This window comes from Asanoa sp. NPDC049573, from assembly GCF_040676615.1.
Lineage (GTDB): Bacteria > Actinomycetota > Actinomycetes > Mycobacteriales > Micromonosporaceae > Asanoa.
Map to the genome: position 1 here is coordinate 508,846 of NZ_JBFAPI010000004.1, position 55,583 is coordinate 564,428.

The window sequence follows — 55,583 nt, forward strand, 5'->3', positions numbered from 1 at the left end:
GGCGCGGTCAGGCCGCGTCGGGCTCCGGTCCATCACCGGACCATACCCGCGGTGCGGGGCCTCCCCTTGCGGCAGCTGCGACACTGGGCAGCGTGACTAGCCCCGCGCGGATCGGGTCCTACCGCGTCGAACGGCTGCTCGGCACCGGCTCGTTCGCGATGGTGTGGCTGGGGCATGACCCTTCACTCGACGCGCGGGTCGCGATCAAGGTGCTGGCCGAGAACTGGAGCCACGACCTGCGGGTACGCGAACGATTCCTCGACGAGGCCCGCCTGCTGTGGCGGCTCGACGACGAGCGGGTCATCCGGGTCCATTCGCTCGGTGAGCTGCCCGACGGCCGGCCCTACATGGTGATGGCGTGGGCCGACGGCGGCAGCCTCCGCGACCGGCTCGCCGCCGGGCCGATCCGGTCGGCCGCCGCCCTGTGGGTCCTGCGGGAGGTCGCCGCGGGCGTCGCCGTCCTGCACGCCACCGGCATCGTGCACCGCGACCTCACCCCGGGCAACGTGCTGTTCCGGTCGACCGGTGCGCGGGCCGGCCGGCCGGCGGAGCAGGTCGTCATCGCCGACCTGGGCCTGGCCAAGGCGCTCGCGGCCGCCTCCGGCCTCACGGCGCGGGCCGGCACGCCCGGCTACATGGCGCCCGAACAGGACGACCCGCTCGCGGTCGTCGACGCCCGCGCCGACGTCTACGGCCTCGGCCGGCTCGGCGCCCGGCTGCTGACCGTTTCCACCGGTCAACGGGTCCGACTGCGTGCGGGCGTCCCGCCGGGTGTCGCCGGCGTCCTGCGGCGGGCCACCGCGGTGCGGCCAACCGACCGCTTCCGCGACGCGGCCGCGTTCGCCGCCGCGTTCGACGCTGCCACGGGCACGCGAGACCCGTCGGCGCTACGCCGGCGCCGCGGCATCGTCACAGCCGGTGCCGTGCTCGTGGCCACCGGAGTCGCCGCGGGGCTGTCCGGCGATGCCGGGCCGGCGTGGCCGGCCGAAATCGCGTCGGACCGGAGTGGACGGATCGCGGTCACACTTCCGCCCGGATGGCGCGGCGTGGCCGCGGACTGGCCGGACCCTTTGACCCCCGCGGGTGGCCGCCAACCGGCGCTGATGGTGTCGCCGGCGCCGGCGGTCTGGCGGACCGACCCCCGGATACCGGGAGCGTTCGTCGGACTGTCGCGGGCCGACACCACGCCCGCCGCCTACGTCGCCGACCATCCCCACCCACGGTGCGTCGCCGCGCCCACGCGGACCGTCCGTAGGGCGGGAGTCGACTGGGTGGTTGCGGCGTATTCGGCTTGTCCGGGTCCGAAGGCCACGATCGTGGAGGCGGCGGGTCGCGGTCTGGGCACCGCCGGCCTGGTCTACGTGCAGGTCGTGCCGCCCGCCGGCGGCGGGCCGGAGTTCGTCGACGCGTTGCTGTCCGGAATCCGGGTGCGGGCTAGCTGACCACCACCACCGTGACGGTGTCGGTCCGCTCGTCGTGCGGAATGGTCACCTCCACCGTCCCCGGCCGCAGGAGGGCGATGTCGACCACCCCCGCCTCGTAGGACCGCGCGACCAGCGATTCCGGGTCGACGGTGACCAGGCCCGGGCCGATGCCGCGCAGCCGCAGGATCGCACCGGCGCGCAAGCACAACGGTCTTAGCGTTTCGAACTCCGTCTCCGCGATCGTCAGTTCGTAGACCACCGGTCCGAGGCAGTTGCTCTCCCTGGTTGGCCCCGTCGCCGACGGTGCCGGTGGGTTCCGGTGGATGCGCGGCGGACGCGGCTGCGGCGGCACGGTCGTGGTGGCCGACGGAAGCGCCCGTTGGGTCGCCGGCGCGGTGGGCGCCGTCGCGGCGGCCGACTCGATGGGCAGCGGTGCCACCGCGATCTGCGCCGCGCACGCGGCGAGCCCGGCCACCGCCGGCGCCAGCAGCACCGTGCGGATCAGCCGGACCCGGCGACTGGGCGGCATCAGCGCGGCCCGTCGCTGAGCCGCAGCCGCAGGCGGCGCCGGGCATCGTGGATCCGTGACTTCACGGTCCCCTCCGGTACGTCCTGGAGGCCGGCGACCTCTCGGTAGCTGAGGCCGATGACATCGCGCAGGGTGACCGCCTCGGCCAGGTCGGGGCTCAGGCATTCGAGCGCGTCGAGCAGGTCGAGCCGGGTCCCGGCGACGACGCTGGTCCGCCGCGGGTCAGGGTTGTCGGGCACGGGCCGGCCCGACGCTTCGTTCTGGAAGCGGTGGCGCAGCCGCTGGTACGTGGACCGGGCCCGGTTGGCGGCGAGTCGGTGCAGCCAGGTGCGGAAGGACGAGCGTCCCTCGAACCGTTCGATGCCGCGGGCGAGCGCGAGCAACGTGTCCTGGCACGCCTCCTCCGCGTCCTCGCGGTAAGGCAGGAACCGCGCGCACACGCGCAGCACCTCTGGGCCGACGGCGATCAACAACGCGTTCACCGCGGCCGGGTCGCCGGCCGCGGCGGTGCGCGCCATCGTCTCCAGATCGTCGGTCGCGCGAAAAGCCATCGACGGTTGCCTCATGTGGTGAGCATGCGCGCACCGCCCGGGCGCGGAGGCGTCCGGACGGTGCCAACTTGAGCGGATCATGTGGCTATCGGACGACCACGACGGTCAGGGTCCTCGGCGGCGAGTCGCCATGGGTGATCTCGAACGTGACGGTCCCGGTGCGCAGCAGACGGCAGTCCCGCACCGCCGCCTCGTAAGAGCACCTGACGGCAGCGGACGGACGCACCACGAAGCCCTCAGGGCCAAGGTTGGTCACCCGCAGCACCGCGCCGAGCTTCAGGCAGAGCGCCGCCCACGGCGGTCCCCCTTCGGCGGCGTCGATCGGATAGGGCGCGACCGCCGGGCAGGCCGGCGCCGGCCGCACCGACCCGGACACGATCGTCAGGCTCAGGGTGCGAACCGCGGCGTCGCCACGGGTGATCGTGACGCGGACCTTGCCGGTGTTCACCAGGCGGCACTCACGGACGCCGGCCTCGTACTGACAGTTCGTCCTGCCCGCCGGGCTGACCGCGAAGCCCTCGGGACCGAGGTGCTCGACACGCAGGACGCCACCGACGGCCATGCACAGCGGGCGCCAGGGCGGCCCGTTGTCGGACGCGTCGATCCGGTGGATGACAGCACCGAGACAACCCCTGGCCGGGGGGCGGACGGGCGCTGGCACGGCGACCCGGGCGGGCCGCGGTGCGACGTCCGGCGATCTCGCCGGCGTCGCCGCCGCCGTGGTCGTGGCGGGGGTCGCCGTGGCTGTCGGGGGGCGGCCGGTGGGTGTGTTGACGACCGGGGTGCAGGCGGCCGCGGTCATCGCGAGCATGGCGACGGCGGTCAGGCGGGCAACGGACAGGTATCGCATCACAGGGCTCCTTCGGAGAGGACGTTTCACCCTGTTAGTCCGCGCGGCCGGCCCTTTTGTTCGACGCCGGCGGTGCCCGATTCGCGTGCCCGCCGAACACGATCATGTGAACGCCAGGCAGCCCGGCGTTCACATGATCGGTTCAGGTCATGCCACCGATTGCCGCCGGCGCCGCACCAGCACCAGGCCGAGCCCGGCCAGCGTCAGTGCACCGCCGAGGCCGGCGACCCGGCCGAGCGTGCCGGCCATCGCGGGACCGGTGACCGGCAGCGTGCCGCCGGTGGCCGGGCACGTCTGTGCCAGGTCGAAGGTGCCGTCGGTGCCCGTGATCACGGCGGTCGCGCTGATGATGGAGTGCGGGTCCAGGAGTTGGCCGTCGGCCGACAGGCCCGCGGGAGTCCGGATCCAGGCGTGGCCGTCGACGATGGCGCGGTCCGTACCCGGCTCGTGTGTGATGGTTTCGGTGACCGGGCCGCCCTCGGTGGCGAACTCGATCGTCAGGGTCTGGAAGTCCCCCTGGTCCTTTGGCCGCGACAGGGCGAACACCCAGACGTCTTCGCCGGCGAACGGGCCGCCGCCGAAACGCGGGTCGCAGCGGTGGACCGGGAACTGGGCCGCCGTCTGGCCGGTGTCGGCCGGGTCGATGTTGATCGTGGTGTCGGCCCAGGCGGGCGCCGCTCCGAGAGCGACCATCGCGACGAGGGTCACAACGCCACCGATGCGGGCGAGGACAGATATCCGCACAAGATCACCCCAACTGGTAGTTGTCCGGGTAAAGCTCATGAACAGGACGCGACCCTGTGTTAGGTAATCACGCGGGACCGATCTTCGCCGTCGTATTCGCGAGTCCCGTTCGGCTCATCAGTCGACCGCCGTACGCCCGGATTGTGGGTAAAAGTGGTGAGATGAGCTGTGCGCATCGACCCGCAGGACCGGCGCAGCACCGCGGGGGTGGTGCGCGCGCTGGTCGTCGCCGCGTCGATCGTCGTGGTGGTCGCCGGGATGCGGGCCGCCGGCGGCCTGCTGGCGCCGATCTTGCTCGCGCTGATCCTGGTCGTCGCGCTCAGCCCGGTGCAGGCGGGCCTGGCCCGGTGGATCCCCGGGTGGCTGGCGACCGCGGTGCTGATTTTGGTTCTCTACGGGATCCTGGTGGCCGGCGCGGCGTCGCTGGTGGCCGCGGGCATCCAACTGGCGTCGATTGCTCCGCGCTATCAGGACCGGGTGCGCGACCTCGTCGACCAGGTGCAGCACTGGCTGCAGGAACAGGGCCTCAACCCCGAGGACGCCAGCCAGCTGGTGACCCGGCTCGACCCCAGCACGCTGGCCAACATCGCGCAGACGGTGGCCGGCGCGGTGCTCTCGCTGCTGACCAACCTGGTCTTCCTGATCACCCTGCTGCTCTTCATGGCGGTGGAGACGGCCGGCTATCCCAGCCGGATGGCCCGGGTCGACATGGTCCGCCCACGGCTGACCCGGGCGTTGCGGCAGTTCGTCCACGGCACCCGGCGCTACCTGCTGGTGTCGACGATCTTCGGAGTGGTCGTCGCCATCTTCGACGGCATCGCGCTGTGGATCCTCGGCATTCCGCTCGCGACCCTGTGGGCGGTGCTGGCGTTCGTCACGAACTACATCCCGAACATCGGCTTCGTCATCGGCCTGGCCCCACCGGCGGTGCTGGCCCTCCTGGAGGGCGGCGTCGGGCTGATGGTCGTCGTGATCGTCGTATACAGCGTGATCAACTTCGTCCTGCAGTCCATCGTCCAGCCGAAGATCGTCGGCGACAGCGTCAACCTGTCCGTCACGGTGACCTTCCTGTCCCTGATCTTCTGGACCTTCATCCTCGGCGGCGTCGGTGCGGTGCTGGCCGTGCCGCTGACCCTCCTGGCCCGGGCCCTCCTGGTCGACGCCTCGCCGGGCACGCGCTGGGCCGACATCTTCCTGTCCGGCAGCGCGACCGTCCGCGGCGAGGCCCGCTGGTCGGCCAACGCGCCGCCACAGAAGGGCTGGTGGGCCCGGCGCCGGACGAAGCGTCGGGAGCCGCCGGCCGAGGAGGACTGATCGCCACCCCCCGGGGCGCGCAGCGCCTGTGAGCAAGCGCACGCGGTGGATTAACCAAGCTAGACAGTAGGTTAAGTCGAGTTGATATTTCCTCGACCGGTAAGGCCCCACCCGTGCCCAGCTCCTCCGCTCCCCCCGCGGCCGTCGACCGTGCCCGTGCGTCCTGGCCGCGATGGCGCGACGCCCGGCTCTCCCGGGTCACCGCGCCGATGGGCAACCTCGCCCTGGTCGAGACGATCTGGGGCGCCCGCGTCGAGGACCATCCGGGCAGCGTGCCGATCGAGCGGCGCGACCGGCGCACCGGTGCCGTCGACCACGGCGTGCGGCGGTTCGACGCCGACTCCCCGGCCAACCGCCACTTCGCCGGGATCGACGTCTACCCGTTCGACCCGGCCTGGGTGATCGAGGCCCGGTTCGTGGCGCACGATCCGCCGCGCCTGGTGGCCTTCGAACACCTGCGCGACAACGGGCTCACCCGCGACCTCGCCGTACCCGGCGACATTCTCTTCACGCTCGACGGCGTCGACTACGCCTTCGACGCGTTCGACGACGACGGCACGCTGCTGCTCGTCTTCGGCGACCGGACCAACGGCGTCGAGACGTACGCCTCCGGCCGTTTCCTCTTCGTGCCGCGGGCGCCCGGCGACGACCGGGTCGTGCTCGACTTCAACCGGGCCTTCGTGCCGCCGTGCGGGTTCTCCGGGCAATACAACTGTCCGATGCCGCCGCGGCAGAACCGCTTCGGCCTGGCCGTGCGGGCCGGCGAGAAGCTGCCCCTCTTCCGCGACGGCTTCCAGGTGCACTGAACCTCGCTCCCCCTTGATCCGGAGAAAATCGTGAAGAAGCAACGAATCGCGCTGCTCGGCGCCGCCCTCGCGACCGCCGTGGCGCTGGCCGCCTGCGGTTCCGGCGGCGGCTCGACCGCCGGGGCGCCGGCTGCGGCCGACGCGAACGCCGTCGTGCAGGTCGGCTCGCTCTACGAGCCGCAGAACCTCGACAACACCGGCGGCGGTGGCCAGGGCGTCACCGAGGCGTTCAACGGCAACGTCTACGAGGGCCTCTACCGGCTGACCGACGACGGCAAGGTCGAGCCGCTGCTGGCCACCGGCAACACGGTCAGCGCCGACGGCCTCACCTACACCTTCACGTTGCGCGACGGTGTGACGTTCCACTCCGGCAAGGCGCTCACGTCGGAGGACGTGAAGTACAGCATCGAGAAGGTGCTCGCGCCCGACTCGAAGTCGGCCCGCAAGAGCAGCTTCCCGGAGATCAAGCAGATCACCACGCCCGACCCGAAGACGGTCACCGTCACGCTGGCGACCCGGTCGATCTCGTTCGTCTACAACCTGAGCTACGTCTGGATCGTCAACGACCAGGCCGGCAGCATCGCGGCCAAGGAGGACGGCACCGGGCCCTACCAGCTCGACACCTGGAAGCGCGGCTCGACGCTGACGCTGAAGAAGTTCGCGGACTACTGGGGCACGCCGGCCACCAACGGCGGCGTCGTGTTCCACTACTTCACCGACGGCAGCGCGCTCGACAACGCGTTGCTGACCAACGCGGTGGACGTGGTGACCAGCGAGCAGAACCCGGACGCGCTGCCGCAGTTCGCCGACAACCCCGCCTACAAGGTCAACGACGGGAAGTCGACGACCAAGCTGCTCTTGGCCTTCAACGACCGGGTCGCGCCCTTCAACAACACCCAGGTGCGCAAGGCGATCAGCTCGGCCATCGACAACAAGAAGCTGCTCCAGTCGATCTGGGGTGACCACGGCACGCTCATCGGCTCGATGGTGCCGCCGACCGACCCCTGGTACACCGACCTGACCGGCGTCAACCCGCACAATGTGGACACTGCCAAGAGCCTGCTGGCACAGGCCGGCTATCCCAAGGGGTTCAGCTTCACGCTCGACACGCCCAACTACGACCCGCACCCGACGGTCGCGACGTTCGTCAAGTCGGAGCTGGCCAAGGTCGGTATCACGGTGAACATCAACGTGATCACCTCCGACCAGTGGTACACGAAGGTCTACCAGAACAAGGACTTCCAGGCGACGCTGCAGGAGCACGTCAACGACCGGGACGTCGTCTGGTACGGCGACCCCGACTTCTACTGGGGTTACGACAACCCGCAGGTCACCGACTGGGTCAAGCAGGCCGAGCAGGCGCCGACCGAGGCGCAGCAGACCGAACTGCTCAAGAAGGTCAACCAGCAGATCGCGCAGGACGCGGCGAGCGACTGGCTCTACCTCTACCCGCAGATCGTGGTGGCCTCGACGAAGGTCTCGGGTTACCCGGTCAACGGGCTCAACTCGCAGTTCTTCGCGTACGGCATCAAGAAGGGATGACCCGGTATCTGGTGCGGCGGGCGGCACTGCTCGCCGGCACCCTGGTCCTCGCCAGCGTCGTGCTGTTCCTGCTGCTGCGCCTGCTGCCGGGTGATCCGGCCAACGCGCTGCTGTCGGTCGGCGCGACGCCCGACCAGGTCGCCGCCGCCCGCCACCAGATCGGCACCGACCGGCCGCTGCCCGCCCAGTTCGCGCACTGGATCGGGCAGCTGGCCACGCTGCACTTCGGCACCTCGTTCGTCAGCTCGCTGCCGGTCGGCCCGGAGATCGTCAGCCGGCTGTCGGTGACCGTGCCGCTGACCCTGGCCGCGTTCGTGCTCGCGGTGCTCGTCGCGGTGCCGGTCGGGTTCCTGGCCGCGCACCGGTCACACACCTGGTACGGCGCGCTGGCCGGGGTGGTGTCGCAACTCGGCATCGCCGTACCCGCGTTCTGGCTGGGTCTGATCCTGGTCTGGGTGTTCGCGTTGCGGCTGCGCGCGCTGCCGGCCGGCGGCTTCCCGCCCGACGGCTGGGCGACACCCGGCGACGCGGTCCGGGCGCTGATCCTGCCCGTGGTCACCGTCGCGCTGGTGATGTCGGCGTCGCTGATCCGCTACGTGCGGTCGGCGACCCTCGACGTGCTCGGCAGCGACCACCTGCGCACCGCCCGCGCGCTCGGCTCGTCGTTCCTCGGGGCGATGTGGCGGCACGGGGTGCGCAACGCCTCGGTGCCGGTGGTCTCGGTGCTCGGCATCGAACTGGCCACCACGTTCCTCGGTGCGGTCGTCATCGAGAGCGTGTTCGCGCTGCCGGGCCTGGGCAGCATGCTGGTCCGCGGCATCGCGCAGCACGACTACCCGGTGATCCAGGGCGTCCTGTTCGTCAGCACGTTCGCGGTGCTGGTGGTCGGCTTCCTGAGCGACGTCGCGCAGCGGCTGATCGACCCGCGGCTGCGCACCTCCTTCGGTCGGCGCCGATGAGACGTCGCGTCTTCCTGATCGTGGGCGCCGTCCTGGTGGTGCTCGTGCTGGCCATCGCTCTGGTGTCGCTGTTCTGGACGCCCTACCCGGCCGCCGACACGACCGGCGGCCGGCTCGACGGACCGAGCCTGCACCACCTGCTCGGCACCGACAAGCTCGGCCGCGACCTGCTCACCCGGCTGATGATCGGCGCGCGGATCGCGCTCGCGGTCGGCGCGGGCGCGGTAGCCCTGGGAGCGGTCGTCGGCGGCGTGGCCGGGCTGCTGGCCGGCTTCGCGAGCCGCTGGGTCGACGACGCCCTCGCGGCGCTGCTCGACATCCTGATCGCGTTCCCGACGCTGCTGCTGGCGATGCTCGTCGTCGCCGCGCGCGGGGCCTCCCTGGGCTCGGCGATCGTGGCGATCGGCCTGGCCATGTCGGCGATCGTCGCCCGGCTGACCCGGATCCTGGTCAAGCGGGTGCTGGCGATGGACTACGTGACCGCGGCCCGCACGTCGGGCGTGAGCTGGCCGCGCATCGTCACCGCACACGTGCTGCCCAACATCTGGCCGACGCTGGCGGTCAACCTGGCCCTGCAGTTCGGGTTGGCGGTGCTGGCCGAGGCCAGCCTCTCCTACCTCGGGCTCGGCCCGCCGCCGCCCAACGCGTCATGGGGCCGGCTGCTCCAGGAAGCCCAGTCGACGGTGCTCACCGCACCGGTCGGCGCGATCGCGCCCGGTGTGCTGCTGGTCGTGCTCGTCGTCGGCGTCAACCTGGTCGCCGACGGGTTGCGCGACGTCGCCGACCCGACCCGCCGGAGGCAACGATGAGCCTGCTGGAGGTGGCCGGCCTGACCGTGACCAGGTCGGACGGGCGCGTCCTGGTCGACGACCTGTCCTTCGGTGTCCCGCGGGGCGGACGGCTCGGCCTCATCGGCGAGTCCGGGTCCGGGAAGTCGCTGACCGCGCTGGCCGTGACCGGCCTGCTGCCGCCGGGCCTGCGCCCCGCCGGCACGGTCGTGCTCGACGGGACGCCGGTGATCGGGGCCAAGGACCGGGACCTTGATCGGGTACGCGGCCGGGCCGCCGCGATCGTCTTCCAGGAGCCGTCGACCGCGCTGGACCCACTGATGCGGCTCGGGCGACAGATCGCCCTACCCCTGCGCCGGCATCAGGGGCTGCGCGGTGGCGCCCTGCGCGCGGCCGTTCTCGAGGCGTTGCGGGAGGTCTCGCTGCCGGAGCGGGTGGCGCGGGCCTACCCGCACGAGGTCTCCGGTGGCCAGCGCCAGCGTGCGGCCATCGCGATGGCCCTGGCCTGCCGGCCCGCGCTGCTGATCGCCGACGAACCGACCACCGCGCTCGACGTCACCGTGCAGGCCGAGGTGCTGGCGCTGCTCGACCGCCTGGTCGCCGCGCACGACATGGCGCTGCTGTTCATCAGCCACGACCTGGCGGTGGTCGGGAAGGTGACCGAGGAGGTCGTGGTGCTCTCGGCCGGCCGCGCCGTCCGCTCCGGCCGGCTGGCCGACGTGCTGGCCGACCCCGGCGACGGCTACACCGGCTCGCTGGTGGCCAGCGCCCGCCGCCTCGACGCCGCCCTCGGCAACGCCGTCCTGGGCGACGCGGCCGGAGGTGCGGTGTGATTCTCGAAGCGCGCGACGTCGGCTTCCGGTATCCCGGTGGTGCCGAGGTGCTCAGCGGTGTGTCGTTCGGTGTGACGCCGGGTCGGAGCATGGCGCTGGTCGGCGAGTCGGCGGCGGGCAAGACCACGCTGCTGCGGTTGCTGCTCGGGCTGCGCCGGCCGACCAGCGGCGCGGTGCTGTTCCAGGGCGAGCCGCTGCCGACCAGCCACCGGGCCGCCCGGCCGTTCCGGCAGCACGTGCAGACCGTGTTCCAGGATCCGTACTCCTCATTGGACCCTCGCCAGCGCGTCGGCCGGATCGTCGCGGAACCGTTGCGGGCGCTGGGTTTCGCCGACCACGCGTCCCGGGTCGCGGCCGCCCTCGACGCGGTCGGCCTGCCGGTCGACACCGCCGAGCGCTATCCCGACGAGTTCTCCGGCGGGCAGCGGCAGCGGATCGCGATCGCCCGGGCGATCGCGGTCGAGCCGACCGTGTTGCTGGCCGACGAACCGGTCAGCGCGCTGGACGTCAGCACCAAGGTGCGGATCATCGACCTGCTGGCCGAGTTGCGCGCGACCCGCGGCCTGACGCTGGTGATGGTCTCGCACGACCTGGCCGTGGTGGCCAGCCTCTGTGACGAGACCGTCGTGCTCGAGCGGGGCCGGGTGGTCGAGCAGGGGCCGACCGGGGCGGTGCTGGGCAGCCCGCGGGATCCGTACACCCGGCGCCTGATCGCCAGCATCCCGCGGCTGCCCTAGGGCGCCGCCGGGCCGGCGATCGCCTCACGAGTAGTGCTGCAGCCGCGGCCACAGCGCCTGCCACGAGTCGACCGGGTCGCGGCAGACGCGGATGTCGTTGTCCTGCTCCTCGTTGGGGATGTCGACGCCGTTGTCGAGGGCCCGCGCGACCTGGCACGACGCGAACAGCGTGCTGAGCGGGTCGCCGAAGCCCACCGCGATCACGACGGTGGCGCCCTCCGGCGGCCGGCCGCGGTACCAGAGCTCGTTGTGTCCGCTGTAGACGGCCGGCAGGTCGACGCCGTAACGATCGAGCGCGCCGGCTTCGCCGTAGTTGGCGGTCAGGATCACCGCGTGGGCGCGGTCGGCGGCCGGCAACGAGGTGACCACCGAGGTGATCTGCTGGACGTAGACCGGCCAGCCGATCTGGTCGCTGGTGCCCTGGTTGATGTCGGCGATGGGGGTCTTCGCCAGCGCCGACACGGGCATCACCGGCAGCGCGACCAGCGCCGCCACCACCAGGTTGAGGGCGACCGCCGCGCCGAGCAGCAGCCGCCGCCGGCCGGCGGCCCAGCGCACGGCCGACGGGCACCCGGCCGCGTAGAGCGCCAGCACCAGACCCAGCGGGTAGTAGGGCTGGCCGCCGGTGACGAGCACCAGCGCGCAGACCACCGGGTAGGCCAGGGCGATCGCGCGCAGTTCGCGGGTGCGCCACAACCGCACGAAGCCGGCCACCCAGATCGGCACGACGAAGATGCCGAGCATGACGAGTTGGAACGGCACGAACAGGGTCCGCGAGTCGCCGCCCTTGTCTTCGCGGATCGCGTTGGCCATCTTGACCTGCGGCCAGTCGTGGGTGACCTGGTAGACCAGGTTGGGCGCCCCGACGACCAGCGCGACCGCGATGCCCGCCCAGAGCCAGCGCGACGCCAGCACCCGGCGCGGGCCGACCAGGGCCAGCGAGAGTCCGATCGCGATCAGGGTCAGCACCACGAGCTGCTTGTTGTAGAGCCCGATGCCGACGCCCAACCCGGCCGCCAGCCACCACCGCGGTTCGCCACGCAGCGCCCGCACCACGAACAGCAGCACTGCTGCCAGCACCACCATGTCGACGGTCGCGGTCAGCAGGACGTGACCGAAGACCAGCGGGAAGGCGCCCGCGGCACCGAGCGCGGCCAGGATCTGCGCACCGCGGCCGCCGCCGAGTTCCCGGGCCAGCAGCGAGGTCAGGATCGCGGTCGCCACGGTGGCCAGCGACCCCGGGATCCGCAGCGCCCACAGGTGGTCGCCGAAGACCTCGGTCGTCAACCGCGCAAGCAGCGGCGTCAGCGGCGGCTGGTCGACATATCCCCAGGCCGGGTGCTCGCCGAGCAGGCGGAAATAGAGTTCGTCGCGGTGGTAGCCGTAAAGGTTGCTGCCCGCCGCGACCACGGCGCCCAGCAGCACGGCGACCACGCCCACCGGACCCCAGGCCATCGCCGGCCGGCGCGCATCCACTGTGCCGTCCCCCGTTTGTCGCACGGCACGACCGTAGACCTCCGGGCCGAGCACTGGGAACCCCGATCGCGACCCATCGACGGGTACCAACCGAACCGGGCCGCCCCGCCGCCCGCGATCTGGTCTAATGCCTGTCGTGTCCAGCCTGGAAAGACCCGCGCACGCGACGCCGCCCGGCACGGTGCTGGCCGCGGCGATCCTGCTCTACGTCGGCGGCGGGTTGACCGCGCTGGCGGCCGTGGTCGGCCTGGCCCGCGGTCCGCTGCTGGTGTCCCTGATCTACCTCCCGCTCGGCGCCCTCTACCTCGCTCTCGGGCGCGCCGTGCAGACCGGCCGCCCCTGGGCCCGGGTTGCCGTCCTGGTCCTGTGCGGCCTGGGGATCGCCTTCGCGCTCGTCCGTCTGGTCGCCTCGGGCCCGGCGGAGGCGCTCAGCGGGCTCGCGTGGCCGGTCGTCTACGCGATCCTGGTCAACACCGAGTCGGCCCGCGCGTGGTTCCGGCAGGACCGCCCCGCATAGGCTCGCCCGATGAACGACGTACGGATCGTGCACCTGAACGGCCCGACCTTCGCGGCCCTGGCCCGGGGCGACCTAGCCGCCGCGAACGCGGCCAGCCCTGTGCCGCTGTCCGCCTACTTCGCCGGCCCGGACTGGCGCGGCGTCTGGGAGATGCGCAGCCAGCAGGTCGCGGCCGACCCGGCCAGCGCCGCCTGGGTCACCGGCGTCATCTGGGACGAGGAACGGCACCTCGCGGTCGGGCGGGCCGGCTATCACGGTCCACCCGACGCCGAGGGGATGGTGGAGATCGGCTACGCCGTCGAGCCCGAACACCGGCGCCGGGGCTACGCGCGGGCCGCCCTGGAATCGCTCCTGCGCCGGGCCGACGAGGAGCCCGCGGTGCGCACGGTCCGGGCCACCATCGCCCCCGACAACGACGCCTCCTACCGGTTGGTCGCGCAGTACGGCTTCGTCAAGGTCGGCGAGCAGTGGGACCCTGAGGACGGCCTGGAGATCATCTACGAGATCCGATAGGCGCGTCGGGTATCACCGGCGGCGCGGGCGGTCTCTGACCGGTGACACGGCTGTGCCGCCGCCCTCGCCCTGCTCGCCGTGCCGGCCTCGGCCGCAACCAACGGACGGTCGCTGTTCGGCAACGCCAACAGCGGCAAGTGCCTGGAGATGCCGTACTCCTGGACGCACGACCTGGCTCCCGCCGGCCAGTTCTCCTGCCACGGCGGGATCAACCAGCAGTGGAACATGGCTACCCTCGACCGGCCTCATCCAGAACCGCTTCAGCGGCAAATGCCTTGAGGTGTACGCCTGGAGCACGTACGACTTCGCCGCCGTCGTGCAGTGGACCTGCCACGGTGGTCGCAACCAGGTCTGGTCCTGGCGCTAGCCTTCGCGCCACCCCCCAGGCGCCTCTCACAGGTGGTCGCGCTGGGCCCGCTTGGCCTTCTCGTACTCGGCGCGGGCCGTGTCGGTGCCGGTGGTCCGGGCCACCTCGGCGACCGGCACGTCCCACCAGGCCTCCGAGTCGGGCGAGCCGACCAGCGGGTCGGTCTCGATGGCGATCACGGTGGTGCGCTCGGACGCCTTGGCCGCGGTCAACGCGGCGCGCAGCCCGTCGATGTCGGCCACGCTGACCGCCTCCGCGCCCAGGCTCGCCGCGTTGGCGGCCAGGTCGGTGGGCAGGTTGCCGCCGGCGCGGTCGTGGTACCAGGTGCCGAAGCGGTCGACCCCGACGGTCTCGGAGAGCGCGCCGATGGAGGCGAAGCCGTGGTTGACCACCAGCACGACGATCAGCTGCACGCCCTCGGCGACCGCGGTGACCAGTTCGCTGGACATCATCAGATAGGAGCCGTCGCCGACCATGACGAAGACGTCACGGTCGGGCGCGGCCAGCTTGACACCGAGGCCGCCGGCGATCTCGTAGCCCATGCAGGAGTAGCCGTACTCGACGTGGTACTGCTTCGGGTCCCGCGGGCGCCACAGCTTGTGCAGGTCGCCGGGCATCGAGCCGGCGGCGCAGACGACCACGCCCCGCTCCCCCGCCGCCTCGTTGACCGCGCCGATCACCGCGCTCTGCGCCGGCAACGGCTGGTGGTCGAGGGCGTACGCCCGGTCCACGGTGTCGTTCCACGCCGCCGTCAACCGCAGGGTCTCGGCCCGGTAGTCCTCGCCGACCCGCCAGTCGCCGAGCGCCGCGTCGATGGCCGCCAGCCCGGCCCGCGCGTCGGCCACAAGGGACAGTCCACTGTGTTTGGCCGCGTCGAACGAGGCGACGTTGAGGTTGACGAACCGCACGCCCGGCGCCGCGAACAGGGTGCGGGAGGCGGTGGTGAAGTCGGAGTAGCGGGTGCCGACGCCGATCACCAGGTCGGCTTCGGCCGCGAGCTGGTTGGCCGCGGTCGTGCCGGTGGCGCCGATCGCACCGACCGCGCTCGGATGCCCGTGCCGCAGCGCGCCCTTGCCGGCCTGGGTCTCGCCGACCGGGATCCCCGTGCGAGACGCGAATGCCGCCAGCGCCTCCGTCGCCTCCGCGTAGATGACGCCGCCGCCGGCGACGATCAGCGGCCGCTCGGCGGCGCGGATCGCCTCGACCGCCCGGTCCAGCGCCGCCGGCTCCGGCACGGCCCGCGGCACGTGCCAGACCCGGCGCTCCAGGAACCCGTCGGGCCAGTCGTAGGCCTCGACCTGCACGTCCTGCGGCAGCGCCAGGGTCACCGCGCCGGTCTCGACCGGGTCGGTGAGCACCCGCATCGCCCGCAGCGCGGCCTCGACGAGTTGCCCGGGCCGGCTGATCCGGTCGAAGTAGCGGGACACCGGCCGCAGGCAGTCGTTGACCGAGACGTCGCCGGCGTACGGCAGTTCCAACTGCTGCAGGACCGGATCGGCGACCCGGGTGGCGAACGTGTCCCCCGGCAGCAGCAGCACCGGCAGCCGGTTGATGGTCGCGCCGGCGGCGCCGGTGACCATGTTGGTCGCGCCCGGCCCGATCGAGGTCGTGCAGGCGAAGGTGGCCAGCCGGTTGGTCGTCCGGGCGTACGCCGCCGCGGTGTGCACCATCGCCTGCTCGTTGCGGGCCAGGTGATAGGGCATCCGGTCGGCGTTCTCGCGCAGCGCCTGGCCCATGCCGGCCAGGTTGCCGTGGCCGAAGATGCCGAAGCAGCCGGCGAAGAACCGCCGCCGCTGCCCGTCGCGCTCGGTCTCCTGCGCGGCGAGGAACCGGACCAGGGCCTGTGCCACCGTGAGTCTCATGCGGGCCTCCCGTAGAACGGAACGCGCGGGTCGGTCGCCTGGGCCGCCCAGGTGTCGCGGATCCAGGCGTGCGCGGGGTCGTCGCGGAACCGCCAGGCCCGGTCGCCCGGCCCGGCCATCACGTTGAGGTAGTAGAGGTCGTAGCCGGGTGCGGCCATCGACGGCCCGTGCCAGCCGTGCGGCACCAGCACCACGTCGCCGCTGCGTACCTCGGCGAGCACGTCGATCTCCCGGCCGGGGCTGCTGGTGTAGACCCGCTGGTAGCCGGCGCCGCCGCGGGCCACCTCGAAGTAGTAGATCTCCTCGAGCTCCGTCTCGTCAGGACGGTGCTCGTCGTGCTTGTGCGGCGGGTAGCTGGACCAGTTGCCGCCCGGGGTGAGCACCTCGACCACCATGAGCTGCCGGCAGGCGAAGGACGACGCGTCGGCCAGGTTGTTGACCTGGCGCGTGGCCGACCCGGCGCCCCGCACCTCGACCGGCACCTCGGCGGCGGGGCGGTAGCGCACCGGGAGGCCCGGCGAGGCCGCCGCCGAGGCGACCGCGAACCGACCACCGGCCGCGCTGGCCACGGTGACCTCGGTGCCCGGCGGCACGTAACACAGGTCGGTGGCCGCGGTGAACACGTCCGGCCGCCCGTGCAGCGTCACGACCTCACCGTCGCAGGTCAACGACGCGGCGCCGGCCAGCGGCACGACGACGGCCTCGGTGCCGCCGGTCGCCCAACCGGTCGACTCACCGGCGGCGAGTGTGACGATCCGCAGGCCCGTGTGCCGCCAGCCGTCGCCGTCCGGCGTGACCTCGGCGCACTGCGGGCGATACCAGTTCACAGCAGGCTCACCGCCGTGTCGACGGCGGCCGCCACGTCGTCGTGGGGCGGGTAGAGCAGCGTCCGGCCGACCACCAGCCCGCGCACGGTCGGCAGCCGCAGTGCCTTCTGCCAGGACGCGTAGGTCTCCTCGGGCGCCTCGCCCGGATCGCCGCCGAGCAGCAGCGCCGGCAGCGTGCTGGCGGTCATCACCCGCTCCATCTCGGCCACCACCGGCACCTTGAGCCAGGTGTAGGCGGACGTCGTGCCGAGCCCCTGCGCGATCGCGATCGAGCGGATCACCGCATCGGGCGACAGGTCGTTGACCGCCCGGCCGGCCTCGTCGCGGCGGACCCAGAACGGCTCGACCATCGCCATCAGCCGGTTGGCGGCCAGCCCGTTGACCGCGTTGCCGCAACCCTCCAGGGTCGCGGCCGTGGCCGGGTCGCCGGGGTCGATCCGGAGCAGCATCTTGCCGCCGTCGAGGTTGCCGGCGACCAGCGAGTCGGCGCTGTAGGCGGTGAACCGGTCGTCGATCTCGAAGGCCGTGCCGGGTATCCCGCCGCGGTTCATCGAGCCGATCACCACCTTGCCGTCGAGCGCGCCGAGCAGCAGCAGGTCTTCGACCAGGTCCGGGGTGCCCAGCACCCCGTCGACGCCCGGCCGCGACAGGGCGAGCAGGATCCGGTCGAGCAGGTCGACGCGGTCGGCCATGGCCATCCTCCGGCCGCCGGCCGAAAACGCGCCGCGGGCCGGGTGGTCGGCCGCGATCAGCATCAGCCGGCCGCGCCCGGCCAGCAGCGGACGGCGCTGCCGGGCGGCGGCCGTCTCCGCGAGCCGCTCGGGCTCCTCCGCGCGGGTCCGGATCAGCTCCCGCAGCGTGTCGTCACGCATCGTCACTCATCGCCGAGACCAGCTCCTCCACCTCTCGGGAGGTCGGCATGTCGGGAGCGCAGGCGAGCCGGGCGGCGACGTAGGCACCGGCCGCGTTGGCGAACGAGAGCACCCGGGCCAGCGGCCAGCCGGCGAGCAGCCCGTGGCAGAGCGCGCCGCCGAACGCGTCGCCGGCGCCGAGGCCGTTGACCACGTCGACCCGCAGCGGCAGCACCCGGACCGTCTCGGTCGCGGTCACGCCGAGCACGCCGTCGCCGCCGAGCTTCACGACGGCCAACTCCAGACCCTGGGCGAGCAGCGCGGCGGCGGCCCGCTCGGGGTCCTCTTCGCCGGTGGCGACCGCGCACTCCTCGGCGTTGCCGACCGCGACCGTGACCAGCGGCAGCGCTTCACGGAAGGCGGCGCCGGCCGCGGCCCCGTCCGGCCAGAACTGGGCCCGGTAGTCGAGGTCGAGGATGGTCAGTGGGGCCCGCTCGCGGGCCCGCAGTGCGGTCAGGTGCGCCGACCGGCTGGGCTCGGCGGACAGGCCGGTGCCGGTCAGCCAGAGCACGCCGGCCGTGCGCAGCGCGTCGAGGTCGAGGCCGGCCGGATCGATCCGCAGGTCGGGCGCGGTCGGGTAACGGTAGAAGTAGATCGGGAAATGGTCCGGCGGGAAGATCTCGCAGAACGTGACCGGTGTCGGCAGGTCGGGCACCGTCGACACCCAGCGGTCGTCGACCCCGTAGCCGCGCAACTGGTCGTGCAGGTATTCGCCGAACGGGTCGGCGCCGGTCCCGCTGACCAGGGCCACCCGCCGGCCGTGCCGGGCCGCGGCGACCGAGACGTTGGCCGCGGTGCCGCCGAGCGACTTGGCGAACGTGCGCACCGCGGCGAGCTTCACCCCGATCTGCTCGGGATAGAGGTCGACACCGAGCCGACCCATCGCGACGACCTCGAACGGCGTCATGCGGCAACCGTCCGCAGGTGCGCGAGGCTTCGGCGGACGTCCGCGATCGGCCCTTCGCCCGCGGCGGGTTCCGCGTCGAGCATCGTGTCCTGCTCCAACACGTACCAGCCGGCGTAGCCGGCGGCGGTCAGCGCCGCGACGATGGCGGCGACGTCGACGTCTCCGTCGCCCAGCGGCCGGTACATCCCGGCCCGGACCGCGTCGGCGTAACTGACCTCGCCGGCCCGCACCCGCGCCGCGGACGCCGCGTCGACGTCTTTGAGGTGGACGTGGGCGATCCGGCCGGGCACCTCACGGGCCAGCGCCGCCGGGTCGGTGCCGCCGGCCAGCAGGTGCCCGGTGTCGAGGCAGAGCGGGATGGCCGAGCCGTCGAGCACCCGGCGTACCTCGTCGGTGCGTTCCACCATCGTGCCCACGTGCGGATGCAGGGTGGCGGTCACGGCGCGGTCGGCGGCGGCGGCGTCGAGCCGGTCGAGGTTGCCGAGCAGCGTCCGCCAGCCCTGCTCGTCGAGGTCGGGGTGCTCGTCGTAACCGCCGGCGCCGGTCGCCGCGGCCAGCACGAGCACACCGGACCAGGCGGTCAGCGCCCGGACGACCCCCGGCACCGGGTCGTGGCCGGGATCGTGCAGGACCACCGGGACGAAGCCGCCGGCCACCTCGAGGTGGTGCCGGCCGAGCAGTTCGGCCCGCTCGGCCGGATCGGCGGGCAGGTAGCCGTCGGGTCCGAGTTCGGTCGCGGTCAGCCCCAGCGCGGACATCTCTCCCAGCACCCGGTCGGCGGGCAGGCGGTGTCCCCACCCGGGTGCTTCGCAGACGCCCCACGAGATCGGTGCTCCGGCCACCCGGATCACGGCCCCACCTCCGTCAGCTCGACCGGCCTATTCTCCCGCGCGACAGGTCCGCGGCCGCTCCGATGCGTCCCGCGCCGATCAGACCGATACGCATGTCGCGAGTCTGTCCGCGCCGCGGAGTTCGTGTCAAGCGTTTGTCAGGACATGCTGATGTCCAAATGATCTCCAGGTGCGCTAGCCCAGATCCCTGCCCAGCCGCGCGAGCGGCGACAACGCCATGAGCAGCGGTGAGAGCAGCATCCCGGCGGCCGTCACCGCCAGGCTGGTGCGCAGGCCCCACTGGGTCGCCAGGAGACCGCCCAGCACCGAGCCGAGCGGGGCCGTGCCCATGCCGGCGAACGTGATCGTCGCCGCCACGCGGCCCTGCATCTCGTTCGGGGTCAGTGCCTGCCGCACGACCATGACCGTGACGTTGACGAGTTGGCCGAACGCGCCGAAGACCAGGTTCGCCGCCACCAGCGAGGGTACGGTCGCCGTTGCCGCGCTGTGCAGGGTCGGCACGATCAGCAGTGCGCCGTCGCCGATCGCCGCGGCACCCACCAGCACCGGGCCGTAGCCCCACCTCGCCGGCAGGCGGGCCGCGAGCAAGGAGCCGACCAGGGCACCCGGGCCGGTCGCCGCCAGGACCAGACCGGTGGTGGCGCCGGACAGGTGCAGGTCGCGCGGCAGGAACAACAGGTAGGCGGTCATCGTGGCGGCGAAGCTGAACTGGAAGGCCGCCGACGCGAGGCACACCGTCCGCAGCGCGGCGTCCGCGGCCACGAAGCGGACCCCCTCGCCGATCTGTCGCAAGATCCGATGTGGACGTCGCGCCGGCGTCGGCTCGTCGGGGCGGATCCGCACCATGGAGAGGAACGACAGTACGAAGAACAGGGCGGTGGCGATGATTCCGACCGACGACGATGCCAGCGCACCGGCCAGCGCGGGGCCGGCGATCTGGGCGCCGGAGCGGCTGCCCTCGATCGCGCTGTTGGCCCGGGCCAACTGGTCGCGGCGGAACAGCCGGACCATCGACGCCTGGTAGGCCACGTCGAAGAACACCGACAGGCTGCCGACGGCGAACGCGACCGCCAGCAGCGCGGGCATCTCGAGGCCGCCGAGGTGGGCCGCCACGAACGCCCCGGTCAGGGCCACGGCCCGGCCGAGATCGGCCAGCACCATCACGGTCCGGGTGCGCCAGCGGTCGACCCAGGCGCCCACCAGGAGCGGCAACAGGAGCAGCGGCGCCTGGCCGACCGCGCGCAGGGCACCGACCTGGTCGGGCCGGGCGCCGAGGGTGAGCACCGCGATCAGCGGCAGCACCACCAGGGCGGCCTGCTCGCCGAGTTGCGACGCGGTCTGGCCGGCCCAGAGCCGGCGGAAATCTGGATCAAGGCGGAGCGAGGAGGCAGGCACAGGGACCCCTTGGACAAGGCTGTGCCGCGCTGATCGGGGCGGCACGCGAGGCGGACCGGCCGGAAACGGCCTGGAGCGTCAACGCGTGCGCGAGCGACCGGGCATCCTCAACTCTTCTCCGCGTGTGCCTGAAGACGGCGGGGCAACTCCACGCGGTGGCCCTCGAAAGGGGCGCCCGCGTCCAGCGCGACCAGGGTAGCCGGCGGCATCCCGACCCCGCGCATCAATTCCAGGACCCAGCGCCGCCGAAGATCGCATCGCGCCACCCGAGGAGCACCGCCCCAGAGGCAATCAGGAGGCGGTGCCGGCTCCCCGGCTGAGCATGCCGGCCTCGGCCATGTCGTCGACCGTGCCCAGGTAGTGCTCTTCCATCGCGGCCACGATCTCGTCGATCGTGCCGACGCCGAAGATGTCGACCAGGAGTTGGTGGCGGCGGACGGCCTCGTCCAGGGCGATGTGTTGCCGGTCGATCGACGAGCGCATCAGCGCGCCCATCTGGGCGTCGAGCATCCGCCACAGGGAGCCCAGTCGGTGCCGGCCGGAGGCGTCGATGATGCAGCCGTGGAACTCGGTGTCGAGGTCGATCATGCGGGCCACGTCGCCGGACTCGGCGGCCTCGCCCATCCGGGCGACGACCTTCTTCATCGCCACGATGAGGTCGGAGCGCTCGCTGACGCTGCGGGCGGCGCCCGCCTCCAGCACGAACCTCGCGTAGCAGGCGTCCCGGATGTCCTCGTAGGCCATCCGGGTGACGATGCTGTGCCGGCGCGGCGAGATGTCGACCAGGCCCTCGACCGACAGTTGCCGCAACGCCTCGCGGACCGTCGATCGGCTGACGCCGAGTTCCTCGGCGATGTTGGCCTCGATCAGCCGCTGGCCGGCCGCGAAGTCGTTGTTGAGGATCCGCCGGCGCAGCAACAGGTAGACGCTCTCCGGCAGGGATCTGTGCAGGACAGACGCTGGATCGCTCATGGCCGGGAGTTTAGGTGGTCGGGACGGAGCATGGGCAAGGCGTCGACCGCGATCGTGACCGGCAGGTTCTCCGCCGGCGCGCAGAGGATCGGCATCAGCCCCGGCCCATGCCCCGGCAACGGGCTGCCACCGTGCACGATCAACCCGATCGTGCGGTAGCCGCGCCGGTAGCCGGCGTTGTGCCGCACGTCGAGGTCGTCGACCGCGACCAGGTCGCCGAGCCGCAGGCCGGGGTCGGTCGCCGGGGTGAGCTGCAGGTCGATGTCCCACATCTGGGCCGGACGACCGATCCCGTTCCCGGCGTACGAGGACGGCAGCACCGCCCGCACGACCGCGGACACGGAACCGTCGCCGATCGTCAGCGGCAGCAGTGACAACGCACCTGGGTCGGCGTTCATCAGCACCACGCCCGCGATCGAGGCGCCCTGCCCGGAGCCACGCACCATGATCGGGTCACCCGGCACCAGCCGCGCCAGCACGTCGTCCGGGAACACGACGATGACCCGGCCCTCCTCGCCGCGCTTGCCGAGCACGAAGCCCTCGGCACCGGCCGCCGCGCCGCCGCGGACGACCGCGCGGTTGCCGAAGCAGGCGAAGGCGGTCAACGCGTGCCGCGCGGCCTGGTCCGCGTGCGCCAGCGTGACCCCGGGTGCGACGTGGTCGCCGTCGACGTCGAACACCCCGTCACCGACGTGTACGCCCAGCACCACCCCGCTGTCGCCGACCGGCACGTAGGGCCGGCCGTCGGCGTCGATCAGGTAGGGCGAGCCCGGCATGGTGGGTGTCTCCACCACTCCGGACAGGTTCACCGCAACGGTGGTCACAGGAGTCCTCCCAGGCAGGCGTCGGGGTCGTCGACGATGTGGAACGCTTCGGCGGGGCCGGACAGGATGCTGCTCGGCCCGGGCCCGTGCCCGTACAGGCGGCAGTGTCCGGTGCTGATCACGCCGATGGTCAGGTAGCCGGGCCGGAACCCGCGGCCGAAACGGTGGTCGCTGTCCTCCAGCACCACCAGGTCGCCGATCCGCAGCGACTCCAGACCGAGGGACAGGTCCTCACCCTGACCGGCGTACGCGCCCATCAGGTCGGTGTTGGCGAACTCCGAGACCATCCCCGCACCGGCGCCGACCGCGACAGCCGGCACCCGCGCGGCGACGCCGACCTCGAGCCGGCCGTCGGCGCGGGTGCGCACCGGCAGCCGGTCGAGCAGCCCCGGGTCGAGGTTCTTGGCCACCACGTCGGGGTGGTCGAGCAGCTTGAGCCCCTGGCCCCGGGCCGCCACAGTGACCTGGTCTCCGGTGCTGACCTGGGCCAACTCCTCTTCGACCAGGTCGACCAGCACGTACGCGTGCTGTCCGATGACCTTCCCGGTGAAACCGGCGGCCGGCCCGCTGCGCACCGTGACGGTGTTGCCGACACAGCTCAGGAACTGCAGGGCCATGTTGGCGCCGGCGTCGCGGTGCCGGACCGACAGGCCGGGCTCGAGGTGGTCGGCCTCGTAGCCGGTGGCCCGATCACCCGGGTGTACGCCGAGGGTTACCCCGCCCATGCCGGGCAGCAGGAACGGGGTCCCGTCGGCGTCGACCCGGTAGCCGTGCCGGTCGGCCAGGGCGGGCCAGACCTCACCGGCGAGGATCTGGGTCACCAGGCGGTCGGCGTTGGTACGTACGGCCATCAGGCCTCCTCCACGGTCGCGGCACCGAACCGGAAACCGTGCCCGCGCAACGCGGGCGCGGTGACGGCGCCGTTCCACACGTTCATCACCGGTTGGGACCGGCGCGCCGAACCGACCCCGTCGACGGTGCCGAGGAAGTCGAGGATCGAGTGGGTGAACCGGGCCCCGGCGACCGGCGCGGCCAGCTTGCCGTCGCTGATCAGGAAGCAGCCGTCGCGGCTGACCCCGGTAATCGTCGCGGTGACCCGGTCGACGAGGCGGGTGTACCAGAACCGCTGCACGTAGATGCCGTTCTCGACACCGGCGATCAGCTCGGCCTCGGTGGCGTCGCCGGCGTCCATCACCATGTTGGCCGCGACCGGCGTGGGCACCTCCTCGCGGGCGATGTGCGCGTGCCCGGTCGAGGCGGTGCCGAGCGCGGCCGCGGTGGCCAGGTTGGTGACCGCCTCCCCGACGACGCCCCGGGTCAGCAGCGGCACGCGCCGCTTCGGCGTGCCCTCCATGTCGAACCCGATCGGCAGGCCGATCGCCGTCGTGGCGTCGTCGGCCACGGTGACCAGCGACGAGGCCACCTGCTGACCTGGGCGCCGCGCCACGAGCCCGACCCCGGCGGCCGCGAGCTCACCGGAGAAGCCGGCGTCCTCGAGGAAGGAGAGCAGCTCCCCGGCGGCTTGCGGGCCGAGCACGATCGTGTAGTGGCCGTCGGGCACCGGAATGCGGCCCTGGCCGGCGACGGCCTCGGCGATGGTGCGCTCGACGCTGGCGGCCAGATCGATCGCGCCGACCGACCGGTGCAGGTCGATCCAGTGCGAGGTGCCGTCGGCGACGGTGGCGGTCAGCGTGCCGAGCGCCTCGGTGGCCAGCGCGTGGTGCGCGACGCCGGCCGAGTTGACGACCGCGATCTGGGTCAGCGCCCGGCCGAACATGCCGGCGGCGTCACCGCCCGCGGCGGCCGCACCGCGCATGGTCTGCCCGGCCGCGGTGGCCCGGGCGGCGGCGTCGAAGGCCGCCGTGTCGTCGTGCCACAGGGACACGTCGGCAGCGACGGCCGGCAGGGCGACGCCGGCCGAGCCGGCCTTTCCCCCGGCCCGCTGCGCCAGCGCCCGGGCGGCGGTCGCGGCCCGGTCGACGGCCTCGGACAGGCCGGCCAGGGTGCCGGTGGCGGCCCGGGCGGCATGGCCGTCGACGATCGCGCGGACCGAGAACTGGGTCTCCAGGATGTCCTGCGGCTGGTGCACCCGGCCGCCGGCGAACCGGGTGTATTCGCCGGCCCGGCCGAGCAGGGTGATCTCGACGGCGTCGGCGGTCGGCACCTTGGCTGCGGCCGCGAGTTGGTCGAGCAGTCCGTCCGGGGCCACCGGTGGGGCGAACGAGGTCATCAGGCCACTCCGATCCGCAGGTCACGCACCAACATCGGGGAGGCGCCGTGGCTCAGGAAGCCCCACTGCTTGGGCTCGCCCTTGCCGCACGGGTAGCCGAAGGCCCGGAACTCCCCCGGCCCGGCGACGGCTTCCACCGAGCCCCAGAACTGCGGAGTCACCCCGCCGTAGGAGAAGTTCTTCAGCAGCCGGCCGCGGCGGCCACGCTTGACCTCGTACGCCACCTCGGTGCCGAACTGGAAGTTGAGCCGCTGGTTGTCGATCGACCAGCTGCGGTTGTCGTCGATGTAGTAGCCGTCGCCCATCCGGTCGAGGAGCTCGTCGAGGCTGCCGCCGTCGCCGGGCTCCAGGTAGACGTGGGTGGAGAAGCAGACCGGCAGGTAGGCCCAGCCGTCCGAGCGGGCCGCGCCGGTCAGCGCGAGACCCGAGCGGGCCGCGGAGTCGCGGGTGGACAGCGTGTTGCGCACGATCCCGCGGTCGATCAGGGCCGCGCGGCGGGCCGGCGTGCCCTCGTCGTCGAACGCGAAGCTGCCCCGGGTGCCCGGGACGGTCGGGTCCGAGGCGATGGTCACGGCGTCGGAGCCGTAGCGCAGCGAGCCGACGTCGCTCGCCTTGATGAACGAGGTGCCCGCGTAGTTGGCCTCGTCGCCGAGGATCCGGTCGAGTTCCAGGGCGTGCCCGGCCGACTCGTGGATCTGCAACGAGACCTGCTGGGCACCGATGACCACGTCGGCGTAGCCGCGCGGCGCCAGCGGTGCGGTCAGCAGCGCGACCGCCTCCTCGCCGACCCGGCCGGCGTTGTCGAGCATCGCCAGCGAGGCCAGGTACTCCCAGCCGGCGCCGGCGGTGTTGCCGTGGAACGAGTTGGGGTAGCTGCGCCGCTGCACGTCACCGTTGCCGGCCGCGGTCACGACGAGCATCGCGCCGGTCTCCAGCAGGTGCTGGTGCTGGCGGGAACCCTCGGTGTTGGCGAAGTGCCGGTGCTGCCGCTTGGCGTTGACGCCGGCCTGGGCCGCGGCCACCTCGGCGGGCGCGCTGGCCGCGCCGAGCCACGAGGCCAGCAGGTCGTGCCGGGCACCGGTGTCCACGGTGAACGGGTCGACCTCGGCCGCCGTCTCGTAGCGGCCGCTGACCGCGGGCTGCGGCGGTAGCGAGACCGGCTTGCCGCTGCCGGCCAACGCCACCGCCGACGCGTACGCCGACCGGGCCGCCGTGGCGGCGTCGGCGTACGACGCGAGTGGCCGGGCGGCGAACCCCCACTGCCCGCCGACCAGCACCCGCACCCCGATCCCGACGTTCTGCTCGATCCGCTCGTCGGGGTCGGCGCCCAGCTGTGCGTAGGAGCGCAGCTCCTCACACTCGATCAAGCGCGCGTCCGCGTAATCGACCCGGCCGTCCACAGTGTCCAGAGCGGACTCGAGGATCGCGCGGGCGCCCGCGTCATCGGCGAGCGCCCCCCACTGATGTGCGCTCATGCCGATTCCAGCGGGAACGACACCCACGCGCGGTCGCGGAAGGACTTCTCGAAGGCGTTGATGGTCTCCTGCACCAGCGCGCCCTGCGCGAAGTCGCCCTGGTTGACCGCGCTGCCGGAGAGGATCTCGGTGGTGAAGTCGGCGCAGAGGTTCGAGTAGAACAGGAAGTCCCAGTCCTCGCGGCTGTGCCCGCCCTCCGGGAAGAACTCCTGCGGAATCTCCCGCTCGACGAACTCGACCGAGCCCTTGGTGGCCGTCTTGATGGTCTGGCAGATGCCGAACTCCTCGACCAGCCGCACGATGATGGCGCCCTCGGAGCCGAAGATGCGCGCCTCGATGCCGGGGAAGTTGCCGACGGTCACGTACGACGACTGGATCGAGGCCAGCACGCCGTTGTCGAACTCGCCGATCCACATGTCGCCGTCGTCGATGTTGAGCCGCTGCACCAGGCCGGTGTCGCGGACCATCCGCTCGGGCACGAAGTTGCGCATGGTGCCGACGACGGAGGTCAGGTTGCCGCCGCTCCACCAGTGCATGATGTCGATGATCGGCGCGCCGTAGCCCTCGATCGACGAGGTGGTGAGCACGTTGGGGTCCGCGTTCGGGTCGACCTGGCGCATCGGGGTGGCCGGGTCGATCCACTGGCTGTTCTGCTCGTACCCGTTGAAGATGTACGGGGTTCCGACGAAGCCGGCGTCGATCAGGCTCTTGGCGTACTGCACGGCCGGTGCGTAGCGGAAGGTGAAGCCCAGCTTGGTCTTCAGTCCCTTGCTGCGGGCCAGTTCGGCCAGCGCCCGGGTCTGCCGGTTGTCGTGGTGCACCGGCTTCTCGCACAGCACGTGCTTGCCCGCGTCGAGGGCCGCCGCGGAGATCTCGTAGTGCACCCGGTTGGCGGTGGCCACGTCGACGACGTCGACCTCCGGGTCGTCGAGCAGCTCACGATAGTCAGTGACCAGCTTCTTGACGCCGAACCGCTCGCCCGCCTCGGCGAGCGCGGTGGGGTCGGTATCCGCGAGCCCGACGACCTCGACGCGCGGGTCGCGCTGCCAGCCGGGAATGTGGGCACGCTGGGCCCAGCGGCCCGCGCCGGCTACGGCCACGCGCAGCTTGTCACTCATGGTGTTTCCTTTCCGTTTGCGATTCCGGGCTGGTCTAGCGACGCACCCGGGGGTCGACCAGCGCGTAGGCGAGGTCGACGAGAAGGTTCATGACGACGATGAAGAAGGCGGCGAACAGCACGGCGCCGGTGATCATGGGGACGTCGAGCGTGCCGATCGCGTCGAAGGTGAGCTTGCCGGCGCCCGGTAGGCCGAACACCGACTCGATGACCACGACGCCGCCGAGGAAGTAGCCGAGGTCCATTCCGAGCATGGTCAGCAGCGGGCTGAGCACGTTGCGCAGGCAGTGCCGCAACAGCACGACCCGCTCGGGCATGCCCTTCGCCCGGGCCATCTGCACGTACGGGCTGCGCAGCGCTTCGAGCATGTTGGTGCGGGTGAGCCGGGCGTACCAGGCCGCGCCGCCCAGACCCAGGGTGAAGCTGGGCAGGATCAGGTAGTTGATGTACGGCGCCGCGTAGCCCGACAGCGGGAACAGGTTGAACTTGAACGCCAGCACGTAGAGCAGCAGCAGGCCGAGCCAGAACGGCGGCGCGGACAGGCCGATCAGCGTGGCCAGCGTGGTGGCGCGGTCGGCGAGCTTGCCCGGCCGGTAGGCGGCCAGGATCCCGACCGGGATGCCCAGCACCGCCTCCCACAGCACGCCCAGCACGGCCAGCGCCGCGCTGATCGGCAGCGCCCGCAGGATCGCGCCGGCGACCGGCGTGTCCTGCAGGGCGAAGCTGGTGCCGAGGTCACCGTGCAGCAACCCGACCAGGTATTTCCCGTACTGGTACCAGATGCTGCGGTCGAGGCCGAGTTGATGGTGGATGGACGCGACCGTCTCGGCGCTGGCGTTGGGTCCGGCGATCAGCCGGGCCGGGTCGCCGGGCACCACGTGGGTCAGCAGGAAGGCGAGGGTCACCACTCCGAACAGGACGATGACCGCCTGCGGGATGCGGCGCAGCAGGAACCGGGTCATCAGCGGCGCTCCGGTGCGGTCGGGTCGAGGAGGTCGCGCAGCCAGTCGCCGGCGAGGTTGAAGGCGAGCACGGTGAGCACCAGGCAGACGCCGGGCGCGAAGAGCAGCCAGGGCGCGATCTGGAAATACTCCTTGCCCTGTTCGATCATCTGGCCCCACGAGGCCGTCGGCACCGGCACGCCGACGCCGAGGAACGACAGCGACGCCTCGATCAGGATCGACGACGCGACGCCCAGGGTGGCGTACACGATGATGGTCGGCACCAGGTGCGGGAACAGGTGCTTTCGCATGATCCGCCAGTGCGACAGGCCCATCGTGCGGGCCGCGACGACGAATTCCCGCTCGCGCAGCGAGAGCACCTGGCTGCGGATGATCCGGGCCAGCGTGGTCCAGTAGATGAGCGCGATGACGATCACGACGTTCCGCTCGCTCGGCCCGGTGACCGAGATCAGCGCGATGCAGAAGAGCAGGATCGGGAACGACATCACCACGTCGGTCAGCCGCATGAGGATCGTCTCGACCCAGCCGCCCAGGTAACCGGCGACCAGCCCGACGATGACGCCGACGATGGTGGCCAGCCCGTTGGCGAGGATGCCGATGACCAGCGAGACGCGGGCGCCGTAGAGCAGCCGGGCCAGCACGTCGCGGCCGTTGGGGTCGGTGCCGAGCGGGAACCCGTGACCCGGCCCGATGGGCGCGCCGTTGGCGGCCAGCCCCTCGGGGTAGGTCTGCAGCGGCGGGTGCGGCGCCAGGATCGGCGCCAGGATCGCGGCCAGGGCCAGCAGCACCAGCAGGGTGATCGAGATCAGCGCCGGCAGGTCGTGGCGCAGGCTGGACAGCGTCCGGCGCAGCCCGGTCGGCGCGGCGACCGGAACGGCCTCGGCCATCGGCGGGGCGGTCATGCCGCACTCCCCTCTGCGGTCGCTTCGGCGGGAACGGCGTCGGCGTGGTGGCAGGCGGTCCGGTGCCCGGCCGCGTCGGCGACCAGTGCGGGGCGTTCGACGCGGCAGATCTCGGTGGCCAGCGGGCAGCGGGGTGCGAACGCGCAACCGGTCAGCACGGCGTCAACGGGTGGGGCCTCGCCGCGCACGACCCCGCGGCGGTGCCGCCGGCCGGCGCCAGGCTCGGGAATCGCTGCCAGCAGCGCCCGGGTGTACGGGTGCTTGGGCCGCGCGAACACCTCGGCGGACGTGCCCAGTTCGACGATCCGGCCCTGGTACATGATCGCGACGTCGTCGGCGATGAACCGCAGCGTCGACATGTCGTGCGAGATGAACAGGTAGGCCAGCCCGTCGGCCTCCTGGAGGTCCTTGAGGAGGTTGAGGATCTGCGCGCGGACCGAGACGTCGAGCGCGGAGACGGCCTCGTCGCAGACCAGCACCTGTGGCCCGACCGCGAGCGCACGGGCGATCGACACCCGCTGGCGCTGGCCGCCGGAGAGCTGGTGCGGGTAGCGGCCGGTGAACGCCGCCGGCAGCCCGACCCGCTCGAACAGTTCGCGGGTCCGGGACACCTGGTCGGGCCGGGGCACGCCGGCGGCGGTCAGCGCCTCGCCGACGTTCTCGCCCGCGGTCAGTCGCGGGTTCAGCGAGTCGTAGGGGTCCTGGAAGACCATCTGCATGTGTGCCCGGAACGTGCGCAGCGCGCCGCCCCGCAGGGTGGTCACCTCGCGGCCGGCGACCTGGACCGAACCGGACGCGGGATCGTGCACCCGCATCAGGGCCCGGGCGACGCTGCTCTTGCCGGAGCCGGACTCGCCGGCCAGCCCGAGCGTCCGGCCGGCCTCGATGGCGAAGCTGACCGCGTCGACGGCGGTCAACTCGACCTTGCGGAAGGCACCTCGGCGGGGGTAGCGGACGGTCAGGTCCTGCACGGTGACGACACTCATCGGCGCGCCTCCATGGTGAGTGGGAAGTGACAGGCGGCGGCGGTGCGCGACCCGGTCGGCCGGGCCACCGGCGCCTCGGTGCGGCACAGGTCCTGGGCGTGCGGGCAGCGATCGGCGAACGCGCACGAGCCGGTCGGCACGTCGCCGAACGGCGGCGAACCCGGGACCGTCGGCAGCCGGCGCGGCAGCTCGCCGACGAGACGGGGAATCGAATCCAGCAACGCCCGGGTGTACGGGTGTGCGGGCGCGGCCACGATGTCGTCGGTCGGGCCGGCCTCGACGACCTGGCCGGCGTACATGACCAGGATCCGGTCGCAGAAGCTGGAGATGACGCCGAGGTCGTGACTGACCAGGATGGTCGCGGTGTCGTGCTGCTCGGTGAGTTCGTCGAGCAGATCGAGCACCTGGGCCTGGACGGTGACGTCGAGGGCGGTGGTGGGCTCGTCGGCGATGATCAGTTTCGGGGTGCACGCCGCCGCGATGGCGATGCAGACCCGCTGGCGCATCCCGCCACTGAACGCGTGCGGGTAGTCGTCGAGGCGGCGCTCGGCGTCGTCGATGCCGACCAGCCGCAGCAGCCGCACCGCTTCCGCGCGGGCGGCCGACTTGCCGAGGCCGCGGTGCCGGCGCAGGCCCTCGGTGATCTGGGTGCCGACCCGCAGCAGCGGGTTGAGGCTCGACATCGGGTCCTGGAAAACCATGGCGATGTCGGCGCCGCGCCAGGCGGCCAGGCGGGCGGGGTCGAAACCCAGCACGTCCTGCCCGGCGAACCGGATCTGGCCGCCGACCGCGGCGGTCGGTGGCAGCAGCCGCATCACCGCCTGCGCGGTGACGGACTTGCCGGAACCGGACTCGCCGACGATGCCGACCCGCTCGCCCGCCGCGACCCGCAGCGAGACCCCGCGGACCGCGGTGGTGCGCGCTCCCTGCCGGGTGAAGTCGACGGTGAGGTCGTCGACTTCGAGGATGGCTGTCATCGGAATCCCTGTCGTTGGGCGAATAGAGGTGTCGGGGACGATGCGGCCGTGCCGGGAAGGGGCTCGGCCCGGCCGCATCGCCGAAGGGGAAGGTCAGCGGCTCGCGGTGCCGTTGGTCTTCCAGTAGTTGGTCATGTCCCAACCCCAGATCGGCTGCGAGTGGTAGCCGCCGACCGTCTTGCCGAACACCTCGGTCTTGGAGCCGTAGTAGAGCGGCACGACCGGGTTGTCGGCGAGCATCTTCTGGGTCGCCTGGGTGTAGAGCTTGTTGGCCTCGTCCACGGTGGAAGCGGCCAGTGCCTGGTTGACCAGGTTGTCGACGTCCTTGTTGCAGTAGAACGAGTAGTTCTGCGCACCCGGGACGGCCGAGGCGCAGGACAGCAGCGCCTGGTAGAAGTCACTGCCGTCGGGGTAGTCGGCCACCCAGAAGGTCAGCGTCATCGGCGCCTTGTTGGGCGTCGCGGCCAGCTCGAAGAACGCGCTCTGCTGGATCGGCTGGGCGTCGACCTTGATGCCGATCTTGCCCAGGTCCTGCTGGAGCTGGGGCAGCAGCGCGGTCCACGGGTCGGTGTTCCAGGAGTACATCGTGGTCTCGAAGCCGTTGGGGTAGCCGGCCTCGGTCAGCAGCTGCTTGGCCTTGGCGATGTCCTGGTCGTGCACCAGCTTGTCGGACGTGTAGCCGGTGATGCCCTTGGGCAGGTACTCGTTGGCCACCTCGCCCTGGCCCGCCACGAGCTTGAGCAGGAAGCTGCGGTCGAAGGCGTAGGAGACGGCCTCCCGCACCTTCGGGTTGTCGAAGGGCTTCATCTGCGTGTTCATCGTGACGTAGTACGTCGACGGCTTGACGATCGTCTTGGTCTGGGCCTTGAGCGAGGCGTCGTTGCTGACCTGGAGGTAGTCGGCGGCCGGGATCGGGTCGCCCATCAGGTCGATCTGACCCTTCTGCAGCTCCAGAAGCTGCACGTGCGGGTCGACGCCGAGCTTCTCGACCACCTTGTCCACATAGGGCTTCGGCGAGTCCCAGTACTTCGTGTTGCGGTTGACCACGATCTCCGCGCCGGGCGTGAAGTGGTCGAGCACGAACGGGCCGGACCCGATCGGCTTGGTCGCCGAGTCCTTCTCGATGATCGACGCGTGCGGCATCGCCAGCACGTATTTGAACGCGCTGTTCGGCGCGGTCAACTGGATCTGCACGGTGCTGTCGTCGACCGCGGTGATGCCGGCCAGCGGGGTCGAGGTGTTCTTCGCGTAGTCGGCCGCGCCCTTGACGCCGGTCCAGAAGCTCGCCACCGGCGACTTGGTGGCCGGGTCGAGGATCCGGTCGAAGGAGTAGACGACGTCGCCCGCGGTCACCGGCTTGCCGTCGGTGAACGTCATGCCGGAACGCAGCTTCACCGTGTAGGTGAGGCCGTCCTGGCTGACCGTCGGCATGTCGGCGGCGGCCTGCGCCTCGATCTCCATGGTGTCGCCGACGTAGTCGTACAGCCGGTCGTACATCATCCGCATGTTGTTCCAGCAGGTGGCGTCGTAGCACACCGCCGGGTCGAAGGTCTTCGGGTCGCTCTTGTAGGCGACCGTCATCGTCTGGCCGTAGCGGGGCTCGGTGCCCGAACCACTGCCACCCGTGCCGGTCGCGTCGTTGCTGTTGCCGGCACAGGCGGCGGTGACCGCGAGCGTGCCGGCGAGCAGCACGCCCAGGACAGGCCGGAGGGGTTTGCGTATCACGTGCGCTCCATCTCTTATGTGGGACGGACGCCCAGGAAGCCGGCCAGGCCGGTGAGTCCCAGGTCGATGTCTTCGGGTCGGGCGGCGAGCGAAAGGCGCAGGCGGGATTCGCCCGCGGCGCCGAAAGCGATGCCGGGTGCGAGCGCGACGCCCCTGTCGCGCAACAGGTCCAGTGCGAACGTCGCGCTGTCGGTGACCGACGGCACGGCGAGCCACAGGTAGAACGCGCCGGCCGGGCGGACCGCGTCGAGGCCGAGCGTCGCCGCTCGCTCGACGGCGGTGTCCCGACGTTGCCGGTAGGCCGCGCGCATCCGGTCGACCCCGTCCTGCGGGCCGGTCAGCGCGGCGATCCCGGCGTGCTGGGTCGGCGTGCTGACGCAGGAGACGGTCGCCTCCTGCACCCGGCCCAGCGCCGCGGCGAGCCGGTCGGCCCCCGGGCCGCCGGTGACCGCGTAGCCGAGCCGCCAGCCCGTCATCGCATAGCTTTTGGACAGGGAGAACACCGTGACTGCCGGGGTGTCCGGCGCCGCGACGGTGAACGTGGTGGCCGGCTCGTCGAGCCAGAGCTGGTCGTAGCACTCGTCGGAGACGACGCACAGCCCGTGCCGGTTGGCCCAGGCGCCCAGTTCGGCGAGCTGCCCGGCGGTCCACTGGTAGCCCACCGGGTTGGCCGGCGAGTTGACCAGGACCGCCCTGGTACGCGGCCCGACCAGCGACGCGAGGTGGTCGTAGTCGGGCCCGAAGTTGTCCGCCGCGACCAGCCGGTAGCCCCGAGCGGTGGCACCGAGCATCGTGGCGATGGTGGTGAAGTTGGTCCAGCCCGGATCGGGCACCAGGATCTCGTCGCCCGGCTCCAGCAGCGCCCGGTAGGCCGCGGCCAGTGCGCCGACCCCGCCGGCGGTGACGACTGTGCGCGTCGGGTCGACGTCTGGCAAAGCGTTGTCCCGGGCGAGTTTCTGTGTGATCGCCTCACGCATCGCCGGCAGGCCGGCGCTGGGCCCGTAACGGGTCTGGCCGTCGCGGGCGGCCGCGTCGGCCGCGGCCACGACGTGCTCCGGGGTGTCGAAGTCGGGTTCGCCGAACTCGAGGTGCACGGCGTTCGGGTGCGCCCAGGCGGCGTTGGCCAGCGCCCGGATGCCGGACGCGGGCGTGGCGGTGACCTCGGCCGAGATCCGCGGGCCGGTCACGTCATGCTCCGCATCAGGCCGCCGTCACAGGACAGCAGGCTCGCGGTGACGTAGGAGGACGCGGGACCGGCCAGGAAGCCGACGACGGCGGCGAACTCCTCCGGGCGCCCGTAGCGGCCGGCCGGGATCGTCGCGATGCTGGCCGCCCGGACCTGCTCGGGGTCGGTGCCGGTGCGCTTGGCGGCCGCGGCATCGAGGTGGGCGACCCGGTCGGTGTCGATCCGGCCGGGCACGACACCGTTGACGGTGACGCCGTCGGCGGCGACCTCCCGTCCGGCCGTCTTGATCCAGGCGGCGAGCGCGGCCCGGCCGCTGTTGGAGTAGGTCAGGTTCGGCAGCGGTTCGCGTACGCCCGAGGAGAGCACCGCGATGATCCGGCCGTGCCCGCGCTGGCGCATGCCGGGCAGCAGTCGGGTGGCCAGGTCGATCGGGGTGATCGTCAGTAGCTGCAGCGCGGCTCGCCAGTCGTCGGCGTTGGTCTTGTCGGCGGTGGCGGGCGGCGGGCCGCCGGCGTTGAGAACGCAGACGTCGACGCCACCGAAGAGCTCCAGCGCCCGCTCGGCGACGGTGGCCGCGGCGGTCGGGTCGGCGGCGTCGGCCGCGACGGTGTGGGTTTTGACGCCGTGCTTTTCGGTCAGCGCGCGCGCGACCGCGTCGAGCCGCTCGGTGCTGCGCGACCAGAGCAGCAGGTCGGTGCCGTCGGCGGCGAGCCGCTCGGCGATGGCGGCGCCCAGCCCGGCGCTGGCGCCGCCGACGAGTGCGGTGGTCATGCCAGCTCCAGAGCGTCGAAGCTCGGCGTGAGGCCGACCCGGGCCAGCACGTCGTCGAGTTCGGCGATGGTGGCCGGGTCCGGCAGCGGGTTGAGCGCGCGGGTCCGGGCGGTGCTGAGCACGCCACGGCGGCGCAGCACCTCCTTGCGGATGCCCAGGCCGACCTTGAGCTGGCCCTCGAACACCAGGTAGGGCAGGAACCGGTCGTTGAGCGCGGCGGCCCGGGCCAGGTCGCCGGCCGCGAACGCGACCCGGATGGCCTTGAGGATCTCCGGGTACGCGAAGCCGGTCATCGTGCCGGCCGCGCCGCGGCGCAGTTCCGAGTAGGCGCTCACGCCGCCCAGCCCGCCGAACACGGTCAGGTCCGGCCGCTGCGCCAGCAACCGGCCGATCTTCGGCGGGGTGGGCGGGTCTTCGAGCTTGACGACCGTGCTGCCCGCGGCGTCGAGGGCGGCCAGCAGCGCGGAGACCGGCATCGTGACACCGGTCGCGGCCGGCTCGTCCTGGACGATGACCGGGACCGGGCTGTCGCCGACGGCCGCGCGGTAGAAGCCGGCGATCTGGTCGGTGTCCTTGAGCAGCGCGGGTGCGGCCACCATCACGGCGCCGGCACCCTGCTCGACGGCGCGGGCCACGTTGGCCCGGACCACGGCGGCGGCCGGTGCCGAACACCCGACGGCGAACGGTATCCGGCCCTTCGCGGCGGCGGCGATGGTCGACAGCACGGTCTCCCGCTCTGGAGCGGTGAGGTCGGCGACCTCACCCATCACGCCGAGGATGGTGATGCCGTCGGCGCCCCAGGCGACGGCCGCGTCGACGATCCGGCGCAGGCTGTCGGGGTCGACCGCGCCGTCGTCGGTGAACGGGGTCGGGCTGATGTACCAGGTGCCGGTCAGGTCGCTCATGTCAGTAGCCCAACTCCCGCTGGTAGAGGTTGCGCAGCCCGCGGCCGTCGAGATAGCGCCGCAGGTTGTCGCAGAACAGGTCGGTGATGGCCGCGTTCTCGGTGTCCACCGTGGACGCCGAGTGCGGCGAGACGAGCACGTTGTCGAGGTCCCACAGCGGCGAGTCGGCCGGCAGGGGCTCGGTGGCGAAGACGTCCAGGGCGGCGCCGGCCAATGCCTTGGTGCGCAACGCCTCGATCAGCGCGGGCTCGTCGACGAGCGGGCCGCGGCCGATATTGACGACGATGGCGCCGGGCTTGAGCCGCGCGATCCGGGCCGCCGACAGCAGGCCCGCGGTCTGGTCGGTGAGCGGCGTACACAGCACCAGCACGTCGGTCCAGCGCAGCAGGTCGTCGAGTTCGTCGGTGGAGTGGATGCTCGCGGCGGCGGGCAGGTCGTAGTCGCGACCCGGGCGGCCGACCGCAAGCACCCGGGTGCCCAGCGCGGCGAAGCTGGCCACCACCTTGCGGCCGATCCCACCGAGGCCGACCACGGTGACGGTCCGGCCGGCGAGTTGCGCGGTGGTGTAGCGCTGCCACCGGTGCTCGTTCTGCTGCGCGCGCAGGTGCGGGACGCCCTTGACGAAGTGCAGCGCCCCAAGCACGGCGAACTCGGCCAGCGGCGTCGCGTGGATGCCGGCGGCGGTGGTGAACGTCAGGTCGGTGCGGTCCAGCCCAGTGCGCTGCACGAATGCGCCGATGCCGGCGCTGGTCGCCTGGATCCAGCGCAGCCGGGGCGCGCGGACCGGCAGGTCGGCCGGCGCCTGCCAGTCGAAGTCCCAGGCCACGTCGGCGGCGGCCAGCGCCTTCTCCCAGCGGTCCTGCTCGGCCGGGGTCAACGGGCGCGGCGTGCCGGTGTGGTCGGAGGCGTAGCGCGGCACCGGCACCAGGTCAGGCTCGTAGATGACGTCGAGCGCCGGGTCGACGGAGGCGATCCGTTGGACCAGGTCAGGTTCGAGGTAGGTGGCGATCAGAACGCCGAGCCGCGCGGACATGATCAGGACCGTAGTGTCGCCGACCGACTGTCGACAATCGGTAGGCGACACTTTTCTTGCTTGAAGAGCAAGAAAATTTCAGGTCGCGATCAGGCAAATCGGTCAGTCGATAGCGTTTCGCTGAGCACCGACGGGCACCGCGGGCCTATGGATCCGGGTCCGCGCCGGTGGAGCGGCCTCGGCACGGACGATCGTCACGACGTAGAGGAGCAGGCCGGCCGAGGTGAGCAGGAAGCCGGCCCAGACGGTGGACAGGGTCCCCCATCCGGCGTCCAGAGTGACCGCCCCGCCGATCGCGCCGAGGGAGTTGGCCAGGTTGAGGGCGGCCAGGTTGAGCGCACCCATGAGCGTCGGTGCCTCGGGGGCGAAGCCGGTCAGCCGGACCTGGATGGTCGGGATCGCGAACATCATGGTCGCGCCGACGCCGAACAGGCAGGGCAGCAGGACCGCCAGGTTGCCGCCGGCCAGACCGATCGGCACGAGCAGCGCCAGGACTCCCCCGTACCCCCAGATCAGGCCGGCGTCGGCGGCCCGGTCGGCGACGCGCCCGCCGAGGTAGTTGCCGACCGCCATGCCCAGGCCGAACACGCCCAGCGCGACCGGGATGAGCGCGGCGTCGCGGCCGGCGGCCTCGGTGACGAACGGGCCGATGAAGGTGTAGACCGCGAAGATGCTCGAGATACCGAGCGCCGCGACCGCGACCATCAGCCAGACGTTCAGCCGGCGCAGGGCGGCCAACTCGTTGGTGACCGAGCTGCCGCGCAGGTCGCCGGTCTGCGGCAGCCACGCGACGAGGGCGAGCCCGGCGAGCACGCCGATGCCGACCACGGTCCAGTACATGACACGCCAGCCGGCGCCCTGACCGATGAAGGTCCCCACCGGTGACCCGATGACGGTGGCGGCGGTGAGCCCGCCCATCACGGTGGCGAAGGCCTTGCCACCTCTACCCGGTCCGTAGGCGTAGGCGGCCACCACGGCCCCGGCGCCGAAGAAGGCGCCCTGGACGCTTCCGGCGACGAACCGGAACACGATCAGCAGCGCGAGGTCCGGCGCGACCGCGGACAGGCCGTTGCCGGCAAGAAACAGCGCGACCAGGCCCAGCAGCAGGGTGCGCCGATTGACCCGGGCAGCCACGATGGTGATCGTCGGGGAGCCGATGACGACGCCGATGGCATACGCGGTGATCGCGTAGGTGGCGACCGGGATCGACACGTCCAGATCCGCGGCGAACAGCTGGATGATGCCGTTGCTGCCGAACTCGCCCGTGCCGATCGCGAACGTTCCCAACGCCAATGCGAAGAGGGCCAGCCGAGGATGGCGGATCGCCGATGTCGCTCCGCGGTGCCGGTTCTCCTCGAGAGCGCACTGGCCCTCGAATGCCCGTTGATGCACTGTCCCTCCCCAGGCGGAAATGGTCGGGTCAGCGTAGAAATGGTCACTTGACCTGCCGTGAACGAAGCCGGCGGCCGTTCGACACGGAGTTCAGCGATAGTCAAGTGGCCGCTTTCACGGGCCATGAGGGATACATTGTCGTACATGTCGCCCATCGCTCGCCGTACCCCCGTCGTTGCGATTCTCGCTGTCTGCGCCCTCGCCCTGGCGGCCTGCGCGCGGGTGACGCCGGCGGGACCGGCGACCGCGCCGTTGCACACCGGCCACACCGGGTCCCCGCCGGCCAGCCAGCCGCTGCGGGCCGGCGAGCGCTTCGTCGAGACCGGGATGGCGCGGCCCTTCACGCCCGACCCGCCGGGTGACGACGCCGACGAATACCGGTGTTTCGTGGTCGACCCGGGGCTCACGGAGAAGGCGTTCCTGACCGGAAGCCGGTTCGAGCCGCAGAACCGCGACATCGTGCACCACGCCATCTTCTTCCGGATCCCGGCCGGTGACGCCGCGCGGCTGCGCGACTACGACGCGTCGACGCCGGGCGACGGGTGGCAGTGCTTCGGTGATGCCGGCGTGGGCGACGACCCGTCGTGGGTGGCGAGTTGGGCTCCCGGCGGCGGCGAGACGATCTACCCGGCCGGCCTCGGCTTCGAGCTCGACCCGGGCAGCCTGCTGGTCATGCAGATCCACTACAGCCTGCTCGCGACCGGTGGCAAGCCCGGCGGCGCCGACCGGTCGGGCATCCGGCTGCGGCTGGCCGGCGGTTCGCTGACCCCGTTGCGCACGACGCTGTTGCCCGCGCCGGTCGAGTTGCCGTGCGCGGCAACCGAGAAGGGCCCGCTCTGCGAGCGGGACGCCGCGGTGGCCGACGTCGAACGGCGGTTCGGTGCACAGGCGGGTCAACTCGTTGCCGGGTTGCGGCAACTCTGCGGCAACGGGGCCGAGCCGGGCCCGACCCAGTCGTGCACCCACCGGGTCGCCCGGCCGGCCACCCTCTACGGCGTCGGCGGCCACATGCACCTGCTCGGCCGCTCGATCAAGGTCGAGCTCAACCCCGGCCAGCCGGGGGCCCGCACGCTGCTCGACATCCCGGCGTTCGACTTCGACGACCAGGCCGTCCGCCCGGTCGGCGCGGGCGTCACCGTCAAGCCCGGCGACACCTACCGGGTGACCTGCACGCACGACGCGACGCTGCGCGGCCAACTGCCGGCGCTGCGCAAGCTGCCGCCCCGCTACGTGGTCTGGGGCGAGGGCACGGCCGACGAGATGTGCCTGGCCATCGTCATCGAGGCGCCCGCGGCCTGATGCGGCCGACCCGGCACCAGGCGAGTCGCGGGCCACGCCGTTTCCCGCTCTGGGCGGGTAGCTTCGCGTTCGACACAAACGCGAACGTGAGGAGATGTCGTGCCGCTGACGGGTGAGTACGCGCCGAGCCCGACCGACTGGGCGCGCAAGCAGGTGGAGCTGTTCGAGAGCACGTCGGGTGCCGAGGGCAACACGTTCGGTGGTCGCCCGATCATCGTGCTGACCTCGGTCGGCGCCCGGACCGGGAAGATACGCAAGACGCCGCTGATGCGGGTCGAGCACGACGGCGAGTACGCGGTGGTCGCCTCGCAGGGCGGCGCGCCCACCCACCCCGTCTGGTATCACAACCTGGTCGCCCACCCGCGCGTCGAGTTGCAGGACGGCGCGGTGCGCGGGGACTACACCGCCCGCGAGGTGACCGGTGACGAGCGCGCGGTCTGGTGGCAGCGGGCCGTCGCCGCCTGGCCCGACTACGCCGACTACCAGACCAAGACCGACCGGATCATCCCCGTCTTCGTGCTCACCCCTGCGCGTGTCGAATAGCCGCTAAAGCGGCAAAGGCCGCGAGCGACTGGTCGGCGCGGCGATCGCCGTCGTCCGCGCCGGCGGGGTCGCACACCGCCTGGTGCTCGGCGAGCGGATCTCGCCCGGCACGCACTTACTGGTCGCCTCGACCACGAAGTCGATGTCGTCGCTGCTGGCCGCGACCTATGTGGACGAGGGCGTGATCGGCTGGGACCAGCCCGCGGTCGACGCCTGGCCCGGCTTCCGGGCGCCGACCCCGGAACTGACCCGCACGCTGCGGGTGCGCGACCTGCTCGGGATGGCCACCGGCATCGACGAGCCGCCCGCGCTCTCCGCACCGCACGAGGGCTGTCCCACCGCCGAACAACTGCTCCGGTCGGTGGTCAACCTGCCCGTGGCGGCACCGCCGGACACCCGGTGGATCTACAACAACACGGTGTACGCCGCCGGCGGTTACCTGCCGCTCCTGGCCACCGGCGTGCGACCGGCCGACGTCGCGGCCGCGTACGTGGAGGCGATCCGCAGCCGGGTCTTCGGGCCCGCCGGCATGGCCGGGACCCGGATCGCCGACGACCCGCGGGGCCGGGTCGCCGACTACACCCGCGGCTACGGCGTCGACATCTTCGACGGCACCACCACGCTGCCCTACGGCCCGGTCGGCAGCTACGCACCGGCCGGCGGCGCACTGTCGACCCTGGACGACATGGCCGGCTACGTCCGGCTCCAGTTGCGGCGCGGCCGGTCGGTCACCGGCCGGCGGGTGGTCTCGGCCGCCAACCTGGCCGAGTGCTGGCGTCCGCACATCCCGGTGCCGACCGACCCGGTGCTCGACCCCGACGCCGCCTCGGCCGGCTACGCGATGGGCTGGATCAGTGAACGGTTCCGCGACGGCACGAGGCTCGTCTGGCACAACGGGGCGATCGACGGGTTCACCGCATACGTCGGCTTCCTGCCCGAACGCGACCTCGGCATCGTCGTGCTCAACAGCACGAACCCGGAACCGACCGGCCTGTTCCTCTACCTCTACGTGCTCAACCTGATCCTGAGCAGCCGCCTCGGCCTCAACGAGGGAGTCCCGCCGAAGGTCAGCGCGGCCGCCGCCGCGGCCCGGCGGGCGCTGGCGGCCAAGGGAAGCACGACGCGCCCGGTCGAGCGGCGCCGGGTCCAGCCGTGGCTGGGCTACTACGAGGGCGGATACCTGCTGGCGCTGGAAGGATCGCGGCTCGTCCTGCACCTGCAGTCGCGCCGGTTCAACCTGCGCTGGGTCGACGGCGACACCTACCTGATGGCCGACGGCCTGCTGCCCGGCTCGACGGTGGTGCTGCGCCACGATCCCGACGGCACACCGGCCCTCGTCGTGGCCGGCATCGACACGGTCCGCCGCGAGGTGGGCCCGCGCTGACCGGATCTTTCTCCGACCGATCGCGGCGAAACGCGATCAGCGGTCGCCGGGGACGATCAGGCCGGACTCGTAGGCGACGACGACCGCTTGGGTCCGGTCGCGCAGGCCCAGTTTGGCCAGGAGTCGGCTCACGTGGGACTTGACGGTCTCCTCGCCCACCACGAGCCGTGCGGCGATCTCGGTGTTGGACAGGCCTTCGGCGAGCAGGCGCAGCACTTCGGTCTCCCGCGTGGTCAGCGTCTGTAGGACCCCGTCGTGTCGCCGGCTGCGGCGGCGCAGCCGGGAGAACTCCGCCACCAACCGCCGGGTGACGGTCGGGGCCAGCAGGGCCTGGCCCGACGCGACGATCCGAATGGCGTCGAAGAGCCGTTCGGCGGTGGCGTCTTTGAGCAGGAAACCGCTGGCGCCGGCGTCGAGGGCGTCGTAGACGTGCTCGTCCAGGTCGAACGTGGTGAGGATGAGGATCCGGGGCTTGTCGTCGGCCCGGTTCGCGAGGATGCGGCGGGTGGCGAGGATGCCGTCCATGCCGGGCATGCGAATGTCCATCAGGACGACGTCGGGAGACAGCTCGCGGCACAGCCGCACCGCCCGTTCACCGTCGGGGGCCGAGCCGACGACGGTGAAGTCGGGTTGGGTCCCGAGCAGCACCTCGAAGGCAGCGCGGACGACGTCCTGGTCGTCGACGACGACGATGCGGGTCGCGTCCGCGCCGCCGGCGGTCACGATGCCGCTCCCTTCTTCGGCAGGACCGCCTCGACCAGGAATCCGCTCGTCGGGCCGGGGCCGGCGAGGACGTGCCCGCCGGCCATGGCGGCCCGTTCGCGCATCCCGGCCAGCCCATGGCCGGCCGGGCGGGCCTGCCCGACCGCCTCGTCGACGGGGGACGGGCCGGGTCCGTTGTCGTGCACGCGAACGCACAGCTCGTCGGCGCCGTAGCGCAGCTCGACGTCGACCGAGGCACCTGGTGCGTGCCGCCGCACGTTGGTCAACGCCTCCTGCACGATCCGGTACGCGGTGAGCTCGAGGCCATCGTCGAGGGGTTCGACCGAGCCGGACACGATCAGCCGGACGCCGACCGAGCCGGCGTTACGGACCTCGTCGAGCAGCGTGTAGAGCTGCCGCAGCCCGGGTTGGGGCCGGCGAAGTTCGTCCTCGGCGTCCACGTCCTCCCGCAGCACGCCCAGTAATCGACGCATCTCGGTCAGCGCGGTGCGGGCGGTGTCACCGATGGCGGTCAGCCGCGCGGCACCGTCGGGCGGCAGCCCGGGCGTCGCCAACCGGGCGGCGTCGGCCTGCAGGGCGATCATCGTGATGTGGTGTGCCACCACGTCGTGCAGTTCGCGGGCGATGCGGGCCCGCTCGCCGCGTGCGGCGTACTCCAGCAGGGACGCGGCCGCCGACCGTTCAGACGCCTGCCGTCGCCGGGTCTCGGCCCGCAGCCGAAGCGTCACCCCCACCGTTGCCGCGCCGGTGACCACGGCCAGCAGCCCGATGGCGGTGGTTCGCCCGCCGGCGCTGTCGGCCGACGCGGGCAGGACGGCATAGCCGGCGAAGGGAACGAGTAGCAGGAGGGGCGACGGCAGCGGGCGTTCGCGCCCGATCGCCGCGAACAGCACCGCCAGCGCGATCACCCCGGCGACGGTCAGCGGCTTTGCCAGCAGGAGCCCGGACAGGCAGGCGGTGGTCGACAGGATCGCGCTCGTGATCGGCCAGAGCCGCGCCAGCGCCAGCGGTGCCACGACCGCGGCCGCGACCAGAGCGCTCAGGGAGGGGGGCAACAGGCCGTCCGCGGAACCGAGAGACTCGACGGCGGCGGCCACGCCGAGGACCGCCGTCAGCACGCCGACCAGCGCGGTCGACGGTAGTCGCAGCCCTCTCACACGAGCCATTGTGACCGGGCGCGGAAGTCGCCGTCGTCCGTCGCGTCGGTGAGGCGGTCTCCCTCGTATTGGGGAGCGGCGGGTACCCGGGAACCACCCTGTTCCGTGAGGCTTTGATCGGCCCCGGATGCCTAGTCTGCCTGGCATGGAACCCACCATCGAGGTACGCGCGCTCCATAAGCGTTACCGCACCACCGTGGCTGTGGACGGGCTGTCGTTCACGGTCCGGCCCGGCGAGGTGACCGGGTTCGTCGGGCCGAACGGTGCGGGCAAGTCCACGACGATGCGGTTGATCCTCGGACTCGACTCGCCGGACGACGGCGCGGCGCTCGTCGGTGGCCAGCCCTATCGCTCGCTGCGGACCCCGCTGACGAAGGTCGGTGCGCTGCTGGATGCCTCGGCGGTGCATCCCGGCCGCAAGGCCCGCGATCACCTGCTCTGGCTGGCCCACAGCAACGGCATCCCCAAGCGTCGCGTGGGCGAGGTCATCGAACAGGTCGGCCTGGGATCGGTGGCACGCCGCCGGGCCGGCGGGTTCTCGCTCGGGATGCAGCAGCGGCTCGGCATCGCGGCCGCCCTGCTGGGTGACCCGCCGGTGCTGATCTTCGACGAGCCGGTCAACGGGCTCGACCCGGACGGCATCGTCTGGATCCGGGTCCTGCTCAAGGCACTCGCGGCCGAAGGACGGGCGGTGCTCGTCTCCAGCCACCTGATGGGCGAACTGGAAGGGACCGCCGACCACCTGATCGTCATCGGCCGCGGCCGGCTCGTCGCCGACACCAGCGTCGCGGCGCTGCTGGCCACCGCGTCGAAGGAGCGCACCGAGGTCGTCACCGGCCAGCGGGAAGCGGCCACCGCCGCGCTCGCCAACGCGGGCGCGACCGTGACGGTCATCGGCACCGACACGATCACCGTCGAGGGCGTGCCCGGCAGCCGCGTGTCGGCGTTGCTGACCGAGGCCGGCATCCCCTTCTCCGAGCTGCGCCGGCACCGGGCATCGCTGGAAGAGGCATACATGGACCTCACCCGGGGGTCGATCGAGTACGCGCCCGAGGTCGTCGAAGGAGGTGCCCGGTGAACGCCCGCGAGTCCTTCCCCCGCCTGCTGCTCAGCGAATGGACGAAACTGCGGTCCGTGTCCCGCTGGGTCATCACCTTCCTCGGTGCGTTGGCCCTGACGATCGGGCTCAGCGCGCTGCTGGCCTCGGCCAACCGGACCGACGCGAACGTACACCGGAACTTCGTCGTCGGCCCGAGCGACGACCCGGTGTCCGACACGTTCTACTTCGTGCACCAGCCGGTCGCCGGGGACACGACACTGACCGTCCGCGTCGCGTCCGTCACGCCCCCGCAGGAGTCTCCCGACCGGCGTCCGAGTCGTGACGAGTCGCTGACGTTGCTCGATGACCCCGGCCCGTACGCCGGTGCGGCCGCCGGGATCATGATCAAAGACGGCACCCGGTCCGGCTCGTCGTACGCCGCGGTCATGCTGACCGCCGACCGCGGTGTGCGGATGCAGTCGGACTACGCCGTCGACCACGAGGGCAGCGCGAGCAGCGGGACGCGCTGGCTGCGTCTGGTGCGCGCCGGGAACACCGTCACCGGATACGAGTCGCCCGACGGCACGAACTGGACACCGATCGGCTCGCTGACCCCACGCAGCCTGCCGTCGACGGCCGAGATCGGCTTCTACGTCTCCTCCGCTCCGGCGCTGTACACCTCGCGCGGCAGCGCGAGTTCGTCGGTCGCCGAACGACCGACGACCGCCGATGCCACCTTCGACAACGTCACCCTCGACGGCGCCGGTCAGTGGAAGGGCGACCAGATCGCGGACGAGAACGCCGCCGCGCGCGAGGGGAAGGGCGGCCCGGCCGGCGGGCGGCTCGCCACCTCCGGCTCCGGCTTCACGGTGACCGGCAGCGGACGGGTCGGCCCGCACGCGCCGGACGACGACGTCGTGGAGGCCGCGCTGATCGGTGCCATCGCGGGGCTCATGGCCCTGGTCTCCGTCGGTGCCCTGTTCGCCACCTCCGAATACCGCCGGGGCATGATCCGCACTACCTTCGCGGCCACCCCGCGACGCGGGCGGGTCCTCGCGGCCAAGGCCATCGTGCTCGGGACGACGGCGTACGCCGTGAGCCTGGTCGGTGTCGTCGCCGCGCTGACGCTGGCCGTGCCGACCATGAAGAACCACGGGTTCGCACCACCGGCCTTCCCCACACCGTCCCTTTCGGATGGTCCGGTCGTCCGCGCTCTGTTGCTCACGGCGGCGTTCATGGCCCTGGTGTCGCTGTTCGCGATGGCCGTGGGGATGGTGGTGCGCCGCAGCGCCGCGGCGATCACGGCCACGATCGTGCTAGTGCTCCTGCCCCTGATCGTGGGCATGGTGCTACCCGGGACGGCACCGCGCTGGCTCATGTACGCCACGCTGGCCGGCGGGATGGCCACCCAGCGGGCCAAGCCGCCGACGATCACCCTGGCCGAACCGTGGGCGATGATCGGGCCGTGGGCCGGCATCGGTGTGGTCGCCGCCTACACCTGCGCCGCGCTCGCGCTGGCCTGGTGGCGTCTTCGGCGGACCGACGCGTGACCGCGCTGCGGGCGATCCGCGCCGAGTGGACCAAGCTGCGCACGCTGTCGAGCACCGGTTGGCTCCTGCTCGGCGCCGTCGCCGGCACCGTCGCGCTCGGCTCCGCGATCACCGGCACCCTGGACCACCGGAGCTGCGACACACCCTGCCTGGTCGACCCGGTCAAGCTCAGCCTGGCCGGCGTGCGCCTCGGGCAGGTCGCCGTCGTGATCCTGGCCGTCCTGGCGGTGACGGCCGAGTACGCGACCCGCACGATCCAACCGACACTGGCCGCTGTTCCACGCCGCACCCTGGTCGTGCTGGGCAAGCTGGCGGTCCTGGTGGGGGTGGCGCTGGCGGCCGGAGCGATCGCCGTGACCGCGGCCTACCTGGCGGCGGGGATCGCTCTGGACGGCACCGGTTTCGCGGGGCCGGTCTGGTCGGATCACCTGGACCAGCGGGCCGCGGTCGGCTCGATCGTCTACCTGGGGCTGATCGCCGCTCTCGCGGCCGGGCTGGGACTGCTCCTTCGTGACACCGCCGGGGCGATCACCGCCGCCCTGTTCCTGCTCTACGGAATCCCGGTCGCGGCGTCATTCCTCAGCGACCCACGGTGGGAGCACCGGATCCTGCGGTACTCCCCCATGGACGCCGGCCTGTCGATCCAGGCCACCCGCGACTTCGCCGCCGAGCACATCGGGCCCTGGGCCGGAATCGGCGTGCTGTCGGCGTACGCCGGCGGTGCCGTTCTGTTGGGGCTGCTCGTCTTCGCCATCCGCGACGCCCGCTGAACCCGTGCGAGCATCACTCGCCGCCCGCCGCTGTGAATGTGACCGTTACGGTCAGCCCGCCGCCCGGTCGCGGGATCGCCGCGACGATCCCGCCGTGGGCGCGGACGATGGACCGCACGATGGCCAGGCCCAACCCGACCGACCGGTCCGCGGCGGCGCGGCCCGGGTCCAGTCGTTGGAAGGGTTCGAAGAGCCGGCTGACCTCGTCGACGGGGATCACGCTGCCGGTGTTCGTCACCGTCACCGTTGACCGGCCGTCGGCTGCCGCCGACCGCACCGACACCGCTCCGCCCGGATGGTTGTGCCGGATCGCGTTGTCGACGAGGTTGCGGATGAGGCGGTCCAACAGGATCGGATCGCCGATGACGGGCGCGGAGCGCAGGTCGGTGGTCATGTCCATGGTTTCGTCGTCGGCTTCGGCGACGGCGACGGCCGCCAGCTCGGCCAGGTCGTGTGGTTCGGCGGAGAGGACACCGCTGTCGCTGCGGGCCAGGGCCAGCAGGGCATCCAGGAGCCGTTCGGCCCGTCCGGTCGCGGTCAGCGTCCGGTGTGTCATCGCCTGCCACTGCTCGACCGTGGTGTCCTGCTTGGCCAGCAGCACTTCGGCGCCGGTCCGCACGATCGTCAGCGGGGTGCGCAGCTCGTGTGAGGCGTCGGCGACGAACCGGCGCTGGCTGGTGAACGCGGCTTCGAGGCGGGCGACCATGTCGTCGAAGGTGTCGGCCAGTTCCTTGAGCTCGTCGCGCGGACCGGCCAGGGCGATCCGTTCGTGCAGCCGGTCGTGGGATATCCGCCTCGTCGCGGCGGTGAGTGTCCGCAATGGACGGAGCATGCGGCCCGCGACGAACCAGGACAGGCCGAGTCCCACGACGGCCGTGACGGCCAGCGCGATCGCGGAGGTGCCGGCGGTGTGCAGCAGTGTCTGTGTGCGCAACTGGTCCAGCATCGCGTCCTTGAGAGCGTCGCCGGCCCGCACCGGCCCCGCGGCGGCGGCCTTCACGGACGTGGCCGACTCCTCGACCGGCCCGTACAGGCTGCTGTAGAGCATGGCGTAGTTCAGGCCGAGCAGCGCCGCGCACGTGCCGACCAGCACGACCGTGTAGACGACCGTGAGCCGCAGCCGGATCGACGCGCGCGCCTTCACAGCCGGTATCCCGCGCCGACGACGGTCTCGATCAGCGGTGGGCTGCCGAGCTTGCGCCGCAACCGCGCGATGGTGACCCGGACCGCGGCGCTGAACGGGTCGGCGTGCTCGTCCCAGGCCCGCTCGAGCAGGTCCTCGGCGCTGACGACGGCACCGTTGGCGGTCATCAGGATCTCCAGCACGGCCATCTCCTTGGTGGTCAACGGAATGACCCGATCGTCGCGGGTGACGACCCGCCGCGCGGTGTCGAACGTGAGGCGGCCCCGGCGCAGCACCCGCGGCGCGTTGTTGGCCCGCCGGGCCAGCGCCCGGATCCGCAGGACGAGTTCGGCGAACGCGAACGGCTTGGACAGGTAGTCGTCGGCGCCGAGGGTCAGGCCCGCGACCCGGTCGGCGGTCTCGCCGGCCGCGGTGAGCATGAGAATACGACGGTCGCCGCTGCCGGCCAGCGCGGCACAGACCTGGTCGCCGTGCAGCGACGGCAGGTCGCGGTCGAGCACGATCACGTCGTAGCGGTTGGTGCCGGCCTTGTGGAGTCCGTCGACCCCGTCGGCGGACAGGTCCACGGCCATGCCCTGATCGCGCAGGCCGTCCGCGATCTGCTCGGCCAGCAGGACCTCGTCTTCGATCAGCAGCACGCGCACGCCACACCCCCCTCCCCGGCCAGTCTCGACGGTTCCGCGTAACACCGGTGTTACAGGCGCTGTGACGCCAGTGTTGCGGCCGGCTTGCTCCACTGACCCGATGAGAACCAGACTATGGCTCGCGCCGTTGCTCATGTCCCTGCTGGCAACGGGCTGCACGACATCGCCACACCAGGACGAGATCCCGTCAGCGGGAGGAGCGGCCGCACCACGACCGACGGCCAGCCTCAGCGAGATGGACCAGGCCATCCGGTACGCCCAGTGCGTGCGCTCCAACGGCGTGCCGATGAGCGACCCCCAGCTGGACAGCGCCGGCAACGTCCAGCCGGGCCGGCCGCAGGACAAAGACTCGCTCGACGCCGCCGCGATCGCCAGGGCCCAGCAGCAGTGCCGGCAGTACGAGCCGGTCGCACCGCCCGGCCTGGCCGAGCTCAAGCTCGAACTGTCGCGCGAGTTCTCCCGCTGCATGCGCGCACACGGCGTCGAGCACTTCCCCGACCCCGAGAATGACGCACACGTCGAGGTCCCGCTGGAGGTCCGTGACGACCCCGAGTACGCGCAGGCGGAGCCGGTCTGCGACGAGCACGTCCGGCAGTACACCCCGTCGCCGCGATGAGACGTCGCGCGCAGACCCTCACGGTCGCCGGCGTCGGCGTCCTCGCGGCCGCCGCCGCGGCCACCGCGACGTTCGGATTCGGGCCGGACCCGGCAGCGCCAACCGCCGACGACGACCTGCCACCCCAACGTGCCCAGGTCGTCCGGGAGACGATGCTGGACACCACCGACGTCGCCGGCGAACTCGGCTACACCGGCACCACGACACTGGCCGGGCGCATCCCCGGCGTCATCACCCGGATGCCACTTCCCGGCGACGTCATCGGCCGCGGCCGCCCCATCTACCGGGTCGACAACACCCCGATCGTGCTGATGTACGGCTCCGTCGCCGCGTACCGGTCCCTCGGGCCCGGCTCGACCGGCTCCGACGTGCGCCAGCTGGAGCAGAACCTGAAAGCCCTCGGCTACCACGGCTTCACGGTCGACGCGATCTACTCGTCGGCCACCGCCACCGCCGTACGCGAATGGCAGGAAGACCACGGCCTCCCCCGGACGGGTCGCGTCGAGCAGGGCCGCGTCGTGTTCGCGCCGGAGGCCATCCGGGTGGCGGCCACCGCCGCCGGCGTCAACGAGTCCACCGGGGGCGCCGCGGCGGTCCTGACCTACACCACGACCGGCCGCCAGGTGACGGTGCGACTCGCGATCGGACAGCAGCGCCTGGCCCGGCGCGGAACCACGGTGCGGATCCAGCTGCCGAACGGCACGGTCACCGCCGGTCGCGTCGACCGGGTGTTCACCATCGTCGAGCCGGCTGACGCCGGCGGCCAGGACGAGACGCGGATCCAGGTGACGGTCTCGCTGGCCGATCCGGCCGCCGCCGCCGGCATCGAGGCGGCCGTGGTCAACGTGACCTTCACCGCCGGCCAGCGCGAGCACGTCCTGTCCGTGCCCGTCGCCGCGCTGGTGGCCCTGGCCGAGGGCGGCTACGGCGTGGAGGTGATCGACGGTACGACGACGCACTACGTGCGCATCCAGACCGGGCTGTTCGCGAACGGCCGCGTGGAGGTCACCGGCGACGGGCTCGAGGAGGGCACCACCGTGGGGATGCCGCGATGATCGAACTGACCGACGTCACGAAGGCGTACGCCGGTGGTGTGCACGCTCTGGCGGGCGTCACCCTGACCATCGCCCCCGGCGACAGCGTCGCGGTGGTCGGGCCGTCCGGCTCCGGGAAATCAACCATGCTGCACATGATGGGTACGCTCGACCGGCCGACCGCGGGCCGCGTGGCGGTCGACGGCCACGACGTCGGCCGTCTCACCGACCGCCAGCTCTCGGCATTGCGGGCCCGGCGCATCGGGTTCGTCTTCCAGCAGTTCCATCTCGCGGCCGGGGTGCCCGTGCGCGACAACGTCGCCGACGGCCTGCTCTACGCCGGCGTCGCCCGAGCCGAACGGCGCCGCCGCGCCACGGCCACCCTCGAGCGGGTGGGCCTCGGCCACCGGCTGCGGCACGAGCCACGCGAACTGTCCGGCGGCGAGAAGCAGCGGGTCGCGATCGCGCGAGCGGTGGTCGGCGAACCGGCCCTGCTGCTGGCCGACGAGCCGACCGGCAACCTCGATTCCGCCTCCGGCGCGGCCGTCATGGCCCTGCTGCACGACCTCCACGCAAGCGGAACGACGATCGTGGTGATCACCCACGACCAGCAGGTCGCTGCCGGCCTCGACCGCCAGATCCACTTGCGCGACGGCCGGGTGGTGAGCCCATGACGCTTCTCCCGGCCCGGCTGCGCCCCAGCGACGTCGTCCGCGTGGCCGCCGCCGGCCTGCGTACCCGGCCCACGCGGGCGCTGCTGTCCGCACTGGGCATCGCCATCGGCATCGCCGCGATGGTCGGCGTCGTGGGCCTGTCCGCATCGTCCGGCGAACAGGTCAACCGACAGCTGGCGGCGCTGGGCACGAACCTGCTCACGGTCGCGCCGGGGCGGACGGTCGACGGCGCCGACGCCAGGCTGCCGGCCGAAGCCGAGGCGATGATCGCGCGCATCGGCCCGGTCACCGCGGTCTCGGCCACCGGGGCCGTCGCAAACACGCACGTGTACCGATCGGACCGGATCCCGCCCGAGGAGACCAACGGACTCACGGTCCTCGCCGCGCGGTCCACGCTGCTGGCCGCCGTCGGGGGCGCGGTGCGCTCCGGCGCCTGGCTCAACGACCTCACGGGGCGCTATCCCGCCGCCGTCCTGGGCGCCGACGCGGCCGCCCGGCTCGGGATCGGCCGTCCAAGCCCGATGACGCAGATCCTGGTCGGTGGCGAGCGGTTCACGGTCGTCGGCGTCATCGATCCTGTGCTGCTCACCCCGGAACTGGACTCCGCCGTGCTCGTCGGCTGGGCCGCGGCCGGCGCGTACCTGGGCTTCGACGGTCGCCCGACGACCGTCTACACGCGGTCACGCGAGGATCGCGTCGAGGCCGTCCGGGCCGTGCTGGCGGTCACCGCCAACCCGGTGGCGCCCGGGTCGGTCGCTGTCTCGAAACCCTCCGACATCCTGCTCGCCCGCCGCGCCGCCAACGCCGCACTCACCGGCCTGCTTCTGGGGCTCGGCGCGATCGCCCTGCTCGTCGGCGGGATCGGGGTCGCCAACACGATGGTCATCTCCGTCCTCGAACGGCGGGCCGAGATCGGCCTGCGCCGTTCCCTCGGCGCCACCCGACGGCAGATCTGGTCGCAGTTTCTCGCGGAATCGCTGCTCCTGTCGCTGATCGGTGGTCTCGGCGGGGTCCTCCTCGGCGTGGCCCTTACGTTCTCCTATGCCGCCTATCAAGGCTGGCCGTCGGTCGTACCGCTGTGGGCCTCCGGCGGTGCCCTCGGTGCCACGGTGGCGATCGGCGGGGTCGCCGGGCTCTATCCGGCCTTCCGGGCGTCTCGGCTCTCGCCGACCGAGGCCCTGGCGGCCTGATCCCGAGAGGGCGGCTCTCGGCGGACGGCGTGTGGACGGCCCGCGCTACCTGGGTGGGCCGTCCGCGGGCGGCATCGGGATGCGATGGATCAGGGTCAGGGTCGCCTCGACGATCCGGTCGTAGTCGTAGCAGGTTCCGCACAGCCATGTCTGCTCGCCCGGGTCGTCGGTGCGGCGGCGCGCGAAGAAGCCGCTGCCATAGTGGCTTCCGACGAAGAGGAGCGTCCGTTCGTGCGCCAGCGGGTCGCTCTCCGCCAGCCGCACGCTGCGGATGCGGCCGCCGAGAGTGGGCGGAACGCGCGTGCCCAGAACGAATACCTCGATGCCGCATCAGCGGACAAGCGGATGTCGGCCCTCACGCGAACTCCCGAGACGGCGTCGGTAACCATCCGCCTATCCATTCCTTGGCCATGCAAACATCAACGGCCGCACCAGCAACGCGCGGCCGCCGTGCCGATAGCGTGCCAGCATGATTGCGATTTCTGCCGAAGAGCTCGACGCGCTGCGAAGCCGCATCATCACCACCCGATGGCCGCGGGCGGCCTGGATCGACCCGACCGCAGACGAGTGGACGGCCGGGACCCCGGACGCGGAGCTGCGCCGACTGGCCGGCTACTGGGCGGACGGTTATGACTGGCGACGGCACGAGGACGAGATCAACGCGTTGCCCTGGAACCAGGCCGACATCGCCGGCAGTGTGCTCACCTATCTTCGCTTCGACGCGGTTCGGCCACGCGCACTGCCTCTGGTTCTCACGAACGGCTGGCCCAGCAGTTTCTTCGAGCTGGTCCCCCTGGCGCGGCGCTTGCAGCCCGATTTCACCGTCATCGTGCCGTGCCTGCCCGGCTTCCCGCTCGGGCCGCGGCCGCCTGCCGGCGGCACCCAGATACCCACCCACGAGTTGTGGCACCGGCTCATGCACGACGAACTCGGGTTCGCCCGGTACGGCGCGCACGGGGGCGACCTCGGGGCGGGCACGACGTCGTTGCTCGGACAGGAGTATCCCACTGTCGTCGCCGGCATCCATCTCATGTCGATCGCGAACCCGCCCGACTACGACGCGGCGACCCTCACCGGCGAGGAACGCGACTACCTGGCCGCGGTGGCGCGTTGGTTCGCCGACGAGGGTGCGTACGAACACCAGCAGATGACCCGGCCGGCGACGCTGAGCTACGGGCTGTCGGACTCGCCGGTCGGGCTGCTCGCCTGGCTCCTCGAGAAGTACCACGCCTGGGACGGTGCCTTCAGCGACGACGAGATCCTCACCCAGGCCTCGCTCTACTGGCACACCGGGACCATCGCCACGTCGTTTCGGCCGTACTGGGACTTCGGCCGGGGCAGGACCGAGCGGGTCCGCCGGGTCGAGGCGCCGACCGCCATCGCGGTCTTCCCCAACGACCTGTCGCAGCCGCCACGCAGCTGGGCGGAGCGGACCTACAACGTGGTCCGCTACACCCGGATGCCGCGCGGCGGCCACTTCGCACCGCATCAGGAGACCGAACTGCTCGCGGCCGACATAACGGCCTTCTTCGAGTCACTGCACTGATCCGTTCCGGACAGGGCGGCCCCGACCCGGCGTGCCTCGGGACTCAGCGGGTGACGACGGGCTGGGCCTCGGCGGTGAGCAGTCTGCTCAACAGCGGTCTGTCCCGCAGCGACACCATCACCGTCGTCGCCGGCCGCGCCAGTGCGACCACCATGGCAGCGGTGACCACGGCGCCGACCGCGAGCCCGGCGGCCACGTCGTGGGGATAGTGCACGCCGACGAAGACGCGGGAGAACGCGACCAACAACGCGACGGGCAGCGCCCACAGACCCAGTCGCCAGGACGCGAAGAGGACTGCCGTCACGAACGCGCCCGCGATCGTCGCGTGATTGCTCGGGAAGGACCAGTCACCGGTCGGCGGGCATCGGTGCGCGATGATCCGTAGGTCCGGGAACCTTCGGCAGGGTCGCTCGGCGTCGACAACCGTCTTCGCCCATTCGCTCAGCCCGTACGCGGCGACCACGCCGACCGCACCGACCAGCACGACCGCCATCGAACGGGCCGGCGCGCGACGGGCACGCCAGAACACCAGCAGCCACAACACCGCGAGCGCGACGATGCCAAGGTCCGCGGCATCCGCGACGAAGCCCTGAACCGCATGGGGCGTGCGGTCGGCGAACTCGACAACCTCGCGATACCAATCGCCAGCGAGCGACGTCATGCCCACCTCCCAGCGCAAACTGCCCTGTTTATAGCATTTTGTGGAGGGATGCACGCGCGATGTGGGCACGCCGAGGCGGAACGCGTGGAGAAGGTCAGGCGGCGGTCAAATCGCCGCGAAACCGGACCATCGCCACAAGACGCGAGGTACCTTCACGAAACCAGGATCTTCCGTTTCTTCGATGAGGGCGGCTGTCCATGAGGGTTTCGAGCGGTCTGCGGCGCTGGCCGTCCACCATCGCCGGCGCGGTTCTGGCCCTAGGTCTCGTCGCGGCCGGCGACAACACGATCGTGGCGGTCAGAGCCAGCGACGGCGGCGCCACGACGGAGGCGGCCGACCCGGACAGCCAGAAGATCGCCGATATCGTCGAGCAGAAGATGAAGGAACGAGACCTCACCAGCGCGGTGTACGGAGTCTGGCGCGGCGGTGAGCAGATCGCCATGGGTGCGCTCGGCGACTCCCCCATCGGACTGCCGGCGACCTCCGACATGCTCGTGCGCATCGGCCAGCCGATGGAGCCGATGCTCTCCACCGTGCTGTTGCAACTCGACGGTGAGGGCATTCTCGACCAGGACGAACCGATCGCGAGGTGGCTGCCGGACTTCCCCCGGGCCGACCAGATCACGCCGAGGATGCTGGCCAGCAGCACATCGGGCGTCTCGGACTACGTGACGAACCCGAACTTCCTGCAGCAGTTCTACGCGAACCCCTTCACGGGATTCACGGCCGACCAACTGTTGGCGCTCGCCGACGAGCGTCCGCCGCTGTTCGCCCCCGGCACGAGTTTCGCGTACGCGCACAGCGATCTCGTCCTGTTGGGTGAGGTGTTGCAGGACGCGACCGGAAAGCCGCTGGGCGAGCTGTTGCGGGAGCGCGTCCTCGACCCGCTGGGTATGAGCGACAGCAAGGTCGTGCTGACATCGCAGATCAGCGAGCCCTACCTGCACGCGTACACCAACGAGCGCAGCGTCTTCGAGGACTCCACCTTCTGGAACCCGACCGCCTTCATCCACAGCGGGAACATGACCACCACGGTCGCCGACGTCGCCACCTGGATCCGCGCCCTCGCGGACGGTCGGCTGCTGACCCAGGAGCAGCACGAGGAGATGTTGGCCCCGTCGACCGCCGGGCTCGGCGGGCTGACGAAGGACAAGTTCTTCGCCTACGGCGTCGCGCACGACGGCAGCTGGTTCTTCATGAATCCGGCGTACGCGGGCTACGACGGTGTCGCCTACTACGACACGCGGACGCAGACGTTGATCATCGCCTACGTGACGCTGGGGCCGAAGGCCGACGCGGGTACCGACAACGCGCTATCGCTGGGCAAGGAGATCGCCACCCTGCTCGTCCCGGACAATCCGCCGGGCGTGTGACCCGCTCACCGCACCGCGGCTCAGGGTAGCTTCGCGATGTTCTCGTAGAACTGCCGGATCTGCTGCACGACGGACT

57 protein-coding genes (1 of these 57 running past the window's edge) are annotated in these 55,583 nt (G+C 72.0%); 23 read left to right on the forward strand and 34 right to left on the reverse strand.

The window, feature by feature from the left end; genetic code table 11:
• Positions 1-92 precede the first annotated feature (92 nt).
• Complete coding sequence (locus tag AB0J74_RS12505; RefSeq protein ID WP_363447605.1) at positions 93-1,442, forward strand: serine/threonine-protein kinase; 1,350 nt, start codon at positions 93-95, stop codon at positions 1,440-1,442.
• Here the strand turns inward: AB0J74_RS12505 and AB0J74_RS12510 are convergent.
• The 4 genes from AB0J74_RS12510 to AB0J74_RS12525 form a co-directional block, all read right to left on the reverse strand.
• Positions 1,435-1,953: a hypothetical protein gene (locus AB0J74_RS12510; protein ID WP_363447607.1), complete on the reverse strand. Its 519-nt coding sequence runs from the start codon at positions 1,951-1,953 to the stop codon at positions 1,435-1,437. The genes AB0J74_RS12505 and AB0J74_RS12510 overlap by 8 nt on opposite strands.
• Positions 1,953-2,504, reverse strand: a complete 552-nt coding sequence (locus tag AB0J74_RS12515; RefSeq protein ID WP_363447610.1) for an RNA polymerase sigma factor — start codon at positions 2,502-2,504, stop codon at positions 1,953-1,955. The genes AB0J74_RS12510 and AB0J74_RS12515 overlap by 1 nt, the downstream gene beginning before the upstream one ends.
• Positions 2,505-2,589: 85 nt before the next feature.
• Entirely contained in the window at positions 2,590-3,354 is a 765-nt protein-coding gene (locus tag AB0J74_RS12520; RefSeq protein ID WP_363447612.1) for a hypothetical protein, read from the reverse strand.
• A 147-nt stretch (positions 3,355-3,501) separates the two neighbouring features.
• Positions 3,502-4,047, reverse strand: a complete 546-nt coding sequence (locus AB0J74_RS12525; RefSeq protein ID WP_363447614.1) for a hypothetical protein — start codon at positions 4,045-4,047, stop codon at positions 3,502-3,504.
• Positions 4,048-4,266: 219 nt separating this feature from the next.
• On the opposite strand from AB0J74_RS12525, the gene AB0J74_RS12530 reads away from it, so the two are divergent.
• The 7 genes from AB0J74_RS12530 to AB0J74_RS12560 all read left to right on the forward strand — a co-directional run bounded on the left by AB0J74_RS12530 (position 4,267) and on the right by AB0J74_RS12560 (position 11,077).
• Entirely contained in the window at positions 4,267-5,412 is a 1,146-nt protein-coding gene (locus AB0J74_RS12530) for an AI-2E family transporter (RefSeq protein ID WP_363447617.1), read from the forward strand.
• Positions 5,413-5,525: 113 nt separating this feature from the next.
• On the forward strand, positions 5,526-6,218 hold the full coding sequence (locus AB0J74_RS12535; RefSeq protein WP_363447619.1) for a DUF1684 domain-containing protein: 693 nt from the start codon (positions 5,526-5,528) through the stop codon (positions 6,216-6,218).
• A 30-nt stretch (positions 6,219-6,248) separates the two neighbouring features.
• A complete protein-coding gene (locus tag AB0J74_RS12540; protein WP_363447622.1) occupies positions 6,249-7,760 on the forward strand; it encodes an ABC transporter substrate-binding protein in 1,512 nt (503 codons plus the stop codon).
• Positions 7,757-8,719, forward strand: coding sequence for an ABC transporter permease (locus AB0J74_RS12545; RefSeq protein ID WP_363447624.1), 963 nt, complete (start codon positions 7,757-7,759; stop codon positions 8,717-8,719). The genes AB0J74_RS12540 and AB0J74_RS12545 overlap by 4 nt, the downstream gene beginning before the upstream one ends.
• Entirely contained in the window at positions 8,716-9,528 is an 813-nt protein-coding gene (locus AB0J74_RS12550; protein WP_363447627.1) for an ABC transporter permease, read from the forward strand. The genes AB0J74_RS12545 and AB0J74_RS12550 overlap by 4 nt, the downstream gene beginning before the upstream one ends.
• On the forward strand, positions 9,525-10,340 hold the full coding sequence (locus AB0J74_RS12555) for an ABC transporter ATP-binding protein (protein ID WP_363447629.1): 816 nt from the start codon (positions 9,525-9,527) through the stop codon (positions 10,338-10,340). Before AB0J74_RS12550 ends, AB0J74_RS12555 begins: the two co-directional genes overlap by 4 nt.
• Positions 10,337-11,077 carry an ABC transporter ATP-binding protein gene (locus tag AB0J74_RS12560; protein WP_363447631.1) on the forward strand — a complete coding sequence of 247 codons (741 nt, stop codon included), beginning with the start codon at positions 10,337-10,339 and terminating at the stop codon, positions 11,075-11,077. Before AB0J74_RS12555 ends, AB0J74_RS12560 begins: the two co-directional genes overlap by 4 nt.
• 24 nt (positions 11,078-11,101) lie before the next feature.
• Here AB0J74_RS12560 and AB0J74_RS12565 read toward each other — a convergent pair whose 3' ends face one another.
• Entirely contained in the window at positions 11,102-12,577 is a 1,476-nt protein-coding gene (locus AB0J74_RS12565; RefSeq protein WP_363447632.1) for a glycosyltransferase family 39 protein, read from the reverse strand.
• 112 nt (positions 12,578-12,689) lie between these two features.
• Between AB0J74_RS12565 and AB0J74_RS12570 the strand changes: the two genes are divergently transcribed.
• The 3 genes from AB0J74_RS12570 to AB0J74_RS12580 are packed head-to-tail and all read left to right on the forward strand — an operon-like array spanning position 12,690 to position 13,950.
• Positions 12,690-13,070: a hypothetical protein gene (locus AB0J74_RS12570; protein ID WP_363447634.1), complete on the forward strand. Its 381-nt coding sequence runs from the start codon at positions 12,690-12,692 to the stop codon at positions 13,068-13,070.
• Between the two features lie 9 nt (positions 13,071-13,079).
• Complete coding sequence (locus AB0J74_RS12575) at positions 13,080-13,583, forward strand: GNAT family N-acetyltransferase (RefSeq protein ID WP_363447636.1); 504 nt, start codon at positions 13,080-13,082, stop codon at positions 13,581-13,583.
• 52 nt (positions 13,584-13,635) lie between these two features.
• Entirely contained in the window at positions 13,636-13,950 is a 315-nt protein-coding gene (locus tag AB0J74_RS12580) for an RICIN domain-containing protein (protein ID WP_363447638.1), read from the forward strand.
• A 26-nt stretch (positions 13,951-13,976) separates the two neighbouring features.
• On the opposite strand, the gene iolD is transcribed toward AB0J74_RS12580, so the two are convergent.
• The 22 genes from iolD to AB0J74_RS12690 all read right to left on the reverse strand — a co-directional run bounded on the left by iolD (position 13,977) and on the right by AB0J74_RS12690 (position 38,160).
• Entirely contained in the window at positions 13,977-15,812 is a 1,836-nt protein-coding gene (gene iolD, locus AB0J74_RS12585) for a 3D-(3,5/4)-trihydroxycyclohexane-1,2-dione acylhydrolase (decyclizing) (RefSeq protein ID WP_363447640.1), read from the reverse strand.
• The gene (gene iolB / locus AB0J74_RS12590; protein ID WP_363447642.1) at positions 15,809-16,639 is read right to left on the reverse strand and encodes a 5-deoxy-glucuronate isomerase; all 831 of its coding nucleotides are present in this window, start codon (positions 16,637-16,639) and stop codon (positions 15,809-15,811) included. Before iolB ends, iolD begins: the two co-directional genes overlap by 4 nt.
• Positions 16,636-17,511: an aldolase gene (locus AB0J74_RS12595; RefSeq protein WP_363447644.1), complete on the reverse strand. Its 876-nt coding sequence runs from the start codon at positions 17,509-17,511 to the stop codon at positions 16,636-16,638. The genes iolB and AB0J74_RS12595 overlap by 4 nt, the downstream gene beginning before the upstream one ends.
• Entirely contained in the window at positions 17,504-18,457 is a 954-nt protein-coding gene (iolC, locus tag AB0J74_RS12600; protein ID WP_363447646.1) for a 5-dehydro-2-deoxygluconokinase, read from the reverse strand. Before iolC ends, AB0J74_RS12595 begins: the two co-directional genes overlap by 8 nt.
• Positions 18,454-19,308, reverse strand: a complete 855-nt coding sequence (locus tag AB0J74_RS12605; RefSeq protein WP_363447648.1) for a TIM barrel protein — start codon at positions 19,306-19,308, stop codon at positions 18,454-18,456. Before AB0J74_RS12605 ends, iolC begins: the two co-directional genes overlap by 4 nt.
• A gap of 174 nt (positions 19,309-19,482) precedes the next feature.
• Positions 19,483-20,703 (reverse strand): MFS transporter, encoded by a 1,221-nt coding sequence (locus AB0J74_RS12610; protein ID WP_363447650.1) that lies wholly within the window; start codon positions 20,701-20,703, stop codon positions 19,483-19,485.
• Between the two features lie 291 nt (positions 20,704-20,994).
• Complete coding sequence (locus tag AB0J74_RS12615; protein ID WP_363447653.1) at positions 20,995-21,675, reverse strand: GntR family transcriptional regulator; 681 nt, start codon at positions 21,673-21,675, stop codon at positions 20,995-20,997.
• Positions 21,672-22,499, reverse strand: coding sequence for a DUF4438 domain-containing protein (locus AB0J74_RS12620; RefSeq protein ID WP_363447655.1), 828 nt, complete (start codon positions 22,497-22,499; stop codon positions 21,672-21,674). The genes AB0J74_RS12615 and AB0J74_RS12620 overlap by 4 nt, the downstream gene beginning before the upstream one ends.
• Positions 22,496-23,350: a DUF4438 domain-containing protein gene (locus tag AB0J74_RS12625; protein ID WP_363447657.1), complete on the reverse strand. Its 855-nt coding sequence runs from the start codon at positions 23,348-23,350 to the stop codon at positions 22,496-22,498. The genes AB0J74_RS12620 and AB0J74_RS12625 overlap by 4 nt, the downstream gene beginning before the upstream one ends.
• Positions 23,350-24,729, reverse strand: coding sequence for a TldD/PmbA family protein (locus AB0J74_RS12630; protein WP_363447659.1), 1,380 nt, complete (start codon positions 24,727-24,729; stop codon positions 23,350-23,352). The genes AB0J74_RS12625 and AB0J74_RS12630 overlap by 1 nt, the downstream gene beginning before the upstream one ends.
• Positions 24,729-26,204, reverse strand: coding sequence for a TldD/PmbA family protein (locus AB0J74_RS12635; protein ID WP_363447660.1), 1,476 nt, complete (start codon positions 26,202-26,204; stop codon positions 24,729-24,731). Before AB0J74_RS12635 ends, AB0J74_RS12630 begins: the two co-directional genes overlap by 1 nt.
• Positions 26,201-27,322 (reverse strand): Gfo/Idh/MocA family oxidoreductase, encoded by a 1,122-nt coding sequence (locus tag AB0J74_RS12640; protein ID WP_363447662.1) that lies wholly within the window; start codon positions 27,320-27,322, stop codon positions 26,201-26,203. The genes AB0J74_RS12635 and AB0J74_RS12640 overlap by 4 nt, the downstream gene beginning before the upstream one ends.
• A 34-nt stretch (positions 27,323-27,356) precedes the next feature.
• The gene (locus AB0J74_RS12645) at positions 27,357-28,283 is read right to left on the reverse strand and encodes an ABC transporter permease (protein WP_363447664.1); all 927 of its coding nucleotides are present in this window, start codon (positions 28,281-28,283) and stop codon (positions 27,357-27,359) included.
• Entirely contained in the window at positions 28,283-29,185 is a 903-nt protein-coding gene (locus AB0J74_RS12650; protein WP_363447667.1) for an ABC transporter permease, read from the reverse strand. Before AB0J74_RS12650 ends, AB0J74_RS12645 begins: the two co-directional genes overlap by 1 nt.
• A complete protein-coding gene (locus AB0J74_RS12655; protein ID WP_363447669.1) occupies positions 29,182-30,171 on the reverse strand; it encodes an ABC transporter ATP-binding protein in 990 nt (329 codons plus the stop codon). The genes AB0J74_RS12650 and AB0J74_RS12655 overlap by 4 nt, the downstream gene beginning before the upstream one ends.
• A complete protein-coding gene (locus AB0J74_RS12660) occupies positions 30,168-31,148 on the reverse strand; it encodes an ABC transporter ATP-binding protein (protein ID WP_363447671.1) in 981 nt (326 codons plus the stop codon). The genes AB0J74_RS12655 and AB0J74_RS12660 overlap by 4 nt, the downstream gene beginning before the upstream one ends.
• A gap of 93 nt (positions 31,149-31,241) precedes the next feature.
• Positions 31,242-32,873 (reverse strand): ABC transporter substrate-binding protein, encoded by a 1,632-nt coding sequence (locus AB0J74_RS12665; RefSeq protein ID WP_363447673.1) that lies wholly within the window; start codon positions 32,871-32,873, stop codon positions 31,242-31,244.
• Between the two features lie 14 nt (positions 32,874-32,887).
• Positions 32,888-34,060, reverse strand: a complete 1,173-nt coding sequence (locus AB0J74_RS12670; RefSeq protein WP_363447675.1) for a pyridoxal phosphate-dependent aminotransferase — start codon at positions 34,058-34,060, stop codon at positions 32,888-32,890.
• Positions 34,057-34,830, reverse strand: a complete 774-nt coding sequence (locus AB0J74_RS12675; RefSeq protein ID WP_363447677.1) for an SDR family oxidoreductase — start codon at positions 34,828-34,830, stop codon at positions 34,057-34,059. Before AB0J74_RS12675 ends, AB0J74_RS12670 begins: the two co-directional genes overlap by 4 nt.
• Positions 34,827-35,735, reverse strand: coding sequence for a dihydrodipicolinate synthase family protein (locus tag AB0J74_RS12680; RefSeq protein WP_363447679.1), 909 nt, complete (start codon positions 35,733-35,735; stop codon positions 34,827-34,829). Before AB0J74_RS12680 ends, AB0J74_RS12675 begins: the two co-directional genes overlap by 4 nt.
• Before the next feature lies 1 nt (position 35,736).
• On the reverse strand, positions 35,737-36,768 hold the full coding sequence (locus AB0J74_RS12685; RefSeq protein WP_363447681.1) for a D-2-hydroxyacid dehydrogenase: 1,032 nt from the start codon (positions 36,766-36,768) through the stop codon (positions 35,737-35,739).
• A 102-nt stretch (positions 36,769-36,870) separates the two neighbouring features.
• The gene (locus AB0J74_RS12690) at positions 36,871-38,160 is read right to left on the reverse strand and encodes an MFS transporter (protein ID WP_363447682.1); all 1,290 of its coding nucleotides are present in this window, start codon (positions 38,158-38,160) and stop codon (positions 36,871-36,873) included.
• A 144-nt stretch (positions 38,161-38,304) separates the two neighbouring features.
• Here AB0J74_RS12690 and AB0J74_RS12695 point away from each other — a divergent pair, with 144 nt between their 5' ends.
• The 3 genes from AB0J74_RS12695 (at position 38,305) to AB0J74_RS12705 (ending at position 41,386) form a co-directional block, all read left to right on the forward strand.
• Positions 38,305-39,459, forward strand: a complete 1,155-nt coding sequence (locus AB0J74_RS12695; protein WP_363447684.1) for a monooxygenase — start codon at positions 38,305-38,307, stop codon at positions 39,457-39,459.
• A gap of 99 nt (positions 39,460-39,558) precedes the next feature.
• Positions 39,559-40,002: a nitroreductase family deazaflavin-dependent oxidoreductase gene (locus tag AB0J74_RS12700; protein ID WP_363447686.1), complete on the forward strand. Its 444-nt coding sequence runs from the start codon at positions 39,559-39,561 to the stop codon at positions 40,000-40,002.
• Between the two features lie 28 nt (positions 40,003-40,030).
• The gene (locus AB0J74_RS12705) at positions 40,031-41,386 is read left to right on the forward strand and encodes a serine hydrolase domain-containing protein (RefSeq protein WP_363447787.1); all 1,356 of its coding nucleotides are present in this window, start codon (positions 40,031-40,033) and stop codon (positions 41,384-41,386) included.
• A gap of 36 nt (positions 41,387-41,422) precedes the next feature.
• Here the strand turns inward: AB0J74_RS12705 and AB0J74_RS12710 are convergent, their stop codons facing one another.
• A complete protein-coding gene (locus tag AB0J74_RS12710) occupies positions 41,423-42,109 on the reverse strand; it encodes a response regulator transcription factor (protein ID WP_363447688.1) in 687 nt (228 codons plus the stop codon).
• Positions 42,106-43,266, reverse strand: a complete 1,161-nt coding sequence (locus tag AB0J74_RS12715) for a sensor histidine kinase (protein WP_363447690.1) — start codon at positions 43,264-43,266, stop codon at positions 42,106-42,108. The genes AB0J74_RS12710 and AB0J74_RS12715 overlap by 4 nt, the downstream gene beginning before the upstream one ends.
• Before the next feature lie 145 nt (positions 43,267-43,411).
• On the opposite strand from AB0J74_RS12715, the gene AB0J74_RS12720 reads away from it, so the two are divergent.
• The 3 genes from AB0J74_RS12720 to AB0J74_RS12730 are packed head-to-tail and all read left to right on the forward strand — an operon-like array spanning position 43,412 to position 46,625.
• Entirely contained in the window at positions 43,412-44,344 is a 933-nt protein-coding gene (locus AB0J74_RS12720) for an ATP-binding cassette domain-containing protein (RefSeq protein ID WP_363447692.1), read from the forward strand.
• On the forward strand, positions 44,341-45,855 hold the full coding sequence (locus tag AB0J74_RS12725; RefSeq protein WP_363447694.1) for an ABC transporter permease subunit: 1,515 nt from the start codon (positions 44,341-44,343) through the stop codon (positions 45,853-45,855). The genes AB0J74_RS12720 and AB0J74_RS12725 overlap by 4 nt, the downstream gene beginning before the upstream one ends.
• Positions 45,852-46,625 (forward strand): ABC transporter permease, encoded by a 774-nt coding sequence (locus AB0J74_RS12730; protein ID WP_363447695.1) that lies wholly within the window; start codon positions 45,852-45,854, stop codon positions 46,623-46,625. The genes AB0J74_RS12725 and AB0J74_RS12730 overlap by 4 nt, the downstream gene beginning before the upstream one ends.
• A gap of 13 nt (positions 46,626-46,638) precedes the next feature.
• Here AB0J74_RS12730 and AB0J74_RS12735 read toward each other — a convergent pair whose 3' ends face one another.
• Both AB0J74_RS12735 and AB0J74_RS12740 read right to left on the reverse strand, forming a co-directional pair.
• Positions 46,639-47,769 carry an ATP-binding protein gene (locus AB0J74_RS12735; protein ID WP_363447697.1) on the reverse strand — a complete coding sequence of 377 codons (1,131 nt, stop codon included), beginning with the start codon at positions 47,767-47,769 and terminating at the stop codon, positions 46,639-46,641.
• On the reverse strand, positions 47,766-48,413 hold the full coding sequence (locus AB0J74_RS12740) for a response regulator transcription factor (RefSeq protein ID WP_363447699.1): 648 nt from the start codon (positions 48,411-48,413) through the stop codon (positions 47,766-47,768). Before AB0J74_RS12740 ends, AB0J74_RS12735 begins: the two co-directional genes overlap by 4 nt.
• Before the next feature lie 100 nt (positions 48,414-48,513).
• On the opposite strand from AB0J74_RS12740, the gene AB0J74_RS12745 reads away from it, so the two are divergent.
• The 4 genes from AB0J74_RS12745 to AB0J74_RS12760 are packed head-to-tail and all read left to right on the forward strand — an operon-like array spanning position 48,514 to position 51,927.
• Positions 48,514-49,029, forward strand: coding sequence for a hypothetical protein (locus AB0J74_RS12745; protein ID WP_363447701.1), 516 nt, complete (start codon positions 48,514-48,516; stop codon positions 49,027-49,029).
• On the forward strand, positions 49,026-50,084 hold the full coding sequence (locus tag AB0J74_RS12750; protein ID WP_363447703.1) for a peptidoglycan-binding protein: 1,059 nt from the start codon (positions 49,026-49,028) through the stop codon (positions 50,082-50,084). Before AB0J74_RS12745 ends, AB0J74_RS12750 begins: the two co-directional genes overlap by 4 nt.
• On the forward strand, positions 50,081-50,737 hold the full coding sequence (locus tag AB0J74_RS12755) for an ABC transporter ATP-binding protein (protein WP_363447705.1): 657 nt from the start codon (positions 50,081-50,083) through the stop codon (positions 50,735-50,737). The genes AB0J74_RS12750 and AB0J74_RS12755 overlap by 4 nt, the downstream gene beginning before the upstream one ends.
• Entirely contained in the window at positions 50,734-51,927 is a 1,194-nt protein-coding gene (locus AB0J74_RS12760; protein WP_363447707.1) for an ABC transporter permease, read from the forward strand. The genes AB0J74_RS12755 and AB0J74_RS12760 overlap by 4 nt, the downstream gene beginning before the upstream one ends.
• Before the next feature lie 45 nt (positions 51,928-51,972).
• Here the strand turns inward: AB0J74_RS12760 and AB0J74_RS12765 are convergent, their stop codons facing one another.
• Positions 51,973-52,191 carry a hypothetical protein gene (locus AB0J74_RS12765; protein WP_363447709.1) on the reverse strand — a complete coding sequence of 73 codons (219 nt, stop codon included), beginning with the start codon at positions 52,189-52,191 and terminating at the stop codon, positions 51,973-51,975.
• A gap of 205 nt (positions 52,192-52,396) precedes the next feature.
• Between AB0J74_RS12765 and AB0J74_RS12770 the strand changes: the two genes are divergently transcribed.
• Entirely contained in the window at positions 52,397-53,473 is a 1,077-nt protein-coding gene (locus AB0J74_RS12770; protein WP_363447711.1) for an epoxide hydrolase family protein, read from the forward strand.
• A gap of 43 nt (positions 53,474-53,516) precedes the next feature.
• Here AB0J74_RS12770 and AB0J74_RS12775 read toward each other — a convergent pair whose 3' ends face one another.
• Entirely contained in the window at positions 53,517-54,203 is a 687-nt protein-coding gene (locus tag AB0J74_RS12775; protein ID WP_363447713.1) for a phosphatase PAP2 family protein, read from the reverse strand.
• A 128-nt stretch (positions 54,204-54,331) separates the two neighbouring features.
• Here AB0J74_RS12775 and AB0J74_RS12780 point away from each other — a divergent pair, with 128 nt between their 5' ends.
• Positions 54,332-55,507: a serine hydrolase domain-containing protein gene (locus tag AB0J74_RS12780; protein WP_363447715.1), complete on the forward strand. Its 1,176-nt coding sequence runs from the start codon at positions 54,332-54,334 to the stop codon at positions 55,505-55,507.
• A gap of 20 nt (positions 55,508-55,527) precedes the next feature.
• Here the strand turns inward: AB0J74_RS12780 and AB0J74_RS12785 are convergent, their stop codons facing one another.
• A protein-coding gene (locus AB0J74_RS12785) for a response regulator (RefSeq protein ID WP_363447717.1) crosses the window boundary here: on the reverse strand, positions 55,528-55,583 show its final stretch. The gene runs 367 nt beyond the window's last position; the window shows 56 of its 423 coding nt (coding positions 368-423); its start codon lies off the right edge, out of view — the gene reads right to left on this strand; its stop codon occupies positions 55,528-55,530.

Bases quoted from the DNA above. Each gene is read 5' to 3' on its own strand.
- AB0J74_RS12510 (WP_363447607.1), bottom strand. From the start codon at position 1,953: ATGCCGCCCAGTCGCCGGGTCCGGCTGATCCGCACGGTGCTGCTGGCG.
- AB0J74_RS12515 (WP_363447610.1), bottom strand. From the start codon at position 2,504: ATGGCTTTTCGCGCGACCGACGATCTGGAGACGATGGCGCGCACCGCC.
- AB0J74_RS12520 (WP_363447612.1), bottom strand. From the start codon at position 3,354: ATGCGATACCTGTCCGTTGCCCGCCTGACCGCCGTCGCCATGCTCGCG.
- AB0J74_RS12525 (WP_363447614.1), bottom strand. From the start codon at position 4,047: ATGGTCGCTCTCGGAGCGGCGCCCGCCTGGGCCGACACCACGATCAAC.
- AB0J74_RS12545 (WP_363447624.1), top strand. From the start codon at position 7,757: ATGACCCGGTATCTGGTGCGGCGGGCGGCACTGCTCGCCGGCACCCTG.
- AB0J74_RS12550 (WP_363447627.1), top strand. From the start codon at position 8,716: ATGAGACGTCGCGTCTTCCTGATCGTGGGCGCCGTCCTGGTGGTGCTC.
- AB0J74_RS12555 (WP_363447629.1), top strand. From the start codon at position 9,525: ATGAGCCTGCTGGAGGTGGCCGGCCTGACCGTGACCAGGTCGGACGGG.
- AB0J74_RS12575 (WP_363447636.1), top strand. From the start codon at position 13,080: ATGAACGACGTACGGATCGTGCACCTGAACGGCCCGACCTTCGCGGCC.
- iolD (WP_363447640.1), bottom strand. From the start codon at position 15,812: ATGAGACTCACGGTGGCACAGGCCCTGGTCCGGTTCCTCGCCGCGCAG.
- AB0J74_RS12595 (WP_363447644.1), bottom strand. From the start codon at position 17,511: ATGCGTGACGACACGCTGCGGGAGCTGATCCGGACCCGCGCGGAGGAG.
- iolC (WP_363447646.1), bottom strand. From the start codon at position 18,457: ATGACGCCGTTCGAGGTCGTCGCGATGGGTCGGCTCGGTGTCGACCTC.
- AB0J74_RS12615 (WP_363447653.1), bottom strand. From the start codon at position 21,675: ATGAGCGATCCAGCGTCTGTCCTGCACAGATCCCTGCCGGAGAGCGTC.
- AB0J74_RS12625 (WP_363447657.1), bottom strand. From the start codon at position 23,350: ATGGCCGTACGTACCAACGCCGACCGCCTGGTGACCCAGATCCTCGCC.
- AB0J74_RS12630 (WP_363447659.1), bottom strand. From the start codon at position 24,729: ATGACCTCGTTCGCCCCACCGGTGGCCCCGGACGGACTGCTCGACCAA.
- AB0J74_RS12635 (WP_363447660.1), bottom strand. From the start codon at position 26,204: ATGAGCGCACATCAGTGGGGGGCGCTCGCCGATGACGCGGGCGCCCGC.
- AB0J74_RS12640 (WP_363447662.1), bottom strand. From the start codon at position 27,322: ATGAGTGACAAGCTGCGCGTGGCCGTAGCCGGCGCGGGCCGCTGGGCC.
- AB0J74_RS12645 (WP_363447664.1), bottom strand. From the start codon at position 28,283: ATGACCCGGTTCCTGCTGCGCCGCATCCCGCAGGCGGTCATCGTCCTG.
- AB0J74_RS12650 (WP_363447667.1), bottom strand. From the start codon at position 29,185: ATGACCGCCCCGCCGATGGCCGAGGCCGTTCCGGTCGCCGCGCCGACC.
- AB0J74_RS12655 (WP_363447669.1), bottom strand. From the start codon at position 30,171: ATGAGTGTCGTCACCGTGCAGGACCTGACCGTCCGCTACCCCCGCCGA.
- AB0J74_RS12660 (WP_363447671.1), bottom strand. From the start codon at position 31,148: ATGACAGCCATCCTCGAAGTCGACGACCTCACCGTCGACTTCACCCGG.
- AB0J74_RS12675 (WP_363447677.1), bottom strand. From the start codon at position 34,830: ATGACCACCGCACTCGTCGGCGGCGCCAGCGCCGGGCTGGGCGCCGCC.
- AB0J74_RS12680 (WP_363447679.1), bottom strand. From the start codon at position 35,735: ATGAGCGACCTGACCGGCACCTGGTACATCAGCCCGACCCCGTTCACC.
- AB0J74_RS12685 (WP_363447681.1), bottom strand. From the start codon at position 36,768: ATGTCCGCGCGGCTCGGCGTTCTGATCGCCACCTACCTCGAACCTGAC.
- AB0J74_RS12695 (WP_363447684.1), top strand. From the start codon at position 38,305: ATGTCGCCCATCGCTCGCCGTACCCCCGTCGTTGCGATTCTCGCTGTC.
- AB0J74_RS12720 (WP_363447692.1), top strand. From the start codon at position 43,412: ATGGAACCCACCATCGAGGTACGCGCGCTCCATAAGCGTTACCGCACC.
- AB0J74_RS12745 (WP_363447701.1), top strand. From the start codon at position 48,514: ATGAGAACCAGACTATGGCTCGCGCCGTTGCTCATGTCCCTGCTGGCA.
- AB0J74_RS12750 (WP_363447703.1), top strand. From the start codon at position 49,026: ATGAGACGTCGCGCGCAGACCCTCACGGTCGCCGGCGTCGGCGTCCTC.
- AB0J74_RS12755 (WP_363447705.1), top strand. From the start codon at position 50,081: ATGATCGAACTGACCGACGTCACGAAGGCGTACGCCGGTGGTGTGCAC.
- AB0J74_RS12760 (WP_363447707.1), top strand. From the start codon at position 50,734: ATGACGCTTCTCCCGGCCCGGCTGCGCCCCAGCGACGTCGTCCGCGTG.
- AB0J74_RS12770 (WP_363447711.1), top strand. From the start codon at position 52,397: ATGATTGCGATTTCTGCCGAAGAGCTCGACGCGCTGCGAAGCCGCATC.
- AB0J74_RS12780 (WP_363447715.1), top strand. From the start codon at position 54,332: ATGAGGGTTTCGAGCGGTCTGCGGCGCTGGCCGTCCACCATCGCCGGC.